The organism is Halorubrum sp. CGM4_25_10-8A (assembly GCF_005435025.1).
Lineage (GTDB): Archaea > Halobacteriota > Halobacteria > Halobacteriales > Haloferacaceae > Halorubrum > Halorubrum ezzemoulense.
Map to the genome: position 1 here is coordinate 1 of NZ_SGTX01000017.1, position 56,958 is coordinate 56,958.

52 protein-coding genes and 6 pseudogenes (1 of these 58 only partly in view) are annotated in these 56,958 nt (G+C 61.2%); 35 read left to right on the forward strand and 23 right to left on the reverse strand.

Translation table 11 applies throughout. The features are described 5' to 3' along the window. Positions 1-120, forward strand: a pseudogene (locus tag EXE52_RS14745) (IS630 family transposase); the annotation flags it as partial. Positions 121-156: 36 nt separating this feature from the next. On the opposite strand, the gene EXE52_RS14750 reads toward EXE52_RS14745, so the two are convergent. Beyond that, positions 157-642, reverse strand: coding sequence for a hypothetical protein (locus EXE52_RS14750; RefSeq protein WP_137703837.1), 486 nt, complete (start codon positions 640-642; stop codon positions 157-159). 80 nt (positions 643-722) lie between these two features. Here EXE52_RS14750 and EXE52_RS14755 point away from each other — a divergent pair, with 80 nt between their 5' ends. The 6 genes from EXE52_RS14755 (at position 723) to EXE52_RS19050 (ending at position 8,537) form a co-directional block, all read left to right on the forward strand. Then, positions 723-3,443, forward strand: coding sequence for an ABC transporter ATP-binding protein (locus tag EXE52_RS14755; protein WP_137703838.1), 2,721 nt, complete (start codon positions 723-725; stop codon positions 3,441-3,443). 102 nt (positions 3,444-3,545) lie between these two features. Further along, complete coding sequence (locus EXE52_RS14760) at positions 3,546-5,246, forward strand: ABC transporter substrate-binding protein (RefSeq protein ID WP_049932976.1); 1,701 nt, start codon at positions 3,546-3,548, stop codon at positions 5,244-5,246. A 50-nt stretch (positions 5,247-5,296) separates the two neighbouring features. Next, positions 5,297-6,310, forward strand: coding sequence for an ABC transporter permease (locus EXE52_RS14765; RefSeq protein ID WP_049932977.1), 1,014 nt, complete (start codon positions 5,297-5,299; stop codon positions 6,308-6,310). Next, positions 6,307-7,224: an ABC transporter permease gene (locus EXE52_RS14770; protein WP_049932978.1), complete on the forward strand. Its 918-nt coding sequence runs from the start codon at positions 6,307-6,309 to the stop codon at positions 7,222-7,224. Before EXE52_RS14765 ends, EXE52_RS14770 begins: the two co-directional genes overlap by 4 nt. Next, a complete protein-coding gene (locus tag EXE52_RS14775) occupies positions 7,217-7,564 on the forward strand; it encodes a hypothetical protein (RefSeq protein ID WP_137703839.1) in 348 nt (115 codons plus the stop codon). Before EXE52_RS14770 ends, EXE52_RS14775 begins: the two co-directional genes overlap by 8 nt. Before the next feature lie 223 nt (positions 7,565-7,787). Then, complete coding sequence (locus EXE52_RS19050) at positions 7,788-8,537, forward strand: CbiX/SirB N-terminal domain-containing protein (RefSeq protein ID WP_049932980.1); 750 nt, start codon at positions 7,788-7,790, stop codon at positions 8,535-8,537. 46 nt (positions 8,538-8,583) lie between these two features. Here EXE52_RS19050 and EXE52_RS14785 read toward each other — a convergent pair whose 3' ends face one another. From EXE52_RS14785 to cobN, 4 genes are all read right to left on the reverse strand, one after another. Then, on the reverse strand, positions 8,584-9,840 hold the full coding sequence (locus EXE52_RS14785; RefSeq protein WP_094579575.1) for an RNA-guided endonuclease TnpB family protein: 1,257 nt from the start codon (positions 9,838-9,840) through the stop codon (positions 8,584-8,586). A gap of 181 nt (positions 9,841-10,021) precedes the next feature. Further along, on the reverse strand, positions 10,022-10,801 hold the full coding sequence (locus EXE52_RS14790) for a cobalt-precorrin-7 (C(5))-methyltransferase (RefSeq protein ID WP_094579574.1): 780 nt from the start codon (positions 10,799-10,801) through the stop codon (positions 10,022-10,024). Continuing rightward, positions 10,798-11,520 (reverse strand): precorrin-8X methylmutase, encoded by a 723-nt coding sequence (locus EXE52_RS14795; RefSeq protein WP_049932982.1) that lies wholly within the window; start codon positions 11,518-11,520, stop codon positions 10,798-10,800. The genes EXE52_RS14790 and EXE52_RS14795 overlap by 4 nt, the downstream gene beginning before the upstream one ends. Next, positions 11,510-15,424: a cobaltochelatase subunit CobN gene (gene cobN, locus EXE52_RS14800; RefSeq protein ID WP_137703840.1), complete on the reverse strand. Its 3,915-nt coding sequence runs from the start codon at positions 15,422-15,424 to the stop codon at positions 11,510-11,512. Before cobN ends, EXE52_RS14795 begins: the two co-directional genes overlap by 11 nt. 33 nt (positions 15,425-15,457) lie before the next feature. On the opposite strand from cobN, the gene EXE52_RS14805 reads away from it, so the two are divergent. The 4 genes from EXE52_RS14805 to EXE52_RS14820 are packed head-to-tail and all read left to right on the forward strand — an operon-like array spanning position 15,458 to position 18,946. Further along, positions 15,458-17,632, forward strand: coding sequence for a VWA domain-containing protein (locus EXE52_RS14805; RefSeq protein WP_089309023.1), 2,175 nt, complete (start codon positions 15,458-15,460; stop codon positions 17,630-17,632). A gap of 56 nt (positions 17,633-17,688) precedes the next feature. Beyond that, on the forward strand, positions 17,689-17,877 hold the full coding sequence (locus EXE52_RS14810; protein WP_049932985.1) for a CbtB domain-containing protein: 189 nt from the start codon (positions 17,689-17,691) through the stop codon (positions 17,875-17,877). Then, positions 17,877-18,599, forward strand: coding sequence for a CbtA family protein (locus EXE52_RS14815; protein WP_049932986.1), 723 nt, complete (start codon positions 17,877-17,879; stop codon positions 18,597-18,599). The genes EXE52_RS14810 and EXE52_RS14815 overlap by 1 nt, the downstream gene beginning before the upstream one ends. Beyond that, entirely contained in the window at positions 18,599-18,946 is a 348-nt protein-coding gene (locus EXE52_RS14820; protein WP_049932987.1) for a (2Fe-2S) ferredoxin domain-containing protein, read from the forward strand. Before EXE52_RS14815 ends, EXE52_RS14820 begins: the two co-directional genes overlap by 1 nt. Positions 18,947-18,959: 13 nt before the next feature. Here the strand turns inward: EXE52_RS14820 and EXE52_RS14825 are convergent, their stop codons facing one another. Then, positions 18,960-19,763, reverse strand: a complete 804-nt coding sequence (locus EXE52_RS14825; RefSeq protein ID WP_089309024.1) for a MarR family transcriptional regulator — start codon at positions 19,761-19,763, stop codon at positions 18,960-18,962. Between the two features lie 151 nt (positions 19,764-19,914). Here EXE52_RS14825 and cbiT point away from each other — a divergent pair, with 151 nt between their 5' ends. From cbiT to EXE52_RS14880, 11 genes and pseudogenes are all read left to right on the forward strand, one after another. Continuing rightward, positions 19,915-20,502, forward strand: a complete 588-nt coding sequence (gene cbiT, locus EXE52_RS14830) for a precorrin-6Y C5,15-methyltransferase (decarboxylating) subunit CbiT (protein WP_094579567.1) — start codon at positions 19,915-19,917, stop codon at positions 20,500-20,502. Between the two features lie 28 nt (positions 20,503-20,530). Continuing rightward, complete coding sequence (locus EXE52_RS14835) at positions 20,531-21,274, forward strand: cobalt-factor II C(20)-methyltransferase (protein WP_099288840.1); 744 nt, start codon at positions 20,531-20,533, stop codon at positions 21,272-21,274. Beyond that, complete coding sequence (locus EXE52_RS14840; protein WP_049932991.1) at positions 21,267-22,199, forward strand: cobalt-precorrin-4/precorrin-4 C(11)-methyltransferase; 933 nt, start codon at positions 21,267-21,269, stop codon at positions 22,197-22,199. The genes EXE52_RS14835 and EXE52_RS14840 overlap by 8 nt, the downstream gene beginning before the upstream one ends. Then, the gene (cbiG, locus tag EXE52_RS14845) at positions 22,199-23,203 is read left to right on the forward strand and encodes a cobalt-precorrin 5A hydrolase (protein ID WP_099288838.1); all 1,005 of its coding nucleotides are present in this window, start codon (positions 22,199-22,201) and stop codon (positions 23,201-23,203) included. Before EXE52_RS14840 ends, cbiG begins: the two co-directional genes overlap by 1 nt. Next, positions 23,200-24,153 carry a precorrin-3B C(17)-methyltransferase gene (locus tag EXE52_RS14850; protein WP_049932993.1) on the forward strand — a complete coding sequence of 318 codons (954 nt, stop codon included), beginning with the start codon at positions 23,200-23,202 and terminating at the stop codon, positions 24,151-24,153. Before cbiG ends, EXE52_RS14850 begins: the two co-directional genes overlap by 4 nt. A 2-nt stretch (positions 24,154-24,155) precedes the next feature. Then, entirely contained in the window at positions 24,156-25,181 is a 1,026-nt protein-coding gene (cobJ, locus tag EXE52_RS14855) for a precorrin-3B C(17)-methyltransferase (protein WP_137703841.1), read from the forward strand. Beyond that, entirely contained in the window at positions 25,171-25,452 is a 282-nt protein-coding gene (locus tag EXE52_RS14860; protein WP_049932995.1) for a ferredoxin, read from the forward strand. The genes cobJ and EXE52_RS14860 overlap by 11 nt, the downstream gene beginning before the upstream one ends. Next, positions 25,449-26,162 (forward strand): hypothetical protein, encoded by a 714-nt coding sequence (locus EXE52_RS14865; RefSeq protein WP_049932996.1) that lies wholly within the window; start codon positions 25,449-25,451, stop codon positions 26,160-26,162. Before EXE52_RS14860 ends, EXE52_RS14865 begins: the two co-directional genes overlap by 4 nt. Continuing rightward, entirely contained in the window at positions 26,159-27,376 is a 1,218-nt protein-coding gene (locus EXE52_RS14870; RefSeq protein ID WP_049932997.1) for a CbiX/SirB N-terminal domain-containing protein, read from the forward strand. Before EXE52_RS14865 ends, EXE52_RS14870 begins: the two co-directional genes overlap by 4 nt. A gap of 24 nt (positions 27,377-27,400) precedes the next feature. Then, entirely contained in the window at positions 27,401-27,778 is a 378-nt protein-coding gene (locus EXE52_RS14875; protein WP_049932998.1) for a DUF3209 family protein, read from the forward strand. A gap of 276 nt (positions 27,779-28,054) precedes the next feature. Further along, positions 28,055-28,689: pseudogene (locus EXE52_RS14880) on the forward strand (IS6 family transposase). 292 nt (positions 28,690-28,981) lie between these two features. Here EXE52_RS14880 and EXE52_RS14885 read toward each other — a convergent pair. From EXE52_RS14885 to EXE52_RS14905, 5 genes and pseudogenes are all read right to left on the reverse strand, one after another. After that, on the reverse strand, positions 28,982-29,842 hold the full coding sequence (locus EXE52_RS14885; RefSeq protein ID WP_049932999.1) for a phosphate ABC transporter ATP-binding protein: 861 nt from the start codon (positions 29,840-29,842) through the stop codon (positions 28,982-28,984). Next, complete coding sequence (locus EXE52_RS14890; RefSeq protein WP_049933000.1) at positions 29,839-30,696, reverse strand: PstA family ABC transporter permease; 858 nt, start codon at positions 30,694-30,696, stop codon at positions 29,839-29,841. Before EXE52_RS14890 ends, EXE52_RS14885 begins: the two co-directional genes overlap by 4 nt. After that, the gene (pstC, locus tag EXE52_RS14895) at positions 30,693-31,640 is read right to left on the reverse strand and encodes a phosphate ABC transporter permease subunit PstC (RefSeq protein ID WP_049933001.1); all 948 of its coding nucleotides are present in this window, start codon (positions 31,638-31,640) and stop codon (positions 30,693-30,695) included. Before pstC ends, EXE52_RS14890 begins: the two co-directional genes overlap by 4 nt. Continuing rightward, the gene (locus tag EXE52_RS14900; RefSeq protein WP_049933002.1) at positions 31,634-32,620 is read right to left on the reverse strand and encodes a PstS family phosphate ABC transporter substrate-binding protein; all 987 of its coding nucleotides are present in this window, start codon (positions 32,618-32,620) and stop codon (positions 31,634-31,636) included. The genes pstC and EXE52_RS14900 overlap by 7 nt, the downstream gene beginning before the upstream one ends. A gap of 229 nt (positions 32,621-32,849) precedes the next feature. Continuing rightward, positions 32,850-33,428, reverse strand: a pseudogene (locus EXE52_RS14905) (IS6 family transposase). Between the two features lie 239 nt (positions 33,429-33,667). On the opposite strand from EXE52_RS14905, the gene EXE52_RS14910 reads away from it, so the two are divergent. From EXE52_RS14910 to EXE52_RS14920, 3 genes and pseudogenes are all read left to right on the forward strand, one after another. Next, the gene (locus EXE52_RS14910; RefSeq protein WP_049933003.1) at positions 33,668-34,345 is read left to right on the forward strand and encodes a helix-turn-helix domain-containing protein; all 678 of its coding nucleotides are present in this window, start codon (positions 33,668-33,670) and stop codon (positions 34,343-34,345) included. A 259-nt stretch (positions 34,346-34,604) separates the two neighbouring features. Further along, positions 34,605-35,372: an SDR family oxidoreductase gene (locus EXE52_RS14915; protein WP_089309030.1), complete on the forward strand. Its 768-nt coding sequence runs from the start codon at positions 34,605-34,607 to the stop codon at positions 35,370-35,372. 93 nt (positions 35,373-35,465) lie between these two features. Further along, positions 35,466-35,615 (forward strand): annotated as a pseudogene (locus EXE52_RS14920) (ISH3 family transposase); the annotation flags it as partial. A 222-nt stretch (positions 35,616-35,837) separates the two neighbouring features. Here EXE52_RS14920 and EXE52_RS18590 read toward each other — a convergent pair. After that, on the reverse strand, positions 35,838-36,092 hold the full coding sequence (locus EXE52_RS18590; protein WP_241988267.1) for a hypothetical protein: 255 nt from the start codon (positions 36,090-36,092) through the stop codon (positions 35,838-35,840). Further along, positions 36,085-36,237 carry a hypothetical protein gene (locus EXE52_RS18595; protein WP_167373114.1) on the reverse strand — a complete coding sequence of 51 codons (153 nt, stop codon included), beginning with the start codon at positions 36,235-36,237 and terminating at the stop codon, positions 36,085-36,087. Before EXE52_RS18595 ends, EXE52_RS18590 begins: the two co-directional genes overlap by 8 nt. 367 nt (positions 36,238-36,604) lie before the next feature. Here EXE52_RS18595 and EXE52_RS14930 point away from each other — a divergent pair, with 367 nt between their 5' ends. From EXE52_RS14930 to EXE52_RS14935, 3 genes are all read left to right on the forward strand, one after another. Next, positions 36,605-39,103: a PAS domain S-box protein gene (locus EXE52_RS14930; protein ID WP_137703843.1), complete on the forward strand. Its 2,499-nt coding sequence runs from the start codon at positions 36,605-36,607 to the stop codon at positions 39,101-39,103. 135 nt (positions 39,104-39,238) lie between these two features. Continuing rightward, positions 39,239-39,406 carry a hypothetical protein gene (locus EXE52_RS18315; RefSeq protein WP_158293624.1) on the forward strand — a complete coding sequence of 56 codons (168 nt, stop codon included), beginning with the start codon at positions 39,239-39,241 and terminating at the stop codon, positions 39,404-39,406. 383 nt (positions 39,407-39,789) lie between these two features. Beyond that, positions 39,790-40,107: a hypothetical protein gene (locus EXE52_RS14935; protein ID WP_089309461.1), complete on the forward strand. Its 318-nt coding sequence runs from the start codon at positions 39,790-39,792 to the stop codon at positions 40,105-40,107. Between the two features lie 18 nt (positions 40,108-40,125). On the opposite strand, the gene EXE52_RS14940 is transcribed toward EXE52_RS14935, so the two are convergent. Continuing rightward, on the reverse strand, positions 40,126-40,950 hold the full coding sequence (locus EXE52_RS14940) for an IS5 family transposase (protein WP_137703844.1): 825 nt from the start codon (positions 40,948-40,950) through the stop codon (positions 40,126-40,128). A gap of 74 nt (positions 40,951-41,024) precedes the next feature. Between EXE52_RS14940 and EXE52_RS14945 the strand changes: the two genes are divergently transcribed. Then, positions 41,025-42,104, forward strand: a complete 1,080-nt coding sequence (locus EXE52_RS14945; protein WP_089309305.1) for a Tat pathway signal protein — start codon at positions 41,025-41,027, stop codon at positions 42,102-42,104. Positions 42,105-42,127: 23 nt separating this feature from the next. Here EXE52_RS14945 and EXE52_RS14950 read toward each other — a convergent pair whose 3' ends face one another. Further along, positions 42,128-43,054 (reverse strand): iron transporter, encoded by a 927-nt coding sequence (locus EXE52_RS14950; protein ID WP_241988268.1) that lies wholly within the window; start codon positions 43,052-43,054, stop codon positions 42,128-42,130. A gap of 426 nt (positions 43,055-43,480) precedes the next feature. Between EXE52_RS14950 and EXE52_RS14955 the strand changes: the two genes are divergently transcribed. The 4 genes from EXE52_RS14955 to EXE52_RS14965 all read left to right on the forward strand — a co-directional run bounded on the left by EXE52_RS14955 (position 43,481) and on the right by EXE52_RS14965 (position 46,159). Further along, complete coding sequence (locus EXE52_RS14955; protein ID WP_049933187.1) at positions 43,481-44,257, forward strand: SDR family oxidoreductase; 777 nt, start codon at positions 43,481-43,483, stop codon at positions 44,255-44,257. 490 nt (positions 44,258-44,747) lie between these two features. Continuing rightward, entirely contained in the window at positions 44,748-45,062 is a 315-nt protein-coding gene (locus EXE52_RS14960; protein WP_241988269.1) for a hypothetical protein, read from the forward strand. Positions 45,063-45,064: 2 nt separating this feature from the next. After that, positions 45,065-45,202: a hypothetical protein gene (locus EXE52_RS18600; protein WP_004043292.1), complete on the forward strand. Its 138-nt coding sequence runs from the start codon at positions 45,065-45,067 to the stop codon at positions 45,200-45,202. 135 nt (positions 45,203-45,337) lie between these two features. Then, positions 45,338-46,159, forward strand: a complete 822-nt coding sequence (locus EXE52_RS14965; RefSeq protein WP_089309303.1) for an SWIM zinc finger domain-containing protein — start codon at positions 45,338-45,340, stop codon at positions 46,157-46,159. 45 nt (positions 46,160-46,204) lie between these two features. Here the strand turns inward: EXE52_RS14965 and EXE52_RS14970 are convergent, their stop codons facing one another. From EXE52_RS14970 to EXE52_RS18320, 3 genes are read right to left on the reverse strand one after another with little or no spacing between them, the layout of a single operon-like run. After that, entirely contained in the window at positions 46,205-46,756 is a 552-nt protein-coding gene (locus EXE52_RS14970) for a hypothetical protein (protein WP_049933183.1), read from the reverse strand. Between the two features lie 11 nt (positions 46,757-46,767). Then, the gene (locus tag EXE52_RS14975; RefSeq protein ID WP_241898005.1) at positions 46,768-47,265 is read right to left on the reverse strand and encodes a type II toxin-antitoxin system VapC family toxin; all 498 of its coding nucleotides are present in this window, start codon (positions 47,263-47,265) and stop codon (positions 46,768-46,770) included. Positions 47,266-47,271: 6 nt separating this feature from the next. Next, positions 47,272-47,583, reverse strand: a complete 312-nt coding sequence (locus EXE52_RS18320; protein ID WP_049933181.1) for a hypothetical protein — start codon at positions 47,581-47,583, stop codon at positions 47,272-47,274. Positions 47,584-47,730: 147 nt separating this feature from the next. Here EXE52_RS18320 and EXE52_RS18845 point away from each other — a divergent pair. Continuing rightward, a pseudogene (locus tag EXE52_RS18845) lies at positions 47,731-48,081 on the forward strand (hypothetical protein); the annotation flags it as partial. 76 nt (positions 48,082-48,157) lie between these two features. Here the strand turns inward: EXE52_RS18845 and EXE52_RS14990 are convergent. The 5 genes and pseudogenes from EXE52_RS14990 to EXE52_RS15010 form a co-directional block, all read right to left on the reverse strand. Further along, entirely contained in the window at positions 48,158-48,442 is a 285-nt protein-coding gene (locus tag EXE52_RS14990) for a FeoC-like transcriptional regulator (protein ID WP_049933180.1), read from the reverse strand. Between the two features lie 181 nt (positions 48,443-48,623). Then, positions 48,624-53,108 (reverse strand): type IV secretory system conjugative DNA transfer family protein, encoded by a 4,485-nt coding sequence (locus EXE52_RS14995; protein WP_089309301.1) that lies wholly within the window; start codon positions 53,106-53,108, stop codon positions 48,624-48,626. Between the two features lie 36 nt (positions 53,109-53,144). After that, positions 53,145-54,581, reverse strand: coding sequence for a hypothetical protein (locus EXE52_RS15000; protein WP_137703845.1), 1,437 nt, complete (start codon positions 54,579-54,581; stop codon positions 53,145-53,147). Positions 54,582-55,017: 436 nt separating this feature from the next. After that, entirely contained in the window at positions 55,018-55,314 is a 297-nt protein-coding gene (locus EXE52_RS15005) for a DUF3006 family protein (protein WP_089309299.1), read from the reverse strand. Then, positions 55,314-56,057, reverse strand: a pseudogene (locus EXE52_RS15010) (lamin tail domain-containing protein); the annotation flags it as partial. The gene EXE52_RS15005 and the pseudogene EXE52_RS15010, both read right to left, overlap by 1 nt. A gap of 246 nt (positions 56,058-56,303) precedes the next feature. On the opposite strand from EXE52_RS15010, the gene EXE52_RS15015 reads away from it, so the two are divergent. Next, positions 56,304-56,958 carry the 5' portion of a hypothetical protein gene (locus tag EXE52_RS15015; protein ID WP_089309298.1) on the forward strand. The gene runs 152 nt beyond the window's last position, so the window shows 655 of its 807 coding nt (coding positions 1-655); the start codon lies at positions 56,304-56,306; the stop codon falls past the right edge of the window.

The following is a 56,958-nucleotide window of genomic DNA, read 5'->3' on the forward strand; positions in this document are numbered from 1 at the left end:
AGCGCGGCAGAATACCGCGCTCTCCTTACCGAACTCTTTGAGAAGCTCACAGCTCAGCTTAGTTTCGCGGCCTCTTGGATCGACAATCATCTCGACGACTATCTTCAAAAGTTATGCTAGGTACTACAGGCGGAGGAGGATGTCAAGGGAGGCCGATCACTCGACAGGGTCCGGGAGAAACGGCGTCGGATCGTCATGGACGAACCGGACTGCGTCGTCGTTCAATCGACGGCAGAATAGGCGCACGGCCCCCGCCTCTCTGATCGATTCGAGTTTCTCCGCCGCCTGACTCGGATCGTAGTACGCGGGGACGAAGACAGCCGTTTCGCTCTCGGGCGCGATTTCGACGACCAGCACGTAGACCAGTTCGTTTCCCTCTGCCCGGAACACCTCGACGTCTCGAAATTGTCGGTCGTCGACAAGCGACTCTAGCTCCTCGAACTCCGAGCCGGGGAGGACGACGTCAAGGCCGGTCCGACGGTCCGAGTCGACCAAGACTGAATCGCCGGGATGGAGTTCGAGCGCTGTCCACCCGCGCTCTCGGTACTTCGTCGCAGTCGCTTCCATGTCCTCGATGACGGCGGACCATCCATTTTCCGCCTGTACGTTCGTGGGCACGTCGCCGCCTGCGGGTTCGTTCATACCAGCAGACGCTGGGGTAGCCGTATAAATGATTTCACTGTCCCCAAGATATATCTCCGTGAGGCTCACTACCGCCGGTAGTGACCGATCTGCTCTCGCTTTCCGCGCTCCAAACTGAGTTCAGAACCGAACGAGGCGCGGTCAAGGCCGTTGACGGTATTGACCTCTCGATTGAGCACGGAGAGACCGTCGGCCTCGTGGGTGAGTCGGGTTCCGGAAAGAGTGTCACCGCTCTCTCTGCGATGGACCTCGTCGACGACCCCGGCGACATCGTCGGTGGCCGGATCACCCTTGAGGATCCGGCGCTCGCAGCCTCCCTCCTCGACGAGTTCGACGATGCGTACGTTCCGTACCCGTCCGGGCTGATCGATGCGATCGCGGCTGTGAGCAGCGGGCTTCGCGCCGGACGGCGCGTTCCCGACACCCCTGCTGAGCTTCGCGGAATGGTCGATGACATCGTCGCCGAAGAGGACCCAAACGACCTTACGAGCCACCTCAGAACTGCCGCAGAGCGTCTCAAAACCGACGCCGACCCGAAGACCGTCGGTGACGACCTTGAGGCCGCACTCGCTGACGCCGTCGACGGCTTCGTGTTCCTCGATGCCGACGCCCGAGAGCGGATCCGCGCCGGCGCGAAGCCGACCGACGTTGATATCGACGAAGGAATCATCGACGTGACGGCAGCCCCCGAGGCGGCCGTCCGCCGGATCCGCGGCGGCGAGATGGGGATGATCTTCCAAGACCCGATGACCTCTCTCAACCCGGCGGTCACCGTCGGCGAGCAGATCGCCGAGTCCCTGCGGCTCCACCGGTACGGCGGTCAAAAACACGACTCGTGGCTCAATGGGGTCCGCGAAATTCTCCCGAAACTCGGAGGTCGAGAGGGTGAAGAAGAGGTGATGGACGAAGTTGTCAGGATGCTTCAGGCGGTCGGCATTCCGGAAGCGAAACAGCGCTTGGAAGACTATCCACACGAGTTCTCCGGAGGGATGCGCCAGCGCGTGCTCGTCGCTATCGCCCTAGCCTGCCGGCCGAACCTCCTCATCGCCGACGAACCGACGACCGCACTCGACGTGACGATTCAGGCGCAGATCCTCGATCTGATCGACGACCTACAGGAAGAGTTCGGGATGTCAGTCTTGATGATCACCCACGACCTCGGCGTCGTGGCCGAAACCTGTGACCGCGTGGCCGTAATGTACGCCGGCGAGATTGTCGAGGAAGGCCCCGTAGAAGAGATCTTCTCCAGTCCCAGCCATCCCTACACCTACACGCTGCTCGAATCGATCCCCACCGAAGAAAAAGAGCGACTGACACCGATTGAGGGAAACGTCCCTGACCTGATCAGCATGCCCGACGGGTGCCATTTCGCGCCGCGCTGTCCCTGGGCCGAGCCCCAGTGCCGCGAGGGGGAGATTCCATATCTCCAGCACGGCCCGGACGATGTCGACCACCGGTCGAAATGCGTCCACGACGAGTTTGATAAAGATATGTACGGGACCGACGAACCCGCCGCTGGTTCCAGATCTGCCATCGGCGACCCGCTTGTCGAGGTCCGCGAGATGCGGAAGTACTACCAACAGGAGGATGGCGCGCTCGACCGGATGTTCGGCGGGGGTGACTCGAGCGTCAGGGCCGTCGACGGGATCGATCTCGACGTCCACGAGCGGGAGACGCTGGGACTCGTCGGCGAGTCCGGTTGCGGGAAGTCCACAGCGGGACAAGCGATCCTCCACCTGGACCCGCCAACCGACGGGAGGGTCGTGTTCGCTGGTGAGGACCTCGGATCGCTCTCGAAATCGGATCTCCGTAAGCGCCGGAAAGACATGCAGATGGTGTTCCAAGATCCGATGTCGAGCCTCGACCCGCGGATGACAGCCGGCCAGACGATCATGGAACCGCTGAAGATTCACGGCCTCGCCGAGGGACGCCACCGCGAGCGCGTCTTCGAGCTGATGGACGCGGTCGGGTTAGAGCGCGGCCAGTTCGGCCGATACCCACACGAGCTTTCCGGCGGTCAGCGTCAGCGGGTCGGCATCGCGCGATCCCTAGCGGTGGATCCCGACTTCATCGTCGCCGACGAGCCGGTGTCGGCACTCGATGTGTCCGTTCAGGCGCAGATCATTAACCTGCTGGAGGACCTCCAAGAGGAGTTCGGGCTCACCTTCCTGTTCATCGCCCACGACCTGAGCGTCGTCCGCCACATCTCCGACCGGGTGGCGGTGATGTACCTTGGTGAGATAGTTGAGGTCGCCGAGACGGACGAACTGTTCGAGACGCCGAAACACCCATACACCAGAGCGCTCCTGTCCGCGATCCCGGAGCCCGACCCCCTCGCCGACACAGACGATCGAACGATCCTCAAAGGGGATGTTCCGTCACCGATCAACCCACCCTCCGGCTGTCGGTTCCGCACCCGCTGTCCATCGGTCATCCCGCCGGAAAACCTAGACATCAACCAGGAGCGCTATCGCGAGGTAATGTTCTACCGACAGCGATTAGAAGCGAGAGACATCGACCTCGATGCCATCGAGTCGGAGGTCCGAATCGAAGACGAGCCGGCGCGGACCGCCGTCGCCGACGGCGGCGAACATCCGACGCTTTTCAAGTACTTCTTCGACGGTCCGCTCTCGGGGGAGGCGCGAGCGGTCGTGGCCGAGTCCTTCGAACAGATCAAACACGACCGGTGGGACCAGGCAGAGGCCACACTCCGCGGGACGTTCGAGAGCGTCTGTGAACGAGACAACCCCGAACTCGGTGAGAGCGGTCATCCCGCTGCGTGCCACCTATACGACGAGTGACCTGTTGACAAGTGACTACAGGACCACTCAGCCGGAGCTTATGACGCGCTTTTGTCCTGTCGCTCCACCAGAATTATTTACCTAGCTCATATATGCCCATGTATGTGTCCTGATACCACAGGTACGTCACGACGCAGCTTCTTACAACGAGCGGGCGGCGCGACGGTAGCGACGGCATCGGTCGCCTCTCTTGCCGGGTGTGGCGGCGACGGTGGCGACGGTGGCGGCGGCGGCGACGGCGGCGACGGTAGCGACGGCGGCGACGGCAACAGCGGCGACGACACGACCTCGCTCCGCTACGGCCGCGGTGCTCACTCCAGTACCCTCGACCCGCAGAACACGACCAGCGGTGAGGTCGCGAAGGTCACCAATCAGGCGTACGAGGGGCTGATCGCCTTCCAACCGGGCGAAGCGTCGCTCGTCGAGTCGCTCGCCACCGACTGGTCGCTTGACGGCGACTCGGTGACGCTCACGCTACGAGAGGGGGTGAGCTTCCACGACGGGTCGGAGTTCACCGCCGACGACTTCATCGCCACGTACCGACGGTTTGTCGACGACGACTACGAGTACCACTTCGCGGACTCCTCCGTTTATGGGCCGTTCACCCTCGGCAACTGGATCGACAGTATCGAGGCCCCGGGCGACTACGAACTCTCGATCACGCTGACCCAGACGTACGCGCCGTTCCTCCGCAACCTCGCGATGTTCGCGGCCGTCGTCATCTCGCAGGACGCGATCGAGGGCGACACGAACCTCGGAGAGGAGATGGTCGGAACCGGTCCGTTCCAGCTCGAGACCCTCGACGACGCCAACAACCGCATCCGGCTCACCACCTTCGACGACTACTGGGGCGAGGCCCCGAACGTCGACCGGGTGCTATTCCTCACCCGCGGGCAGAACTCCACGCGTGCGCAGGCGCTCGTCGAGGAAGAGCTCGACATCATCGACGGGCTCGACCCTGACAGCATGCAGATCGTCGACGGGTCAGACACCGCGGAAACCCGAACGGCGACGGGGATCAACATCGGTTACATGGCGTTCAACCTCTCGCGGGTTGAAGCGTTCCGCGACCGCCGAGTCCGCCGCGCGATCAGCTACGCCATCGACACCCAGGCGATCGTCGAGAACATCTACTCCGGGATCGCCACGCAGGCCGACCAGCCGATCCCGCCCGCGCTGTTCGGGCACAACGACGACATCAGCCCCTACGAGTACGACCCCGAACAGGCGCAGAGCCTCCTCGATGAGGCCGGCTACGGCGACGGTTTCTCGTTCTCGCTGACGACTTTCCAGAACCCCCGCGGGTACAACCCGGCGCCGCTGCCGACCGCGCAAACGATCCGTTCGAACCTCGCCGAGGTCGGTATCGAGGTGTCGATCGATGACCGGCAGTTCTCCGACTACCTCACGTACACCAGCCAGGGGAGCCACGACGCGACGCTTGCCGGTTGGTACACCGACAACGCAGACCCCGACAACTTTTGTTACGTCCTCCTCCACCCGCAGACCGACGTGCCGGAGGGGCAGGACTGGGTCTCCTGGGACACCGAGGGGTTCAACACCTCGAACAACGCCGCGTGGGCTAACAGCGAGTACATGAGCGTCGTCGAAGAAGCCCAGCGGACCACGAATCAAGAAGACCGCGCCGAGCTGTATCAAGAGGCCGCCCAGATCGCGCACGACGAGGCGCCGTGGGTGTTCCTCGACTACGCCGACGAGGTCCGCGGCGTGTCCAACAGCGTGAATAACTACAGCGTCGCCGCGATCGGCGGGCCGTTCCTCGAACAGGTCGAGCTCGAGTAACTAGCGCCGAACGCAGACTTTTTGACCGTCCCACGCGCCCATTTCTCTGAATGGTCTCCAAACGCTTCGTCTTCAAACGGCTGCTCATGCTGTTCCCCGTGCTGTTCGGGGTCGCGACGGTGGTCTTCGCTATTCTCCACCTCTCGCCGGGCGATCCCGCCGTGGTCATCGCCGGCGACCGAGCGAGCCAGGAGTTCGTCAATCAGGTCCGCTCGGACTTGGGGCTCGACGACCCGCTCTGGCAGCAGTACGTTCGCTTCCTCGGCGAGGTGGCGACGTTCGACTTCGGCCAGTCTTATCAGGTGAACCGAGGCGCGGCGGTGAGCCAGATCCTCGCGGATCGCCTCCCGATCACGATCGAACTCGCGTTGCTCGGACAGTTCGCCGGCCTCCTGTTCGGGCTCCCGCTGGGTATTCTCAGCGCGGTCAAACAGGACACGTGGACTGATCATCTCACACGCATTGGCGCGCTGAGCGGGATCAGCGTCCCGATCTACTGGAGCGGTCCGCTGCTCATCCTGCTCTTCGCGCAGTTCCTCGGGCTTCTCCCGACCAGCGGTCGAATCGGCTCCGAGTACTTCGTCGAACCGGTCACGGGGCTTATTCTCGTCGACACGCTATTGGCGGGGAACGTCGCAGCGTTCCAGTCCGCGGTCGTTCACCTCCTCTTGCCGGTGGTGGTGCTCGGGATCTATCAGATGGCGCTGCTCTCGCGGATGATGCGCTCGTCGATGGTCGAGGTGATCCGCCAAGACTACATGCGAACCGCGCGCGCGAAGGGACAGGGCTCGAAGATCACCGTCATGAAACACGGCCTCCGCAACGCTTTTATTCCCGTCATCACCGTAGTTGGCATCCAGTTCGGATCGCTGCTCGGCGGCGCGGTGCTCACGGAGACTGTCTTCGAGATCAACGGCATCGGTACGCTGCTCGTCGACGCGATCAACCGTAGCGACTACCCCGTCGTCCAGGGTACCGTCCTCGTCTTCGCCGTATTGTACACGCTCGTTAACTTGGGCGTTGACCTCACCTACTCGGTCCTTGATCCACGTATCGAACAATGAGTACAGAGACACAGACCGGCGCCGTCGACCGAAGCATCGTCGAGCGGCTGCGCGCAAGCCCGTTCCTCTCGCAGCTCTCCTCGAACCGACTCGCGATCACCGGGATCATCATCATCGTGAGCGTCGTCCTGATCGCGGTCTACGCGCGGATCACCTACGACCTCAGCGAGCTCATGGCGACCCAGTTCGGGACGAATCCCGCTGAATCCCCGCCCAGCTCGGAGTACCTCTTCGGCACGGACGGGCAGGCCCGCGACATCTTCCCACGCGTGATGTACGGGGCCTGGTACGCGGTCCTCTACGGAACGGTCACCGTCGTCGCGTCGACGTTCCTCGGGGTGAGTCTGGGGATCGTCGCCGCGTACTACGGTGATCTGACCGACAACGTCATCATGCGGACGATGGACGTCCTGCTGTCGTTCCCGTCGCTACTCTTAGCGCTCGCGCTCGTCACCATCTTCCCGGAGGAGCTGGGCCTGTGGCGGGCCGTCGGGGCGCTGACGCTCGTCTACACGCCCCGGTTCGCCCGCGTCGTCCGCGGGGCCGCGCTGAAGGTGCTCGAAGACGAGTACACCGACGCCACGCGGGCGCTGGGCGCGACGGACCCGCGGCTGCTCGTTCGTCACGTCCTCCCGAACTGCCTCGCGCCGATAACGGTCCAGTCGACACTCAATTACGGGCTCGCGATCATCGACATCGCCGCGCTGTCGTTCCTTGGCTTCGGTGCCAGTCCAGGGGAACCGACGTGGGGCATGATGCTTTCGAACGGTGTCGAGTTCGGGCTGTTCTCCGGGGCGTGGTGGTGGTCCTTCTTCCCCGGCCTGCTGCTCGCGCTGACGGTGCTCGGATTCAACCTCCTCGGTGACGGGATGCGCGACGCGCTCGACCCCCGGATGCGAGAGACCGTTGACTGACCGCGACGGACGGCCGTCTGGACGGACGGTCGCGTGGTGGGTCGGCATCGGCAGCTTCCTCGGGCTCGTCGTCGCGGGCACGCTCTTCCCGTTCGTCGAGGCGCGGCGAGCGACCGATACCTCGTTCGCACTCGGGGTGTTGCTGTTCGGCTTCGGCGTCGCGACGTGGGGCGGCGCGGTCGGGTTCGGCGACTCGATGTCGGCGGTTCAAAGCCATCTCGGAGGCGAATCCGCGTGGAGCCGCGAGGGCGCGCGACAGGCGTTCGCCGTGTTGACTTGGGTCGGCGCGGGCTGGGCGGGGACTGCAGTCGGGGCGTCGATACTGCTTGTCGGCGTGTAAACGAGGCCCACTCCGATAACCCGTCCACCCTTGGGGGCGGCTATGAATGCTGTGTTGACTCGGTGGAAACGCTGCTACTCTATTAGAGAGTTAAACCGGGGATCTCCTGTGCGCGGAGTCGGCCCATCCGACCGCTGCCGGAGACACGTGGATAAGTTATTTACCTGATGCGCGTTACCACTGTATCAAGTCCAATTGTAGTAGACCAACAATATTTGTACACATGCCACGAGAAACACTAGTCCTCGTCGGGCGGAACGAGGTGCGTTCGGTCGCGGAGCAGCACGCCGATCGGTTACGACAGGCTGGTCTCGTCGACACGGTCACGACTGCGACGTACGAGGTAGAGCCGGAATCGGAGCTCAGAGAGGGTCTATCGGACGTTCGTGGTGATCGAGTCTACGCGGTTCCGCTGTGTTTCGCACACACCCACGAGACGCTGAAAGACGTTCCCAGAGCGTTGAACCGGCTTTCCGGAGAGGTGCGATACTGCGACCCGATTGGGAGGCGTCAAGCGGTGACCGAAGCGATTCGGAGCCAAGCCGAAGCGGCGAGCGACGCCGACGCTCTCTTGCTCGTCGCCCTCGGGAACAGCCGCGACGACCACGCGCAGACCGTCGCCGCATCCCATGCGGCCCGTCTGCGCGCGGAGTTCGACGAGGTCCGAACCGCGTATCTCCTCCAGAGTCCGGCCGTCGAGTGCGCGCGGTACACGCTCGATGCCGACCACGCGGTGGCGTGTCCGCTGTTCGTCGGAAATGGTGAGGCGACCCGAGACCGGATTCCCGAACAGCTCGAGTTACATCGGGGCGGGATCGACTACGCCGACCCATTCGGGGCGGACGACGTCGTCGCCGATGCGATCGCCGTCGCGGTCGAGCGCGCCCGCGCAAACTCCAAGCTCTCGACGCCGAGTCCCGACCTCGTTGCCGACGCTGAACCCGTGGCTACCGACGGGAGCGGACGAAACTAACTCGCTTCCCCTCTTTGCTCTCGTCAACAACCCCACCCTACTTCGCTCACCCTGATGGGTTCGCTCGTTGGGAGAGGGGCTTGTCCGTGAGCTCAGCCTCAAACCTGTCCGGGTAGGCGGTGAATCCGCCACTTGGCGTCACCGTTCCAGACTTGAGGGCGAGTTGACTGTCGCCCGTCCGCCGAGACGACTGTTGGCCCCGGCGGACATACCGCATCCCGATGTTCTTCGCCACGTTGTAGTCTGCGTTCGTTTCCAACTCACACTTCACGCACCGGAAATTGGTGCGAGTCGAGCGATTCTCGTCTGCCGTGAATCCACACTCGGCGCACCGCTTTGACGTGTGTGCCGACCCGACTTGCTTCACTGAGATCCCTTCCGTTTCAGCCTTGTACTCCACTTGCTCGTACAGTGTTCGGAACGCCCACCTGTGACCCCACGAGGCCCCCGTGCGGTCGCGGATGTGGGTTAGGTTCTCGAAGGCTATCACGTCGCACTTATACCGAAGTGCTTCGTCTACGATAGCGTTCGACGCTCGGTGAAGTACGTCGCGGACGTAGCGAAGTTCTCGGCCGCTCGATTGTTCGAGCGTCCGATGGGCACTCCTCGTCCCAGTCTGTTGGAGTCCGGCGCGTACCTTCTCGAACTCGCGGAGATCGTGGGTTAACTCCCGCCCGCTGAAGAAGGAGGCGGTGCTTGTGACGGCGAGGTTTTCGATGCCGAGGTCAACCCCGAGGACCGTCCCGTCCTCGGCGGTGTTCCGTTCTGTGTCCGTCTTGGGTCGGCGGAAGCCGATATGTAAGAGGTAATCGCCGTCACGGACGGTGAGCGTGCTTTCCATGACGCTCCAGTTGTCGGAGTCGAGGTACTGCCGTTGGTAGCCATTGTCGGCGTCGGGGAGGGCGAGGTCGCACCGGACGCGACTCTCTGTGGTGGAGAGCGACACCGTATCATCATCAAATACCGTCATGGTCCGGGTGTCGTATTTCACCGTGGGTGCGGTGAAGGTGGGCTTACTCACCTTCTTGTCTTTCGCCTTCCGTTCGATACAGCCGGTGATGGCTTTGGCGGCTTGGTGGGTGGCGAGAATCGCGTGCTGACTTCCGAGGTCGGTGCATTCGCGCACGTCGTTGTATGCGAGGGGCTGTACGTCGCTTTTCGCGTTGTATTTGCCCCACGCCATGTCCGTGGCGAGTTGGCATCCACGCTTCCACTCGGAGATGGTCTCTTCGAGAAGGTCGCGTTGCTCGTCCGTTACCTCAAGACAAGTGATTGCCGTCCGATGTACGTAGTCGTCTCCCACGTCTTCAATGTAATCAATAGGCTACTCATAAATTGGTGTTTGCGACCAACACAAACGCGCTCTTCCCCTCCCTACTCGATCCCTCCGGTCGATTCTTGAGGAAGGGGACTCCGCGTTACCGCTTCAGTTGAAACTGGCTAGGGCCGACCGCGAGCCGGCCCGGTTCCGTCGGTTCGTTTTGCTACCGCCGAACGACCAGCACGGATAGGTCGGAGAACGGCGAATCGCCCGGTTTGTCACCGCCCGCGTGCCCGGCGAGACCGCGAAGAGTCGTTCGGGTGATGCGTTCGTCGTCGTGGGTGAGTCGCTCGCAGACGAGCGCCTCCGCGTCCGGGTCGCCGCCGTGTTCAAGCAGGTCAGCGGCGACATCGCCGGGCATCCGGTCGAAGGGACGGGGCAACACGAGCAGGTGACGCTTCCCGACGTCGCGGCGCAGCCGGTCCATGCCCTCGGAGAGGTCGCCGCTCTTGTGGAGCGTGACGAAGGTCGCGTTCTCCATCGGCGTGCGCGCCCGACTGGCCGCGACCTGTAGCGAGGAAATCCCCGGGACGACGCGCACGTCGACCGAGCCGCCGGTCGCGTCGTCGACCGCTCTCCCGACCTTCCCGACGAACTGGTAGCCGGAGTGGTTCGGATCGCCCATCAGGACCGCAGTGCCCCGCTCCCCGCCGGCCACGCGATCGGCGAACGTCGCCAGCGCGTCCGCCTCGTCGCGATACCCGCACGTCAGACACTCCGCGTCGGTGCGATCGCGGACGAACTCGACGACCGTCTCGAACCCGACGACGACGTCTGCCTCCCGGATCGCGCGCTCGCTCCTCGGCACGAGGTAGTCTGGGTTTCCGGGCCCGATTCCGACGGCGTGGACGGTCATCACCGACTCGGTCACCCCGTCCTCTGGACGGTCCGCGGCGTACGCCGCCGGGTCCGGGCCGGAATCGAGGTCGTACTCGTCCGTCACGGGCTCTCCTCTCGAAGTGCGTCGAGCGTCGTCTCGCCGTTTCGGACGTCGCTGGCGGCGTGGACGAGCTCGTTCGTAAGCCCGGCGGCCACCCCGGACCCGCCGCGTCGACCGACGTTCGTGACCGCGGCGACGCCGTGTTCCGCTGCCACCTCGCGGACTCGCTCCCGGCTCTCGGCGGCCTTCACGAACCCGACCGGCGTCGCGACGACGACCGCCGGCCGCGTCCCCTGTTCGATGCAGTCGGCGAGCGCGAGCGCAGCGGTCGGCGCGTTGCCGACGACGGCTATCGCGTCGTCGTAGACGCCGCGTTCGTCGAGTTCGAGCACGCTCGCCGCGGTCCGGGTCATCCCGGTCTCCGCCGCGAGTTCCGCGCCGTTCCCGATCGCCTTCCTGACTTCGCAGTCGTGGCCGCGTCCCGTGATTCCCGACTTGACCATCGTGATGTCGGTCACGATCGGTCGCTCGTCGAGCACGGCCTCCGCGCCGACTGCGACCGGGTCGTTCGCGAACCGCATCAGGTGCGCGAATTCGGGGTCGCCGGTGGCGTGGACGGCCTTCGCACGTAGGCGGTCTGTCGGCGTCTCCTGTGGGACTAACTCGTGGACGCGGTCCATGCTCGTCTCGGCGATTTCCATCGCATCCTCGGTCGTCGCGCCGAGGTCGGCGTAGGCGGCGGTCCCGTCGCCGCCCCCCTCCGCTCCGCCATCAGTCGTCATCGGCGGTCACCTCCGTCGGGTCGCGCGAGGCGCGCTCCTCAATGTCGCCGTCGACGCTGAGGTTGCGGTCCCGAAGTTCATCGACCGTCTCGGCGTCGGCGTCCCAGAGCCCGCGCTCGATCACCTCTAAGAGCGTGTCCGTGATCGACTCCAGCGCCCACGGGTTGACGTCCCGCATCCAGTCGGCCCGGTCGTCGTCGAGGGCGTACTTCTCGGCGACGTCCCGCCAGAGGCGGTCGGAGACGACGCCGGTCGTCGCGTCCCACCCGAGCGCCACGTCGACCGTCTTCGAGAGGTCGCCGGCGCCTTTGTAGCCGTGATCCTCCATCGAGTCGAGCCAGTCGGGGTTGAGAACCCGCGCGCGCATGGCCTTCCGGACTTTCTCCTCGTTCGTGTAGACATCGACGTTGTCGGGGTCAGAGGAGTCGCCCACGTACGACGCCGGTTCCTCGCCGGCCACCTCGGTGACGGCGGTGATGAACCCGCCGTGGAACGCGTACCAGTCCGAGGAGTCGAACTCGTCCTGCTCCATCGTGTCCTCGATCTTCACCGTCGCCTCGACGTTGCCGAGCCGACGCTCGAACGCGTCGTGTGCCGCGGAGGCGGTGCCGCGAGAGCCGAGCGCGTAGCCGCCCCACTGGACGTACACCTCGGCTAGGTCCGCGGCGTCGTCCCAGTTCCCCTCGTCGACGGCCTTGTTGGTTCCCGCGCCGTAGCCGCCTGGACGCGTCGTGAACACGCGGTGTTTCGCGGCCGTCTCGGGATCGTCGTGGCCGTCGGCGGCGAGTTCCTCGGCCTCCTCCTCGACGTGCTTTTTCACGTAGTTCATCTCGTGCGGCTCGTCCAGGGCGACCACCGCGTCGACCGCGTCGTGGATCACGCTTGCGGCCTGCGGGAACGCGTCCCTGAACAGGCCGGAGACGCGGGTTGTGGCGTCGACGCGGGGGCGGTCTAACTCGTCGAGCGGGATCGGCTCCACGTCGTCGATCCGCCCCGCGTCGGTCCAGACTGGTTTGACCCCCATCGTCGCCAGCACCTGCGCGATCGTCTCGCCTCGGGTCCGGACGGTCGGCGTCCCCCACGCCACGACGCCGATCTCCTCGGGGTACTCGCCCTCCTCGTCGCGGTGGCGGGTGAGCGTGTCGGCGGCGATCTCGTGACCGACATCCCATGCGGCCTTGGCGGGCACCTTCCGCGGGTCGAGGGTGTAGAAGTTCCGGCCGGTGGGAAGCAGGTCGACGCCCCCGCGAGTGGGCGCCCCGGAGCCGCCCGACGGAACGTACTCGCCGGCCAGCGCGTCGGCCGTGCGCGGGATCTCCGCTTCGGCACCGCGAACGCGAGGCGCGGCTTTCTCGGCGATGAACCGGAGCGCGTCCCGGAGATCGTCGTGGGCACCCCCCTGAACGCGGGCGTCGCCAAGCGGGTCGATACCGACGATCAGCAGATTGATCGTCGTCCCGTCGTCCGCGCCGGCGTCTGATTCCGACTCGGGCACGTCGAAGTCGTGGGCGGCCAGCGTCCGGACGAGCTCCTTGCTGGTCTCGTACACCTCGTCTGCGGCCTCACTGTAGGTCATGCCCAGCGTCTCGTCGTACTCGCCCGGGGCGTCGAGCATCCGCTCGTAATCGACGCCGAGCACGCCGGCGACCGACTCGCGGAGGCTCGGTCCGCCAGGGTTCTCCAGCCGGGTGAGCGCGACGAGGTACTCCACGAGGCGGTCGTCGACCGGCGGCTCGCCCATCGTGTGAAGGCCCAGCCGGATCTGGGTGTTCTTCACGTCGGTCAGGTACGCGTGGACCCGCTCGACGAGCTCCTCGACGGAGACCTTGTCGCCCGCGACCTCGCCGTCCGCGAGCGTCGTGCCGGCCTCGTCCGGCCCGCGGACATCTGCTTGCTCGTCGACTTCGCCGGCGATCCCGAGTTCGACGGCGAGGTCGAGATCGTCGACCGTCTCGCGGATGAGGTCGCCGAGTCGGGCGCCCTCGTCGGTACGGACCTCGGTGCCGCCTGCCTCGCGGTACCGGCGGGCGAGGTCTTCCAACTCGGCCAGCTCGTCGTAGCTCCCGGCGCGACGCATCACCGGGGTTAGGTAGTCCACAACGGCAGCGTACGAGCGGCGCTTCGCCTGCGTCCCCTCGCCGGGGTTGTTCACGATGTACGGGTAGACGTTCGGGAGGTCGTCGATCAGGCCGTCCGGCGCGGAGCCGGAGCCAAGCCCGACCGTCTTGCCCGGCAGCCACTCCAGCGAGCCGTGCGTGCCGAGGTGGACGACGGCGTCGGCGTCGAACTCGTTCCGGAGCCACCCGTAGAAGGCGACGTAGTCGTGCGGGGGCCAGAGGTCGGAGTCGTGGTACACCTTCTCCGGGTCCATCCCGAACCCGCGCGGGGGTTGGACCGTGACGAGGACGTTGCCGAACTCGACGCCGGGGATCGCGAAGGGCCGATCGGGCGACTCGCCCCACTCGTCGAGGACGCCGTCGCGGAACCGGTCGCTCGCCGCGTCGAACCACTCAGCGTACTGTGCGGGCGACACGGTGTCGACGCTGCGGTCGCGCACGTCTCCCGGCGCGACCCATCGGTCGTCGAGCGTGAGCTGGCTCGTGAGCGCGTTGATGAGTTCCTCCTCGTCGGCGATCGGGGTGTCTCCCCTCTCGTCCGTGCCTTTCGACCCGAGGTCGTAGCCGCGACCGTTCAGCTCCTCTAGCAGGTTGACGGTCGATTCGGGTGAATCGAGTCCGAACGCAGTCCCGATCCCGTCGTCGCTCGGCGGGTAGTTGTGTAGCACGACCGCGACCTTCTTGTCCCTATTCGGCGTGTGCCGGAGCTTCGCCCAGTTGACCGCAAGCCGCGCAGCGTGGTCGACGCGATCTTCGATCGGGAAGTGCTGTTTGGGTGCGGAGCCGATGCCTGCGGCATCGTCAGTGCGCTCTTTCCCCGAGATCGGGTGTGTGATGACGTTCCCATCAAATTCGGGGAGCGCGACCGAGAGCGCGAGCTCGAAGCCCATCACGCCGGTATCGCTCGACTCGTACCGGGAGCGCGAGCGCATTGTGGTTACGGTTTGGATCACGGGGACACCGAGGTTGTCAAGGAACACGCTCTCCGCGTCGGCACCCTCGTCAGCGGCGTCGCGCCCGCGTTCGCTCATCGACAGTGAGAACATGAACGATGAGAGCACAGCGTCGATGACCGGGTCGTCTCCATCGTCGGTGAAATAGTGCTCGGCGGTCCACTTCGCGTCCTCTTGATTTGGCTCGTCGCTAACGGGATTACAGAACACGGGCAACACGTTCGCGCCGAGCGCTTCCAATCGGCGGAGCTGCGCGTCGACGTATCGGACGTTCTCGTGCGTCCAGTGCGACTCGTAGAACCAGACGCCGACCGTCGGCGCGTCCGAGTCAAATGTCGCGATCAGTTCATCGTAGTCTACACCGGGGTAATCAGGATGGTATACGCCCTCTGTCGGAAGTTCTATCGGGTCGTCGATCCCTCCCTCGACCGTTTCGTCGCCGTACTCCCGAGCGAGGAACCGCATCCCGTTCGCGATGTTAACTGTCCCACCGTAGTCGAGGTACTCGGAGAGCGTCGCCCGGTCGGGCGAGGCGACCGTGGTGTCCTGCAGCGCGAAGGCGTCGCCCGTCGCTTTCACCACGAGCGGCACCCCGGCGTCTCGGAGCTCATCGACCGCGAACTCGTATGCCGGCATGCTGTCTTGCCCGCCGTGGAGCCAGAGGACGACCGCGGTCGCGTCTCTGAGCTCGTCCACGAACGACGCCACGTCGCGTTGCTCGTCGAGGTCGCTGTCGGACCGAACGACGAGATCGATTCCCGTGAGCTGCTCCGCCGCCGTCTGGACCGCTCCCAGCTCGTTCTCCGTCGCCGTGTAGAGGCCGATTTTTGTCACAAGTTATTAAACCTCCTCTGTAATAACACAAGTATGGTTGATTTGGGGACAAACAAAAAAGTTTCCACCCCCCTGCCGGCGGTCGTCGGCCAAGCGGATCTCAAACGGGTTCTTCTCGCGTTAGCGGTCGAACCAGGTCTCAGCGGTGCCCTCCTCAGGGGGGAAAAGGGGACTGCCAAATCGACGTCCGTCAGGGCGCTCGCAGACCTATTACCCGAACAGACAGTCGTCGCCGATTGCCCGTACGGTTGTCCACCGACAAACGCAACCGGTACCACGGACGACTATTCCGGCAGCGACCAGTGTGCCTCGTGCCGCGATCGCGAGGATCCGCCGGTGGAAACGAGACCGGCTCCGCTCGTGACGCTCCCGCTCGGTGCGACCCGCGACCGAGTGGTCGGGACGCTCTCCGTCTCCGACGCGCTCGACGGCGACGCCGAGTTCGACCCGGGACTACTTGCCCGCGCCAACCGCGGCGTCCTCTACGTCGACGAGGTCAACCTGCTTCCGGACCATCTGATCGACGTGCTGCTGGACGCTGCCGCGATGGGAACGAACCACGTGGAGCGCGACGGTGTCAGCGTCGCCCACCCCGCCGAGTTCACGCTGATCGGGACTATGAATCCGGAGGAGGGTGAGCTTCGACCCCAGCTGCGCGACCGTTTCGACCTCTGCGTCAACGTCACGGGAAGCGACGAGATCGACGAGCGCGTCGAGATTCTGGACCGAGTCGTCGACGACGACGGCGGCCAAGACCTCCGCGCGGAGTTCGAAGCGGAGACGGCGGCCCTCCGAGAGCGCGTTCACAACGCCCGCGACCGCCGACCCGCGATTCCCGAGGAGTTCAAGCGCGACATCGCCGAGCTCTGCCGGGACGCGGACGTCGACGGCCACCGCGCCGATTTCGCCATCGCTCGGGCCGCCCGGGCGTTCGCCGCGCTCGACGGACGACCGAAGGTCATCGAGTCGGACGTGGCTGACGCCGCCGAGTACGGCTTGAGTCATCGATTACAGAGCCGTCCGTTCGAGGAGCCGGTCGACCCGGAAGAGGTGGTGGACGATCACTTCGGCGACGACACTGCCGAGGGCGACCGCGATCCGGAGGCCGACACCGACCCGCTTGGGGACGGTGACGGGACGGATACCGAGGATCCCGATCCGGACGGGAGCGACCCGGATCAAGGGTCCGGTGCCGACGGAGAGTCGGTCGGTGGGGAGAGTCGCTCAGACACGAACGGAGGAGGAAACTCCGACGACCGTGGTACCGACGGACCCGACCGCGATCGGTCCGGCGCTCCCGATGGCTCCAGATCGGAAGACGCCGACGACACCGAACGACCGCCGAGCAACGCGGCGGCTGCGGACCGCGGCGACGGAGCGGACGAGGAGGCGCCTGATTCCGACGGTGACGACGAGGCCGCACCGATCCCTCCAGGACGCGCTCGCGCGGGAGTAGCCGACGCAGCGGCACCGGAGGTCCCGTCACCCACGAGTCGCAGTGACGCGACGGGTGAGGGTGACGGCCGACACGCGGCGGCGCCGTCTCCCGAGGGTCGCGGGCCGACAGTGCGAACGGAACGCGCAGAGGAGACGGAGTCAGTTGACCCGGTATCAACCGTGCGGGCGGCCGCGCAGAACGGCCGATCGCGACCGGCCGATACCGACCTCCGACGGGCGGTTCGAGCGGACGACGCCGACACCCTCACGGTGTTCGTCACTGACGCCAGCGCGTCGATGGCCCCCGCGATGCGCGCGGCCAAGGGCGTGGCCTTAGAACTGTTACGAGACGCGTACACCGAGCGGGACGAGGTGGCGTTAGTCTCGTTCGGCGGCGACGGAGCCGAGGTACTCCTCCCGCCGACGACGAGCGTAACGCTGGCCGCGCGTCAACTGAAAGAGCTCCCGACGGCGGATCGGACGCCGCTTCCGGACGGACTGAATAAAGCCGCGACGCTTATCGAACGGAAAGGGTCGGCCGCGGCGACGGTCGTGCTCGTTTCTGACGGTCGCGCGAACGTCGCGAAGGGCAGTCCAACGGCTGCGACCCGTCAGGCGGCCGAACGGGTCGCGGAAACGGACGCGTCCGTTCTCGTCGTCGACGCGGGCGAGTCGAGGGCCGGCGTCCTCGACATCGTGTGCGAGACGACAGACGCGAGGCGGACCCCGCTCGCCGCGCTCTCAGCGGACGCGGTGCTTGGAGACGAGTAAGGTTTCTGTGGAGCGTAAGTTTTACAATCTGACTTTACTTTTTCCAAGTTGGATTTATGTCGACAAACACCGACACCGTCGCCGACCGGTTCGCAACGGCCGGGGCACAGATCGATCCGGTAACCGCGCTTACCGCTCTGGCGCTCGTCGCAGCGCTGGGCTTTACGCTCGCATTCTTACAGGAACCACTCGTCCACGAGGCGTTACACGACTTCAGACACGGGGCCGGGATCGTCTGCCACTAATGATCGATCGGCTTCGATCGGGCGTTACAGCCGGAGCCCTCGTCGGCCTGGCATACGGGCTGTTCACGTGGCTGGTCGTCTCGCCGGTCGTCCGCCACTTGGAGCACCTCGCGTCTCACGGCGGCGACCACGGACACAAGGTGGCACCCGCCGTTGGTGAAACCACCACAGCGGTTATCAGCGCCGGGGGCGGCGTCCTGTGGGGAATCCTGCTGGGTGCCGCGTTCGGCGTCGCGTACCATCTATTTGAACCGGGACTTCCCGGCGGAACACTGAAGCCGTACGTCCTCGCGGGAGCCGGATTCCTGACGGTCTCCGTCGCCCCCTGGACGGTGCTTCCGCCGGCCACGCCGGGCATGGAACCGCTGTACGGATCGTCGCTTCGCGTTCCGCTCTACCTCGGTCTGATCGTTGTTGGCGGTCTCGTCGCGGCGACAAGCATCCTCGGGTACGTCCGCACGGCCCGCACACGTGGTCGTAGTAGCGGCGTCTTCGTCGCGTTACTTCCGCTGGTAGCGCTCGGCCTTCTCTCGGTCGTCGCTCCGCCGACGCTGACCAGCGGCGGCGCTCCTACCGGGCTATCGGCCGCGTTCCGATGGCTCGTCGGCCTCTCGCAGGCCGGCCTGTGGGCGCTAATCGCCGTCGTCTTCCGCCGTTTCGACCGACGCGTCGATCGCCGTGGCACGAACGCGCCGATGGCGACAGCGAGGGGAGGCGACTGATGGAACGACGAACGGAGCAGATGCGCGAGCGCGGGGTGAGCGCGACCGTCCTCGTCTGTACCAACGACCGGACGGAACACGCCGCCTGCGCCGCCGTCGATGGCAACGGGGTCGCCGACGCTATCCGAAACTGGCTCCGCGAACGCGACCGCTACTGGTCGGAGGTCGCCGTCGCGGAGACCTCCTGTCTCGGGATGTGTAGCGAGGACGGCGTCGCTGTCGTCGTCCAACCGCACGACGAGTGGTTCGCAGAAGTAGCGGTAGACGACGTGCCGAGCCTCATGGCAGGAATGTTCGAGGCTACTGGAGACGATCCCACCGCGACGGAACCTACGACGACCGGTTGAATAGCCTGAGGGGCTAGAACGCGTCCGAATCGAGCACTCGGTGGGGGACGTTCTGATCTCGGAGCTTAGAGGTGTGGCGCGGGATCTCGTCGGTCACCGCCACCAGAAGCACGTCGAGGCCGAGCATCCCCGCCTCGGTGACGCCCTCTGCGGTTCCGAACCGAATGTCCGGAGCGACGTCGCTCTGAGAGACGAGCGCGTACGCCTCCGTTCCGGCGACCGCGACGAGTCCCTCCTCCGGGACGCGCGTCGAGACGACGTCCGAATTCGGCCGGTCAGCGTCGGTGACGGTCGGGACAGGCAGCACCGAGACGGTTCCCGCGTCGTAGTCGACGACGCCCTCGAAGTCGGCGACGCCGACGGCCTCGCCTTTTTTGCCGCTCGTGACGGTGACTGCGGTCGCGGTCCCGCCGGCGGGGTTGGCGTGTAAGATGCCGTCGCGCATCACGATTCCGACCTCGATCCCTTCGTCCACGTCGTCTAATGCGATCGCGGCATCGACTTCGACGCTCCCGAGCACATCGGAATTTACCCGTTCGAGATACGTCTCCAGATCGTCCGTCCGAGAGATGAGCCAGTCGACGCCCTCCTTCGTCACCTCGTACCGACCGCGACCCCTCTTTTCGACGTACCCCGACTCGACGAGGTCGCGGACGTAGTCGCTGACCGCCTGAGAGGTCACACCGATCGTGTCCGCGATCTCGTTCTGGCTCACGGCCGGCTGGCGGGCCGCGATCTCAACGAGTATCTGATACCGGGTCGCGCTCCGTTTGTTTTCGAGGACGTCTGGTGAGTTCTCGCCGTCGGCGTCGGCCATTACCGGACATTTTCCTGCCACAAACAAAGTCTTGTTGTCTGTTTCACAGCGTATTTGCTCTGATCGAGCCGCTCGAGGGTGCCTTTGTAAAGCCAACTTTAGTAAAAACAACCAAAATTGTTTTGTGGTGTTATTCACTTGTGTAGCGTGAATGCAGGCGACAAACCTTCCGAACGACGCGAAAGCGGGACCGACCAAGCCGGAGGTCCGGGCGGTGTTGGCGCGGAAGCTCGCGCTCGGTCGCGACGACCACTTCGTCGAGGTCGGCTCCTGTACCGGCGCTGTAACGATCGAAGCCGCCCGCCGAGCGGGGCGGGTAACGGCGCTCGAACGGAAATCGGAACGGCTTGAAGCGACCCGAGCGAACCTCGACGCCAACGAGTACGGCGCCGACGTGCGGCTCGTGAACGCCGAGGCGCCGGAAAGACTTCCCGACGACGGTGACGTGGTTTTCCTCGGGGGATCACGAAACTACGAGCGAGTTCTCGACGACGCCGTCGCCGCCGGCTACGACCGGATCGTGATGAACGTGTCTCGGCTCGAAGTCGCAGGTGAAGCGGCCCGAGCCTTCCGCGACCGCGACCTCCTCGATGAAGTGTTGTGCCTCCAGATGGCGACCGGCTACGATCTGGCAGGCGCGACGAGTTTCGACGCCGACAACCCTGTGTACATGCTCGTCGGCGAGCCGGGGTCCAGCGAAGAGCCAGGACCTAGTGAAAAGCCGGGTGATAGCGAATGACTCGGAGGGTCCGTGCCGGAGGCGTCGCATGACTCTGTACGGCGTGGGGCTCGGCCCCGGCGATCCCGACCTGATCTCCGTTCGCGGACGGGAGATCCTCGACGGGGTCGACGTGGTGTATTCTCCGGGTCGACTCTCGCGGGCGGTCGCGACCGAGCACGTCCCGGAGAGCCGGATCGGGGACCTCGATTTCCCGATGACGAGCGACGAAGAGCGGCTGCGCGAGGCGTGGAAGGAGGCCGCGGCCGAAATCGCCCCAGAAGCGCGCGCCGGCGACGCCGCGTTCGTCACGCTCGGCGACCCGAACGTGTATTCGACGTTCGGGCACCTCAGACGGACGCTCGACGCATTCCATCCCGACATCGACGTGGAGGTCGTGCCCGGGATCAGCGCGATGACGGCGTTCGCGACGGCACTCAACGTCGAGGTCGAAGCCGGCGCCGGACTCGCGCTCCGCGAGGCCGCCGGCGGACACGCGCCGACCGGGCCCGACAGGATGATCCTTTTCAAAGTGACCAACGCCCCTGAGACGGCTCGCAAGCTCGATCGGGCGGGCTACGACGTGCGGTTCGGACGGCGGCTGTTCATGGACGCGGGCGAAACGGTCATCACCGACGACGCCGAGGCGGTGGCGGACCGCGACTACTACACGCTCGCGTACGCCAAACGCCGTGGGCTGGAAACGTCGCGGGCGACCGACGAGTTCGCGGCCGACGCGGACACGAACGGTCGCGTCTCCGCGACCACCGACGTGGAGGTCGGCGATGACTGACGGTCCGGTCGATTCGCAGGCGGCCATAGACGGCGTCGGCGACCGGACGGCGGGCGAACTCGATCCCCGGGTCCACGAGTACACCCCCGGCGAAGATCAAGAGGGGATTCCGTTCATCGGTGCCGGCCCAGGCGACCCCGGGCTCCTCACCGTGCGCGGCAAGGAGCTCGTCGACGAGGCTGACCTCGTCGTCCACGCCGGGTCGTTAGTCTCCAGCGCGCTCTTGGAGGAACACTGCGCCGACGCGGAGTTGGTGAACTCCGTAGGCAAAGACCTCGAAGAGCTCATTCCGCTGATGCGGGACGCCCACGAGAGCGGTCGTACCGTCGTTAGACTCCACAGCGGCGATCCAGCGGTGTACGGCGCCGCAATCGAGCAGATCGACGCGCTGGAAAGCGAGGGCGTCCCGGCGTATATCGTCCCCGGCGTCACCTCGTCGTTCGCGGCGGCGGCGACGCTGCGCACCCAACTCACGCTGAACGGCGTCGCGAACCACGTTGCGTTCACGCGTCCACGAGGGAAGACGCTTGACGCCGAGGACGACCACGTCGCCGAATTCGTCGAGATGGGCGACGTGACGACTTGTATCTACCTCGGTACCCACGCAGTGAGTGATACGATGGACCGCCTGCTCGATCGCGACGGCGTCGACCCGGACACGCCGGTCGCGGTCGTCTATCACGCCTCGTGGGACGATGAGGACGTGATCACCGGATCGATCGCCGACATCGGCGAGAAGGTGGAGGCGGCGGGCTACCGCGCGTCCGCGATGGTCCTCATCGGCGAGGCTGCGACGGGTGAGGGGTACGAGCGGTCGTTCCTCTACGGCGATTGGGCGAACGGCGGAGCAGCCGACGCGGGGAGCGACGGATCGAATAGCGCCGGAGGCGCCGCGGAGACGACCGAAACAGAGGCAGACGACTAATGAGCACCGACAGCGACGACGGAACGAACGCGAGTAGCACCGACGCGACCGACGACTCCGGCGGCGGGCACTGTTCGACGGCGGATTCGGACGGCGAAGTGGCAGAAGAGATCGCGGTCATCAGCTTTGAGCGGAAGCTCGATACCGCCGAGGAAATCGTCGAGGAGATCGGCGACCGCTACGAGTCGATCGACGTGATCGAGTACCACGGCGACGTGTTCGCCGAGCATTGGGGCGAGTACGACTGCTTCGTCGGACTGATGGCCTCCGGGATCGCCATGCGGAAGACCGCGCCGTTGCTCGACGACAAGTGGGACGACCCCGCGATCGTCGTGATCGACGAGGAGCTTACTTGGGCGATCCCGATCACCGGCGGTCACCACGGCGCCAATCAAGTGGCAGATGACCTCGCGACGCTCGGCGCCGTGCCGGCGATGACCACCGCCTCAGAAGCAGCGGACAAACAGGGCGTCGAGAAGCAAGCGAAGGCGCTGTCCGCACACGTCGTCAACGGTGACTCCACGGTCGCGACGAACCTGGCCGTCCTCGACGACGAACTCGGCCCGGTCGAACGGCTCGACGGGCCGCGGGCAGTGCTGGTCGACGACGACGTGACGGTCCTCAAACGCAACCTCGACGATGGGGTCGTCCTCGGTACGGGCTCGGTTTCCGGTGCGGATAAAGGCCGATTCCACGATGCCTGGGACCGAGCGCTCTCCGAGGTCGATCGCGACTGGGCCGATGTCGAGTTCGTCGCCACTGGGACGCGAAAGGCCGATGAGGAAGGCCTTCTCGCCGCGGCCGCGACGCGTGACGTCGGAGTCGTCGCGTTCGACAAGGAGACCCTGCTCGAATTCGAGGGACCGACGCCGTCGAAGGCGAAAGAGCTCATCGGCTGGCCGGGCGTCGCCGAGGCGAGCGCCATCGCCGGCGGCGCCGACCACGAACTCGTTACGGAGAAGACCAGCTACGAGAACGAAGTGACCGTGGCGGTGGGGCGATGACCGGCAACGGCTCGTCTCCCGGCGGCGCGGACGAGGCGCCGGACGGCATGGGAACGCTGTACGTCGTCGGTATCGGTCCGGGACTCCCGCACGCGATGACCCAGCGGGCCCGCGACGTGATACGCCACGCCGACTGCGTCATCGCCTCGAACCTCTACCAAGAATTCCTCCGGCGGGACGGCACCATTCCGCCCGAGTCGCGGACGGAGGATGCCGCCGCCACGGACGGCGGTGCCGCGGTCGGCTCGGTCGACGACAGTACCGACCACGCCGGCTGGACGGTCGGAAACGTCGGCACCCATCCCGACGGCGAGACCGTCGAGATCGTTCGGTCCTCGATGGGCCAGCAGATCGAACTCGCCCGGGAGGCGTTCGAGCGCGTCCGAGACGGACAAGACGTGGCGCACGTCTCCGGGGGCGATCCCAACGTGTACGGGAAGTCTGATCTCGTTTATTTGATGGCCGACGAGGACGACGCCGACGACGTCCCAATCGAGATCGTGCCCGGCGTGACGGCCGCGCTCGGCGGTGCCGCGATGGTCGGCGCGCCGCTCTCGAACGACTTCTGTACGATCTCGCTGTCGGACAAGTGGCGCGGTTGGGAGGAAATCGCAGAGAAGCTTCGCGCTGCGGCGGTGTCGGACTTTTCGATCGTCCTCTACAACTGCTGGCGTGACTACGAGCGCGCGATCGAGGTGCTCCGGGAACACCGCACCGACGACGCCCTGGTCGCGATCGTCAACGACGCCGGGCGCGGCGAGGCCGGCCGTAACTTGGACGACGAGACGTACACGCTGACGACACTGGGCGAGGCGACCGACCACGACGACGAGGTCGGCGGCATGGGCACATCCCTGATCGTCGGCACCCACGAGACGGAAATCTGGGAGAACGACTACGACCAGTTCCTCGTCACCCCGCGTGGCGGGCGAGATGTCGACGACTTCTGACAATGAGTGACACCACCTGCGGACCGACGGACGAATCGAGCTCGAACTGCGGCGGCAGCGATCCCGAGACGGCGATCGACGGTGGCCGCGCAGCGAACGACGCGGCCACCGACGGGGGAGCGGCGACGGAAAACACTAGCGCGTCGTCGCCGTCGTGCGGCGCGAGCGACTCCAACGGCACCTCCTCGTGTGGTAGTACGAAATCTTCGGCGACGGACGAGAAGATCGGATCGACCGCTGACGACTTCGACGCCAACCCGGGACGGCTGTTCGCCGTCGGACTCGGCCCCGGGCAGCCGGAGGGAATGACGCAGCGTGCTAAGGCGGCACTACTGGAGGCGGAACACATCGTCGGATACACAACGTATATCGACCTGATTCCGGACGACGTCACCGAGGCCGCCGACGAGCTGTACGACACGCCGATGTGCGGCGAAGTCTCTCGGACCGAAGAAGCGGTCGACCGCGCGCTCGCGGGCAACGACGTCGCAATCGTCGGCTCCGGCGATCCGAACGTGTACGCGCTCGGCGGACTCGCCTTAGAAATCATCGAGTCGAAGGGTGCGACGGCATCGGCGCTCGACTTCGAAGTCGTCCCCGGCGTCCCGGCCGCGCAGTCGTGTGCCGCTCGCGTCGGCGCGCCGCTCGTCAACGACTCGGTGTCGATCTCGCTGTCGGACCACCTCACGCCGATGGCGGACATCGAGTCGCGACTCCACGCGGTCGCGGCAGAGGGGTTCACGATCGCGATATACAACCCGTGGAGCCGGAAGCGACGCGAGAACTTCGAGACGGCCTGCGAGATCCTCTCGGAACACCGGCCGGCCGACACGCCGGTGGGTGTCGTCCACGGCGCCGGGCGCGACGACGAGGCCGTCGAAATCGTCGAACTCGGCGAACTGAAGTCGCTCGGCGAGACCGACCTCATCGACATGACGACCACGCTGCTCGTCGGCAACGAGGAGACGTACGTCTGGGACGGCCGGATGATCACCCCGCGCGGCTACGAGAGCAAATATGACTACTGAGCACGTCGACACCGGGACGACGTACCGCGTTTCCGTCGATCTGAACGCCTGCGACGGCGTCTTCGCCTGCCTCGTCCGCGACGATCGGTTCGTCGAGGCCGACGGGGGGCTCGTAGGCTTCGATCCCGCGGACGCCGTGACCTCGGTCGAACGTACCTCCGACAAGGCTGCCGCGACGTTCTGTGACGAGCGTATCGACGAGGCACAGGCAGCCGCGACGGCCTGTCCGCTGGACGCGATCAGCGTCGAGGAACGCGAGGGCGAGATATGAGCGCCGTCGAGACGACGCCGGACGACATGCTCGCCCGTCACCCGGAGACTGCCTATTTCTGGGGCCACGTCGCCGGCGGCGGACGAGTGACCGATCAGGGGATCGAGATCGAAGTCAGCGATGAGGACGCCGCACGCCGCCTGTCCGCGATCTCTGGTGGCGGAACCGTCGATCATCGGATCGCTGAGCGCGACTTCGCACATGACACGGCAGTCACCCGGCAGGCCGACGAATACACGGTACAGATCATCGACCCGACGCTGGCCGCGAATGCCGCTGCGGCGCTCGGATTGCCGGTGGGATCGGATCCCGGCGGGTATCGGTTCGACGCCCTCCGCGACCACCGTCGAGAGCTGCTTCGCGGGTTGTTGGAGGCGTGCGGCGTCGTCTGCTTCCGCGAGTCGAGCGCCTCGGTCGGCATCTCGTTCGTCCACGACGACGCCCGGCTGTTGGAGCGGATCCGGACATCGCTCGACGTGGCGGGGTTCGACTCCGAAGAACCGCAACCGTCGTCGTCGGGCGGATACTGGTTCGGCGTCGCTGACGGCGACACGGCCGCGTTCGCTGAATGGGTCTACGAGGGCGCAGGCGACAGCGGGCTGTTCGCGACAAGCCGTCGTCAAAAGGCGCTCCGAAGCGTCGAGCGGGCCACAGGCCTCGATGTGGGAAGCCTTATCGAACCGATCGACACGGACGGAGGAGACTCATGAGCCGGACGGCAGACGCCGTCGGAATCGGCGACGAAGAGACAGCACTGCTCGTCGGCCACGGCTCTCGTCGGGACAAGTCGAACGAGGCAGTACGCGAACTCGCGGCCGGTCTCGAGGATCGTCTCGGCGTCTCGACCGACGCTGCGTTCCTCGAACTCGCGGAACCGTCGATCCCCGACGCCATCGGCACGCTTGCGCACAGTTCGTCGCGCATAACGATGGTGCCGCTGTCGCTGTTTGCGGCCAGTCACGTCAAAAACGACCTCCCGCTCGCCATGAAGCGAGCGCGAAGCGAACACCCGGGCGTTACCTTCCATGCGGGCGCGCACCTCGGCATTCATCCCGCGATACTCGACCTCCTCGACGATCGGTCGCGGGACGTGGAGGCACAGTTGGGGGTCGACCGCGACGACGACGACGTCGCCGTCGTGGTCTGTGCTCGCGGCTCCTCAGACCCGGACTCAAACGCCGACGTACACAAGCTCGCCAGATTGCTGTACGAGGGTCGCTCGTTTGATCGGGTGGAAGCCGGGTTCATCGGTGTCACCGAACCGCTCCTCGACGAGGTGCTCCACGACGTCGCAAAGACCCGACCAGATGTAATCGTCGTGCTGCCGTACATGCTCGGCGACGGCGTCCTGACCGGTCGGATCCGCGAGGGGGCAGCTGAGTTCGACGCAGAGTACCCGTACGTCGACGCCGCGGCCGGCGACCCGCTTGGAACGGACACCCGTCTGCTAGACGTTCTTTCGGACCGGTGGCAAGAGGCGCGGACCGGCTCGGTCGACATGTCGTGTGACACGTGTAAGTACAAAGTAGAGCTTGATGGGTACGAGGAAGACGAAGGAGGAGCGCGTGCGATGCTCCGCGCACTAACTCACCAGCAGGCACACGAGGATCGCGACGACGTCGCCGACGAACCGCACGCTCACGACGCGCCTGAGACCCACCTCGCCGTCTGTACGAACCAGACGTGCGCGGCGGACGGTTCGCCCGCCGTTCTGGAAAAACTCCGTCAGGCCGCGCGAGACGCCGACGCAGACGTTCACGTCACGCGATCGTCGTGTTTCGATCAGTGCGGCGACGGCCCGATCGTCGCGCAGTATCCCGACGGCGTATGGTACGGGACCTGCGACGATGAGGACGCCGATCGAATCGTCTCCGCCGTCGAGCGGGACCGAATCGTTAGCGACCTCGTTCACCAGACAATATGACCGACAATCAGACTTCGATCCACGATGAGTTGTGACGAAATCGAAGCCCTGCGGCTCGGGCTTATGAACACCCTCGGAAACTCGGACGACGCGGTTCGACGGCACGCAGAGCAGGAAATCGGTGATAAACTCGACGGAGACACACCGATCGCCGCCCTCTCGGCAGCCGAGTCCCTAACGGAACTCCAACGACATCTTGACGCCGCACTCGTCGACTTAGAGGAAACAGTCGCAGCCCTCGACGCGGACGACCCGGAATACGCGTACACTCGAGGACGCCTCGTGGCCGTCCGGGACGCCGAGCGATCGTTGGCTCGACTCGCCGACTCGGGCGAATCGCTCCTCAACGATCTCGGGGATTCCCATCACACGCTTCACGAGGTTTTCCCCACCGAGGGGTGAACTCGCGGGAGAAACGGATGGGCGCTACAGGATTGTGAGCCTCTGAGAGACGGTCACCTCGCTCCGTTCGGCGCTACGTCTCTCGTGGCTCAAATCCTTTGGCCCAGTTTTGATTACTCGTTCCGCTCGGCGTCAGAAACATGGGCGCTACAGGATTCTTACCAAACCGCAAGACAGCACGAGGGTTGGACTGCTATCCATTCAATCAACCCCCGGAAATGTCCGCGGTGTTCAGATAAGGATTGAAAAGTGAGGCGGTGCGTCTTCAGAGTGTCTATGCCCGAAAACGACCGCCTCAACGGCTGTTTAGACGAGATCAAGTTAGATTTTGTGGAGCGAGAGGCAACACCGCGGCTGTTGATGAAGCTCAGTATTCAGCTTCATTCAGCAGGATTATCGTTTTCAAATACTGTTTCGTTTCCTGGGGTATTCGGTGTTGGACGAGTGCGCTCCACCGTTCACAACTGGGTTCACAAAGCCGATCTACAGCCGGAATCTGGTCGGAGCCCGAATCACATTGCGGTTGATGAGACTGTGATTCGGCTTGACTATGAACAATATTGGCTGTACGCTGCTGTCGATCCGGAAACGAACGATCTGCTCCATACACAGCTTGAGCCGACGACAAATAACGCTCTCGCAGATCGGTTTTTCACTGATCTCTGTGACAAACACGACGTGGATGACGCAACCGTTCTCATAGATGGATCAGCTTCACTTCAGCGAGCCTGTCGCAAACACGACCTCGATTTCAGATACGAGCGACATGGAAATCGGAACAGCGCCGAACGTGTCTTTCGTGAGGTAAAACGCAGAACTGCCAGTTCTCAAACTATTTTAGAAACGCCAAAGCAGAAACTGCTGACGAGTGGTTCAGATCATTCGCTTTCGCATGGAACCAGCTTATCTGAACACTACGCCTGAAAGAACGCAAATTTTAAATATTCTGGACCATTTGAAGAGACAATCAGATAATTATCAACCCAATACTTATTATTCTGATCCTCCGTTCACCAGACTCTATCTGCGAATCAATTTGATCTAGCAATCGAAAGTTCGTGTCTTGATGCTCTATGATTTGAGAATCTCCGTTCACTTCCTCAGGATCAATATCTGCCTGAATTGTTCTTTAAGTCCGTCTGTCAACTACTTCCGCCCCCTCAAATACGGGTCTAGAGATAGACTCTATTTTTACTACCTTGTTCACTGCTTGTCATCGCCGGCAGTCGACCCTTTACTCCCGTCAGGGGCCGGTGGTGTGGCCGTCTGCTCGGCAGGTGTGTCGTCGCGGTCAACCGGTGTTGTACCGCCAATAAACGTCTTTGTCCGCTCCTCTTGTGGATCTTCGAAGAACGACTGAACGTCGTTGCTCTCGATAACCTCTCCGAGATAGAGGAACACGACCTCGTCGGCGAGTCGGCGTGCCTGAGCCATACTGTGGGTGACAAGAATAATCGTATACTCGGATTTTAATTTTCTGAGCGTCTTCTCGACGCTTTCGGCCGACACCGGATCGAGCGCGGAGGTCACCTCGTCACAGAGTAACACGTCCGGCTCGACAGCCAATGACCGGGCGACACAGAGCCGCTGGATTTGTCCGGTTGATAGCTCCGCGCCCGGCGCGTCAAGCCGATCGGCGACCTCATCCCAGAGGTTGACTTTCCGGAGATAGGTTTCGACCTTCTCGTCGAGATCGGCCTTCGACTCGTAGTCACCGTGGATGCGCAGCCCGTAGGCAACGTTTTCGTAGATCGACACCGGCAGCGCGGTCGGGGTCTGGGGAACGTAGCCGATTTGTCTGCGTATCTCCGGGGCTGGCACGTTGGTATTGTACACCGAGTCCCCGGAGAGCAAGACATCACCGTCGATCTCAACGTTCTCTTGAATATCGTGAAGCCGGTTGAGCGATTTCAACAGCGTCGATTTCCCACAGCCGGAAGGGCCAATAATTGTTGTGAGCGTGTTGGCCGGGAAGTCGATAGAGACTCCTTTGACGGCTTCGATTTCGCGGTCGCCGGTGTACGTTACTGAAAGCTGGTCTGTCGTGAGTGGGATCTCTGTCATCTGTTTCCTCCGGGTGTATATCGCGCGTAGCGGCCGGCTAACAGCTTCGAGAGGAGGATCAAGCCGAGCACAGCAATAGTCAACACGAACGCCGCCGCGTAGGCGTGGGAACGAACCTCAGGATTAAACGACATCGCCTGATCGAAAATGAGCACCGGCAGCGTCGTCGCCGCCTCGAACAGTCCACCAGGCATCCGGGTGCTTCGGCCGGTGGTAAACAGCACGGTTGCCGCATCGCCAATACCGCGGGCAAACCCCATCACCAAGCCGGCGATAACGCCTGGTGCGGCCGCCCGAACGGTCATCCGCATGCTCTCAAACCGGGTCGCACCAAGCCCGTAGGTCGATTCTCGAACCGTCTCCGGGGCTGCACGCAACGCCTCGTCGGTGTAGCGCGTCATAATCGGGTACTGGAAGATAGCGATAGCGACGATGCCGAAAAATAAACTTGTCTGGGCACCTGTAGCGATGATGATCGTCAACACGAAGACGCCGTAGACGATTGGCGGGGTACCCCACAGCACGTTGAGAAACATGTTCACAGCGTCGGAAAACCGTTTACTGGAGTAGTCGCTCTGGAGATAGACCGCCGTCGACACCGCAGCCACCATTGAGACGATGGTTGCCGGGCCGACAATAAAGAGGCTGCCAAGCACTGCATGTAGAAAGCCTCCCGTTCCTTCGAGCATGTATCGCGAGCCGGGTGGCGTGAGTACAATCGATGGATCGGCAAGCAACACGCCCCCACCTCTGACGACGGTGACCCCGATGACCAACAGTAACACACCGACGACAAGCAGGGCGGCCGCCCGCACCGCGATACCGAACAGTCGCTGTGTGGTATAGCGGTTCATTGGTACTGCCACCGCCGTTTGAGCCGCCGCTGGACGAGCATCGCCCCGAAGTTAAACAGCCAGACGACGACGACGAGCATCAGCCCGACAAATATCAACGCCGACTGTGTGAGCGGGAGCGACATCAGCTCGCCGAAATCATTGACGATCAGCGTTGGCAGCGTCTGGCCGGTCGAGAAGACCGAGGTGGGAATCTGTGTCTGGCCGCCGATCAGCAACGCTGGTACGATCGTCGCGCCGAACACGCGCCCAAAGCCGAGTAAGATCGCCGAAAAAATCCCAGGCCCAGCCGCCCGAAGCAACACCGATCGGATCGTCTCAAACTTGGTTGCGCCGACGCCGAGCGACGTTTCCCGCAGCTCGTCGGGGAGCGATTCGAGCGACTCGACCGACAGCGAGGTCATAAACGGGGTGACGACGATCGCCATCACAAGACTGACAGTAAAGATGCCGACGCCAGCGGTGCTCTCGTTGAACACCGGGGCGACGTAGCTACCGATAAACGGCACGACGACGATCAGTGCGACCAGCCCGAAGATCACACTCGGGATCGCCGCCAACACATCGATCAGTGCGGCGACGAGTGTTTTTGTTCGCCCTTCAGCGTACTCGGCGATATAGATCGCCGCACCGAGCGCAATCGGAACCCCCATTACCATCGAGAGTGCGGTGACGTAGACGGTACCGACGATCGCCGGCAAAAAGCCGAAATTGTTCCGCGCAGGGTCCCAGTTTGTAGAGGTTAACATCGAACTCAGCGGATACTCCGAGAGGATTGGCAGCGATCGGTAGAAGAGTAGTAGTGTGATCCCCCCAAACAGCGCGATCGCCAGATACCCCGCCAGGGTGAGCCAGTAGCTACTGTAGCGTTCGGCAAGCAGCCGTCGGCCGAGGCGGCTCGACCGAGCCCGCTTCCGCAGACTGTCGGTGTCGGTGGTCACGATTCCGTGTTGTTTTCCAAGGTCGCTCGTCCATCTTCAAGACGGTCTTCCGTTAGAGGGACGTAACCGTTTTCGGAGACATACTGTTGGCCGTCAGTGAGCACCCACTGTATAAACGGCGCGACAGAGGCGTCGAACGTGCCGTTTGCGGCGAGCCACATCTCGCGGGCCGGCGGTGCCGGGTAGTCGCCGCGCTCAACGGCCGCGAGCAACTCGCCGCGAGTTTGATAGAACGACTCCGATTCAGAGAGTCCGTCACCGTTTTGATCAAGGGGAATCGGCCGGATATCACCGTCGAGTTCGCCGCTGTCGAGATTGTAGACGTAATTGACGTTGTTCATCGCGATGGCGTTCTCGCTCTCGCCGAGCGACTGGGCAACCGGCTGATCGCCATTGAAGTTGCCGTCCGAGAGTCCCTCAAGATCGTCTTGTGTGTAGGCGTCGCCTTCGCCGCCGAGGAACTCACCCCACTTTTTGTACGCCGCAGAGGCGTCCGAACGGCCGTAGACGACGATCTCGGCGTCAACACCGGCGTCTGGAAACAGTTCTCCCCAGTTAGTGATCTCTTTAGTAAATATTGCTTCTAACTCCGCTCTAGTTACCCCCTGTGATTGAATCTGATCGATAACCGGGTTGTCTTTATTAACCGTTCCCACGACGGTGTCGATCAACATCGGCACCGCGACCAGCCCGCGTTCAAGTTCCTCTTCAAAGGGTTCACGCCCCATCATTGCTACATCAACCTGATTATTAAACAGATCTGACACTCCGACCCCAGTGCCGCCGCCGGAGATATCGAAGGCAAGGTCGCTTTGCTCAGCATAGATGTCAGCCCACACCTGTACCATCGGCAGTGGCCCGACGCCACCAGAAATCCGCACTGTTTGGCCGCCATCGTCGCCGCCGAGACAGCCGGTAAGTGAAACCGCGGTGCCGGCAGCCGCCGCGTTCAGCACAGACCGTCGTGAATGCCGTCGTGCCATCACTCATTGGAAGGCTTTACTACATATAATTGCTCATTAAACGACAAATGTGGGCTGTTCACCGACATACCTGTAATTGTTGCTCCTATCTAAGTTCAATATGTGAGACAAAATACAAATTACTAATCAAGTCGCAGATGCCGGCAAGAAATCTGACCTTGCGGTCGTGTTAATTTTGACGTGAATTGTGATAGACGGCGAAGGCTTCGAGCCAGTTTTGAGCTGTCTCTCACGCGACATTGCTAAAACTGTTCGCAAACGAAGATGTTCGTCGTTTTATTTCTCAAAAGACACGTTCGATGGCATTCCAACTTCCATGCCGAATGACTTAAAATCGATAGCCGTCTTCAGCGAGGATTGAGCCAAGATAGTCTGCGTCATCGACGAGAAATTCCACGTTATCGAGCTGATAGCGCCGGTGTAGCTCGGTGAGAAACTATCGCGTCGTCTGTTTATTTGTGGTTGGAAAGAGGCTCACGGGGAGGATCCCGTTCGTCTGTGGATCAACCGCGCCGTACAGCCAGAACTGCTGGCCGTGGAGGCGGATCATCTTCTCGTCAGCCGCGAGTTGATTCTCGGAGACGGTTGAGATCGGCTGTAGATTGGCTTTATGAACCCAGTTATGAACCGCAACGTAGCTCCGATCGATCCCAAACAGTTCAAGATGTTTACTTCCCTCACGAAGTGACATACCGACCAAATGACAGCGGAGCCCTAGTTCAATCGCCCAGCGAGGCGTTCGACCTCGCTCCACAAACGGCAAGTCGATCCACGTGATACGTTCGCTGAGGCGGCCGAATTCTGGCATAGACACTCAGAAATTGTCCGCCTCATCCTCTAACTTAACGCGACCACGATCAGACCACAGAAACTTTCACTTGAATAGCGACTGACATCAGTAGATGACGCAGCGCGACTCTGGGACGTGAGCGAGAAGCTGACTGGCGTCGAGTATGACTTCGAGACAACCGAGACGGTGAAAGCACCACAGTGAGTCTCCCCAGCGTGGAAACTCGAAATTAAATAGACCGAAGCCAACTATCACCCATGGTACTCGTCGCCGAGATTCTCCTGGCTGACCGCACGCTCCCACTCGTTGGACTTGCAGAAGCGATTCCAAGCGGTGAGCTATCGATCTCGAACCCGTTTATTCTCAACAATAACAAGATACTGATGACGGTAACTGTCGATACAGGTTCGCACGGTGTGTTCGATCGAAAACTGGATTCGGCTACGGAGGTTATCAATGCGATGGAAATTGGACAAACCGCCGACGGCTGGTTCTATCAACTCATCGTGAGAGATGACTCGAATCTTGCCCGGTCTCACGACCCAGAAGAAATTGAGGGAGTTGTCATGGATGCAACAGTGACCAGCGAAGGGATTCGCGAACAGAAGGTGTTCTCGGATTACGAGTCGTTGGCCACACTGCGAGATCGATGTAAGGTCCACGACATTCCATTCGAGCTGTTAAAGATCGCGTCAGACCCCGAGAACGACGGCGAACGCGACCAGTTCGGGTTGACCGACAAGCAGTACCGGGCCATCTCGATCGCCTTCGCCGAGGGGTACTACGATTCTCCGCGTGAATTCACGACGGATGATCTTGCGTCCGAACTCGATGTCTCAGCCGCCGCGGCGTCTGATCTCCTGCGCAGAGCTGAGAGGCAGCTGATAAGCGAGACTGTTGGTCCACAGCAGTATATGAGTGTCTTGCCGCAGTAGCCTCGGACTCTTTCGGGATTCCATTGACTGTTCCATGTGAGTAAATCTTGTCTCTCGGTCGCTTTTCGCCAGACTGTCGTCTGATCCCTCGCACCCTCTGACCCCACAGGTTGTCGCACCCAGCGTTTAATTTAGCGGAGTGTGACTCCATCAGAATCCCGCTCAATACCCTGGAGTGTGAAGTATGGTCATTTGTCTATATAAATGGGTTTACTGGTAAGCACAACTCGCTCCTTCCGGTATCACATATCTTCTGTTGATGTCTGATAACCCATCGACTGACAGCAAGTACCTTTCCGACAGTGTTGCGATTGTAACTGGCGCATCTTCAGGAATCGGCGAGGCGACTGCCGAAGCACTTGCCACAGAGGGCGCAAGCGTCGTGCTTGCAGCACGGCGTGTCGACGAACTCGAAGCGCTCGCGGACCGAATCACCACGGAAGGTGGAGACGCACTCGTCGTCGAAACCGATGTCACGGAGGAAGACGATATTGACACACTGGTCGAGACGACTATTGACGAGTACGGCCAGATCGATGTCCTCGTGAACAACGCCGGCGTGATGCTTCTCGAGCCACTGGAACGAGCAGACCGGTCGAATCTCCGGCAGATGGTCGAAGTGAATCTGATAGGGCTGATGAATCTCACGCACGCTGTGGTCCCCATCATGCAACAGCAAGACGGTGGCCACGTCGTCAACGTCTCGTCAGTTGCGGGGCGGGAAACGATGACCAACGGAAGTGGCTACAACGCCACGAAGTTCGGTGTCACTGCCTTCACCGATGCCATTCGACAGGAACTCTCGCCACAGGACATCCGAACCACGGTCATCGAACCGGGTGCGGTTGATACTGAGCTCCCGACTCACATTACTGACGAGCAACTGCTTGAACAACTTTCCGAAGTGGATATGCCAACGCTAGCTCCCGAAGACATTGCCCGTGGAATCGTGTACGCAACGAACCAACCCGAACACGTCGACGTCAACGAACTCATGATTCGCCCGACTGGACAAACGATGAACTAGCACCAGCCTCTAAGCCTCGCAGCCGATCGCATCTTCAGTACCTCACAAAGCGAGTTAGTTAGAACGTCTGCTTGCTGAAGATGTGTTCAAGACCTGGCGACGCCCCGCCGAGGCGGACGTCGCCTCTGGTGGTGGCCGTACAAGGAGTTCGTCAATATGGTTCGACGGGCTGCGTGAACTGCCCTCGCAGTGCGTCGGGTCGTCCGCGCGAACCGGCCATCTGACGACCGGTTCCACCGGTAGTCACTGACCGAGCAAGCATCTTCGCAAGTGGCAACGCTGTCGCGTCGGCGGCTGACCGCCGCCGACAGCGACAACTCCGTCTTCGATCAGCGTTGCTCAACCGTGATCGACGACTCATCACAACAGAACAGGTGGTTCAGGTCACGCTAACTGGCAATGCTTTGTGAGGTACTGATACTGAATCACAGAAAAGTGCTCGTCGCGGCAGATCCGTCGATCGTCTCACACCACGAGGTGCGAATACTCGCCAGCTTCAAGATCGCTGACGCATACTTGAATGCGATCGTTCTGGTCTAGGAGGCCCGCCGAATTATCTCGTGTCATCGTCGAGAAGCCAGTGTGGATCCAGAGATCGAGAACCTCCACCTCGTCGGCGGCGTCCTTCGCGAAACCTTGGACCAGCTCACGCTGGTCTTCGAGCCCAACGTCATCATCGTCACCCTTCGACTTCCGGATCCACGCGAGTGCTTTACTCATCGACGACCGTCACCTCTAGAGAGCTTCCCGATTTGACCTTCCTGTTGAGTCTCTTTCCGTCAAGATCCATAGCCTCGGCGAGTCCTTTCGGAACTGTAACCCTGTACTGCCCGTTCGCCCCCTGACTGACTCTCGTTTTCGCCATCTCTGTATAGGCCCATTATTAGGATTAGACTTAGTTCTAATGTAGGTGTTCAGAAAACCCCCGTTTTCTGTACGGTCGCTCTTCTGTAGGAGATTGTTGGTACAGTCGTGGCTAGTTGAGCGGGGAACTAATCGAACTTCTAAGCATCGCTACCGTGAACTCCCAATTTGATTCACGCACCGCAAACCGAAAGACCGCAGTCCATCAACAATGTGCTACGCAAAGGTAACAGAGTCAGCGAGTGTCAGCTGTACCATCGAGTTTCCGCCGTTATCCCGGTGGAATGCCGCGTGTCAGCAACCCTCTGAATTTCTGTCTTGAGAAATACTTGGATAGTGTTATTATCCGGTCATGGTTGTATTGGTTCATGAACAGTGAAGCAAGCATCCACGTGCTTCATGTCGATGATGAACCAGACTTCGCTGAGTTAACTGCGGAGTTTCTGAAACGCGAGGATGATAACTTCACCGTCACGACAGCGACGAGCGCCGGTGAGGGGCTAGAATACCTCTCTTGTGGCGACTTCGACTGTATCGTCTCTGATTACGATATGCCTACACAGAATGGTATCGAGTTTCTCAAATCTGTCCGAGAAAACTCCCCTGACCTGCCATTCGTGCTGTTTACTGGCAAGGGCTCTGAGGAGATTGCAGGTGAAGCTATCTCCGCTGGCGTGACTGACTATCTCCAAAAAAAGCGTGTATCTGACCAGTATACTGTATTGGCGAACCGACTGCGAAACGCCGTCGACCGATATCGTGCGGAAAAAGAGCGCAAACGGCAGCGCAAAGCCATTGAAACGGCGCAAGAAGGCATTAGCATCCTTAATGAAGACGGTGAGTATATCTACGTCAATCAGGCCTACGCAGACATCTACGGATATGAACCCGACGAGATGGAGGGCAAACACTGGGAACTGATCTATCCCGACAGCGACACAGCGATGGTGCGGGACGTTATTTTGCCGACTGTTGCCGAAGACGGCTACTGGAGCGGGGAGACGACTGGGCTCCGGGCCGATGGGACGACCTTCGTCGAGGATCATACCGTTGCCCAGACGGACACCAGTGAGCTAGTCTGTTCGGTACGGGATCGCTCTGTGGAACAGGAACAGGAGATGGCACTCACTCAATTTCGAACACTTGTCGAGACTCTCAACGACCCGGTCTACGTACTTGATGAAACAGGACACTTCGAATACGTGAACGACGCATTCATCGAAATAGTTGGGTACGACCGTGAGAGAATTATTGGAGCGTCACCAACACTAATTAAATCATCGGAGGTGGTCAACCGCTCGGAAGATCACCTCGGGAGGCTTCTTTCGTCGAACGGCCCCGATAGTGTACAGTTCGAGATTGAGGTCCAGCCCGCCAAAGGGGATCCAATCCCCTGTGAGGATCACATGGGCGTCTTACCCTACGAAGGGGAGTTTTTCGAGGGGTCAGTTGGGATTTTGCGTGATATCAGCGAGTGTAAAGAGCGCAAACAAGAACTTGAGCAGACAAATACTGTTCTTCGCACAATCGTCGAAGGTCTGCCGATGGGCGTACTCGTTGAAGACGCTGAACGTGACGTACTCATGGCAAACGACCAGTTGGGCAAAACACTTGACGTCCCGATCGACAGTGAGGAAGTAATTGGACGCGACTGCGCCACAGCAGCTGAAGAATTCAAATCCCGATTTACCGACCCAGAGGCGTTCATCGAGGCGATTTCCGAGCGACTCGAACAGCGGGAGCTGGTTCAAAACGAGGAACTCCAACTCACAGATGGTCGCGTGTTGGAACGTGATTACGTGCCATATACCCTGTCCGAAGGTGAAGCGAACATATGGTTATATCGTGATGTCACGACTCGTAAGCAGCAAAATCAAGAACTTGAGCAGGTCAACGAGTTCCTTTCACAGACCCAGACCGTCGCAGACGTCGGTGGCTGGGAGCTTGACCGCCGAACAGAGTCACTCCGATGGACCGATGAAGTCTACCAGATTCACGGCGTCAACATGGACTTCGAACCAACAGTCGAGAACACAGTCGAGTTCTATCATCCCGAAGATCAGACAACGATTCAGGATGCCGTCGAGCGAGTGTTAACTGACGGGGAACCATGCGACTTGGAGTTACGCATCGTCACAGCTGACGATGAGGTGCGATGGGTTCGTACCCGCGGCGAGCCTTGGCGTGAGGATGGCAAAATCGTTGGTGTGCGCGGCACGTTTCAAGATATTACTCAGCGGATAGAACGCCAACAGAGACTAGAAGAGTTCGCCAGCGTTGTGTCACACGATCTTCGGAACCCGCTGAACGTTGCTACCGGGCATCTCAACTTGGTGGCCGACGAGTGTGACAACGACCATCTCGACAGTGTCCGCCGAGCACTAGAGCGGATGGAGGCGCTGATTGAAGATCTTCTCATTTTGGCTCGGGATAATAAAGAGGTGAGTGACACTCAGCCGGTTGATCTCGCGACGATAGCTGACAGGTGTCGGGAGAACGTTCAGATGGAGCAGGGACGCGTAATTACTACCGTCGATCGAACCGTGTGGGCAGATAGCAGTCGTCTCAAGCAAGTATTTGAGAACCTGTTTCGAAACGCGGTTGAACACGGTGGGCCAGAAGTGACAGTGACGGTCGGAAAACTAACCGACGGGTTCTATGTTGAAGACGATGGGGCAGGCATTCCGACCGACGAACGCAACGCTGTCTTTGAGGTCGGCTACTCGCAGTCGGCAAATGGAACTGGGTTCGGACTGAATATTGTCAAACAGATTGTCAATGCTCACGACTGGCAGATTCGCGTTACGGACGGGACTGACGGTGGAGCACGGTTTGAGATCACGAACGTTAACTTCGTAGATGAATAGACATTATTGATATCCTACCTAGTTTAACACGAGCCCCGCACTACTGTATCGCGTACATCGAGCAGCACGCCGACGCGCTGCTCCGGAGGTTCGAGAAATGGCACGATCTGAGTCAGGATCCGGCGGGAGGAGTCTATGAGTGACGCCGAACTCGAGGCGTTCGAGGACGCCGTCGGGGACCTTGGCGATCGCGTGAGTGAATTCCTCGCTGAAAGGTCGGATCTCTCTGCAGAGGAGATCAACGACGACGTTGAGGACCTCCCCGTGCCCGATCCGCTTGATGACCGCGCTGCCGACAAGTAAGACCTCGGCCGCGTGGGGCGTACGGCGGTCACAGGCTGGTTGTCTGATGTGGCTTTACTTACAGTGAATTCTATAGGGGCGAGTATAGGAATTCTCATAAAGAAAACTATATTTTAACAAATAGGACTCTCATTAGGTCCCACAACCCGAGATAGCACGTATGGGCCCGAATAGTGACCCCAGTACGCACCCACCGGCGGACGTCGACCCCGACGCAGTCTTGGGTGTTTGATTCAATACGTAACTGTGGAGAAACGTGTCTGACACGACCGTTGAGCAGAATATCTCAGGTCAAAGGAGTACCACGCCCCGGTCGAAAGTTGACCGCTCCAACCCTGACGACGCCCCCGATTTTAAATGGGACCGACAAGACCGACTACGGAATGTATGAGTCAGATCTTCAGGACAGGGTATCGAGCAGCATTATTGACGGCAAGGTGTCCTCGTTGAACCTCAGCATCACCGACAACGAGTTTGCCGTCATCGTTGATATTGGCGAGACCGACGCAGCTTACACGGCTGATGAAGCCCGTGAGCTAGCGACGAGTCTCAAATCCATCTCGGACCAGCGATGGGACGTAGAAAACGATGACATCGTAGAGTACCTCCGCGACTTAGCCGACGTGGTTGACAACGAGAAATCAGTAGATGAGGTAGAAGAGAAGTGGGAAAGTAGAGAGGTAGATATCTTGCTGTGTTGAATAGATGCTGAGTCACGGTTACAGCGGCTCACACAGTGGTTCTATGTTGGTAATGGCGAACATCAAGACGATTTCACGGAACTGCCGATACCAGCCCAGCGCTCGCACGGCATCGCCGAGCGAGCGCTTGGTTGTTGAGTACGATGTTTCGGCCATCCACCGCTGAGAGTAGCCATTTGCTTGGTTGAGAGCGTTGTTCGCGGCTGCGTTCGCTGACGAGCCGCGGTAATGAACAAGGTACTCAACGTCATGTGCGGCGATTTTGTACTCGGTATGCCAGTCTTGGAAGCCGTTGTCAGCGGCGACGGACTGCAGGTCGTCCGCGTTTCGGCGGACGACCTGCGGTCCGGTCTTCGTATCATGCTTCCACCGAGCTACGATGTGAGCATCAAGCACAGCAAGCGATTCCACATTAGTCAATGTCGTCACTTTTAGGGTCTGTATCGTCCGTCCTGCCCGCTGACGAAAGTACGATGACGCACGTCGGCGATCGAAGAACGTGCTGTCGAGAGCGGCGTGGCCAGACTGCGGGTGCTGCTGCGCAGAGACGCGCAGCAGCGCCCGCCACACCCACATTTTCAGCCGATCAAACGAATTGTAGATCGTGCTGTAATCTGGGAGATCGTCTCGATCTAAGTCCAGTGCGTCGCGAATCTCGGCCATGTACTTCAGCCGATTCGGCGTTTCTCGGTAGCTGTGGCCGTCTTCGAGCCGAAGACAGTGTAGCACAAAGTGTTTCCAGCGGGCGAACCCGCCGCTTGCGGGCTCGCCCGCGTGCTTTCCCAACGCTTGTTTGACTAGGCGACGACACCGCTCAACGAAGTCGAGGAGATCGACTTCCATGGACAGAATCGATTTCCTCGGCTTCGTCCTTCTACTCCGTGATATTAGTCGGTTAGATCGCTATTCAACACAGCATGTTATACCTGAACGTAGACGGTGAGGGCCCACCAACGGACGACCAGCGCGAGGCCGTCGCCACAGCGCTCGGGACGATCGATCGCGCGTACGAGTGGAGCCACGAGGGATTGCTCTACTCAATTGCCTACTCGCCCGCATACTTCGGCCGGTTCGAAGCGTCGCTGACAGCGGCTGTGGACCTCCCCGCTCCGCAGTCACTGTCTGAGTTTGAAACACCAACATTCGATACACAAGACGCGGTCGTCCACCTTGCGAGTGACCGAGCTGATACGGTGTTGGCGGCAGAGGAGGCACTAACTGGCGAAAAAGAGCGTGTGAATGGTGTCGACGTCGAGGCGCGGCTCACAGATGCGTTCACCGTCGACTCCCGCCGCACCGGATTCGTTGGAGCGGGCCTTCCAGCACAGAATCAAGACGTCGCGGGCATCCCCGACTCGAAACCGGTCCCCGAAGACTCACCGCTATTTATGGGGTTCACCGCCGGCTTCGTCGGCAACCAAGCCACGGAGGATTACGTCACGCTGGAGGACGGCCCATTCGCCGGGGGAAGGATAAAAGCAATTTCGAACATTCGGCAGCGACTTGACGACTGGTACCTCGAACAGGACCACGACGACCGGGTGGCGGAGATGTTCAGCCCGGTCCACGCAGAGCAAGGCCTCGTCGACGGCGTTGGTGCGAATCTCGGTGATAATAGCGGGATCGACGAGATCCCAGATGATATCGTTGATCAATCCCGTGAATATGCCCGAGTTGGGCATGCTCAGAAGGCGGCCCGTGCGAATCGAGACGTGGACGGGAACGTGCGACTACTCCGCCGGCACTTCGAGTCAACAGATGACATCGGCTCCGATCAAGAGGTTGCGAGTCTCCACTTCCCTTCGTTACAACAAGGCATCTCTGCCTTCGAAGATGTCCGTCGATCGATGAACGGCGTAGACATCACAGCGGAAACACCGGCTGTCCGTCAGCGGGTCAACAACGGCATTTTGGAGTACATCTTCACCCGCCGGCGTGGCAACTTCCTTGTTCCACCCCGTCGGCACCGGGTGCTGCCGTCGCCACGACCAGCGTAATCAACAGTCTGTCGCCACCATCGCTACGCCGACTGCTGATCGTTGACGGTGAACTTGATGTCTTCCATTGCCCCGGTTTCACCACCGAGGGCCGTTTCATACCCCTCGTGACGCGCTGTCTGCGGCTGAAGCGTCGGCGAGAGTGTCAGCTTGTCACCGGACTGGACGGCGTCAACGACAGCGCCATAGTGGTAGCCGAGGGATGGGTCCAGCGTCCGAGTGAGCCGTTGGTTAGAGAGTATCTCACCGTCGCGAGTCTGTGCCGCTGAGAGGCTCATCGCCGGGAGTACCATACGGTTGTACTGTGACCGCGCTGAGACGGCGAGATACTGTCCCTGACCAACAACGCCTGCCGGAGGGGAGTCAAGCACCGTGGTCACGAAAACGGCCCCATCGGTACTGCCGGTGCCAACGACGCGGCCGGGGAGGACGTCTGCCCGGGGTACAATCGAACCTGGGAGCATTTCCATCGCCATGGGGTCGACAGCACCGGGGGATCCAGCGTCCTCAAGCCGGCGAAAACTGATATTGTCTCGTTTCGATTCACGGTACTCAAATGGGATTCTCGCGGTTACAGGTTGTTCGAACCGGTCTTGAAATAAGTCGGTCCGTCGAGTCGATAAGCCACCAACACTGAGCCGGACATCGTAGGTGCCATCCCCGTCAAGTCCGAAGTTTGCTCCGTAGTGAAAGCCCATTGGCTGTGACAACATCCGGTAGATAGCCTCTTGGGAGATGAGTTCACTGTCGCGGTAGATCTCAACACTCAACCCCGTTTCTGGGAGGATCGTTTGGGTTTCAGAATCCCAGACGCTAGCCATCAGATGGATATCGTCGTCAGGCCCAATCTCGGTCAGCGACGTGGTTTCACCGTTGACGCTCCAAAATCGGTGGGCGTAGCTGTACATCAGTCCAAAGCCGTAATCGCCCTGCTCAGTAGTTCCAACCATCTGCATTCCCTCAACGTGGCCCGGCAAATAGATCCCGTTAGGACGATTTTCGACAATAGCAGGAGCACGCGGGGACCGAGAAGTAACCTGGCCAGCGCAGCCGGCAAGGCTAGTGGCGGTGGCTACCCCGAGACCAGCTTCGAGAAATGTACGGCGATCCATGGCAGTACGTACGGGAGAGACCGAAAAGTGGGTTTTGATGCCCTCCGCCGCCGACAACCGGGTGGAGCGATCAGGGAAACCGATCAGTTAGTAGGAGAGTTGTAGGCAATACACATTCATCCGACTGTGATCAATTCAAATTTGTGTTGATAACAATGGGTCATATACATCGCCTCGTAAGAATCCCCATTAGGTTAGGTAACACAAGAATAAAAACGTATATCACGAACGTTTATTTACAAAGGGGAACATGTTAGGTACACCATGTCTGGTCCCCTGCTTGACGGGAAGACGGCCGTGATCACTGGTGGTTCGAGCGGCAACGGACGCTCTATCGCGGAGGCATACGCCGCAGAGGGTGCGGATATCGTTGTCGCCGATATTCAGGAAGCACCACGGGAGGGTGGCACGCCGACTCACGAACTCGTCATCGACGAGTACGATGTCGACGCGACGTATGTAGAATGTAACGTGACAAATCTTGACGACCTCGAAGCGGCTGTCGATGCCGCGGACGAATTTGGTGGCATTGATATAATGGTAAACAACGCGGGTATCTTCCGCCAAGAGACGTTCGTCGACACCGACGAAGACGCCTTCGACCAGATGATGGACATCAACGTCAAGGGAGTCTACTTTGGCGCGCAGTACGCTGCCCGCAAAATGGTTGAGAACGGCGGTGGGAGCATTATCAACATGTCGAGCAACGCCGGTCTCGAAGGGAGTGCGGGCTTCGTCACCTACTGTACGTCAAAAGGTGCGGTCCGACTGATGACGTACGCGCTCGCCGACGAGTTGGGGCCTGAGAACATCCGAGTGAACGCGATTCATCCGGGCGCTATCGAGACGGCAATGCTCAAAGAGGACGTCGAGGTCGTCGGGACAGAAGCTGAAGAGGGTTATCGCCAGACGATCCCGCTACGCCGGCTTGGTCAACCAGAGGATGTTGCTGATGCCGCACTCTATCTAGCCAGCGACCTCGCATCCTACGTTAGTGGGGAGTCACTATACGTCGACGGTGGGATGACAAATTCCGGATAACTGAGCAGCGTCTCTAGGTATCTGATTCCCATAGAAAGTTCGATACAAAAGCAGAAGGCAGGTTCGTGTTCGAATATCAATAGGTGTTATAGAACTATTCACAAAAATCTGATTTTATCTGGGATTCTATGAATTAGCTGTCAGGACGAGTATGCGAATTGAGTGCCGAAGATTCTGCCAGATCAGGGAGATAACTCGATAGCTGTGCGAGATACACAGCGCACGTATGATCAACGTATCCGTGCCTAGCTCAAGACAATCAGGGAGTCATTTTGTTCCCTAGTAGATAGGCTGGTATAATCGCGAGCAGTGACATCAGAAACCCGACAATAGGAGTAAGTCCGAGGAAGAACGTGGTCATTGGCACATCAATTACACCGGTGAGAGACATGAACACTACGTAGACTGGGAGTCCGGTGGTCATGACCAGAACGATAGTAGCGATCTTCCGCTTGTCTTGCTTAGTTAGATCCTGAGTGAGGGAGGATAGGTGAGCCATATTGCTCGATTCGCTCTCACCTGTATAGTTCTTATTCGATTGCCGCACTTCGATTACGATCGAAAGATCAAAGAGACCCTGAAGGCGCTCGCGACCGATGAGGGCGCTGTCGATGGGGATGACGTGATCGAGTATCTCAGAGCACACACAGAGCCGCTCGCTCCGGAGTACGAGGCAACCATCAACCTGTGGCTGTCACGCATCGAAGGCACAGATCAGCTATCCAGAGATCCCAAGCTCGATACAGGCGACAATGAACAACACGAACCGAACGATTATGACGATGACCGCCATAGTGATGAATAAGGATGGCCGCTGAAAGTGAGCAGCCCGAGATTCCCGATGAGCTGTCCCCCGAAGAGGCACGGCAGTATCTCATTCGGTTCCTCGGACGCCAAGACCTTGACGAGCACGAGGAGATCTACGACGAACTCGCGACCGAGTAGGACTCTCTCCAGGCTGTTCTCCGTAGTACTGCAACAGTACCGTGGTTTCTCGCAGAGCGAGACCGTTCCAATCCGAAGCGAAAGCGAGATTGACGCACCGGTTTTCCCGTTCGCACTGGAACATCGGCCACGCATATGGATGTAACCGAGGACACGGTTCGAGACATCTGTACCGACGCAGTCTTCGAACGCGGCGAACGATATCTTGCTGAGGGCCGTATCCACGAAATACACCGCGTCGACAGCACCGTTACCGCCGTCGTGAGCGGCAGCCGTCAGTACGATGTCCGTGTTGACCTCGCCGCAGACGGGTTTGCCCCGTGGTGCGACTGTCCGTACGACAGGCCGGGAGCGTGCAAGCACGTCGTCGCCGTGTTGCTCCGGTGTGTCGACGACCCACCGGCAGACGACGGCGATCGACTCGATGCCGCACTCGACAGTGCCGACGACGATGAACTCCGCGCGTTCCTGCGTGACGAACTTGCGACCAATACGGATCTCCGCGAACGGTTTCTCGCCGGCGTTGGCGAGCCGACGAGCCAGTCGGTCGGTGAGCTTCGTGCCTCGATCGATCGGCGGTTCCACGAGACGAACCCTGAGTACCACGTCGTCTTCGAGCCGATCGACTTCACGCAGTGGTTCGAGCTCGCGAACGAGTACCGCGAGCAGGAGCGGCACGCGTCAGCGGCGACCGTCTACCGGGCACTCGTCGAGTCCCTCGACGACAACATGGAGCGCGTCGACGGCGCGTACGACCACTTCTCGCGTGCGTTCAGTCAGGCACTCGACGGGTATGTTGACTGTGTCGCGACCGCGAACCGCGACGCTGATGCGGTCACTGACGCCGTTGCGTTCCTTGAGGAGCGGGTGACGGCGGGAACGCCGGTCCCCGCGGACCACTTTGAGAAGGCAGCAGTCGAGCTTCGAGCGAAGCTGGGCGAGCAGGCCGGGGAATAGCTGGGTCGCCCTCGATGACGCCCACACGTTCGACGACCGCGAAAATTAGTTTGTGTCGCGGTCAGTCGCGTCGATCATCTGTTCGCGAGCGGCTTCGACATCCGAGTAGAGCGCCAACGCATGCTTGATGAGTCGGCGGTCTTCCAGATTCTCCTCCCAGCGCGTAATCACGTCACGGCGTTCCTGAAGCTCGGCACTTGCGAGATCGCCATCAGCAAGCGACTGTTCGAGCTCCTCCCAGGTCTCAACTTCGTAAGTCGCCTGCCACTGCTCGATTTCCTCGGTGATCGCGGCCAATTCGTTGCGTAGCTCCTCGCGGGTGTTTTCCTCGATGAGCGTGTGGATCTCCTCGAAGAGCAGGCGCGTGTAGTCCGGCTGGTAGCGCGTCGTCTCACCGGCCTCGACGCGGCGCAGCTGGCCCTCGTCGACGAGATCCTGGAGTTCCTCGTTGGTCGTGCTCCAGGCGGCGTCGGCCTGCTCGCTGATCCAGTTAACTGAGCGGGGTTCGCGAAGCGACTCAGCGACCGCTCGAATGCGGTCGCGGGCGCTCATCGACTCAGTCCACGATTGGACCCCATCTCGCGGGGATTCGGTCATGGTTGGCACCTCTAGTCCTGATTACGATACGGAAGCGTTGTCACGTCGAACGCATCGTAGTGTCGGTCGTACGTAAGGATATGGTCGACCTCTAAGGCCTCCATATGGGCTGCAACAGTGAAATCGGTGAGTGACGCATCCAGATCCGTCCACTCGACGAACGTTGTTTTAGCATCATCGAAAACGTCCTCGGAAACGGATTCGAACTGATACAGCGTGCTCTCATCCAGTGTCGTCAGGAACGACGCGGCGTTCCGCATCGACGCTTGCTTTTTCAACCGGGTTGCGGCCTCGTCGACGATGTGATCGTTGACGATGAGACGACGATAGGGGAGATCACCGTCGCGGACGAACGCCATGAACGCTCGCGAGACGGCGTGCATCTGGTCCTGAGGGTTGAACAATGCGTACAGGAATTTCGGCCCGACGACAACCTCGTGGCGGACATGTCCTGGACGAAAATGTTCGGTTGTGACCGTGCCGATCGGGGTGTCGACTGGTTCAGCCATTTACGGTCAGGATTGCGCGGACGGGTCGTCGGCGAGCGTGAACGATTCGTCGCTGCCGTGCCACTCGTCGACGAGATCGTCTTCCTCGCGAGCGTCAGTCGCTGACGACGCTGGAAGGGACCCGTCATCAAGGTCGTCGAGAACGGTGAACGCCGGGTCGTTGGGATCGGCTTGCTGCTGGCGTTCGATCCACTCGAGAAGCGCCTCGTGACCGGCTTCTTTCAGCGAGAGGTCGTGTTCGCTTGCGAACTCCCGGAAGCGTTCGTATTCGTCCTCGTTCAGTTCAGTTTGAACGTGCTTGGTGTCGTTGCTGCTCATAGGATCCCAATTGCTACTCCCATCTACGTTCTCATGAAGTATAAGATGTTCGCATATCTTAGATCATGAACCATGCTCAAGTAGCTGACGGAGCGGACTACTGGTCCTGGCGTTGAAATACGAACCCGGGACAAACCTCAACAATCGATGCGTGATCGCTATCTAGATTTCGAGGAACTACGGCCCACCGGCGAGGCATCCCACATCCCGGACACGATGCTGGACGACAGGTGTGAGGGTGCCCCCCGGCGGCAACGCGTCGCGACGACTACAGGTAGCTACCCTGATGTGCCGACGATAACCGACGGCGAGTGCCGGTCCTGTGGGGCGTCAGTCCCAGCCGGCCAGCTGAAATGCCGGTTCTGTCTCTCTAACCATCTCGGAAGTGGCGCCACTAACACGAACGAGGCAGCGTCGACGACGTGCCTCGGCATTATCTATCTGGTTGTCGAGTCGGCCACGTTCTACGGTGCCGTCGCGAAGGGCGGCGCCGCAGCGTTCGTTACCACCCTTGATCTGTGCGTTACCCGCTTTTGCGGTGGCGTACACTCGTATGGCGCGACAAGTCGACCAGTTAGGACTTGACAGCGACGCAGTCGTGCTCCGCAAGCAGTTCCCGACCACGCTGGGTCAGCAGATAGCTCATTGGATTCCCGTCGGCACCCATTCCACAGGCATCGGACATCGGACAGCCGCTACAGGCCGCCGACTCACAGTCGATCGCGCGGAGGTACCCCTCACGGACCATCGAGTCAAGCATCCCACGGATGGCATCTTCCCGCGTGTCCAACTGGGTGGCGATCGTCGAGACGGGTACGTTTCGTGCGACCATCGCGAGGACACGACGGTAGGTACTCACGACGCAACCACCTCACGAAGTCGGTCGATAACAGCGATTCCGTCAACGTGACGGATAGCGGGGAGCGTGAGCAGAACGGCGATGAGTGCTGGCGCGTACGGTGGCGCTAATGCGCCGAAAATTGCCCCTGGTGGAGCAATCCACGTCTCAGCGCCGCCCGGGATCGCTTCCAGTACCGCAGTCAAAAGCTGAGTTCCGGCCGTGATCCAGAGCATACCACTGGCGAGAACAACGGTCGCCCGCTCGCGTACACTGGGGACGTCGCCGCTCCGCCGGCCGCTCGGACCGACGGGAACGCGTGGGTACCGCTTGGTTGGCCGGCCAACCGGATGGGTCGGGTCGCCGCGAACGACATCGCCGGACGTGACGACCGCCTCGATCCGGTCTTGGACACCTCGATCGCGAAGGTGTTCGATCTCGACGTCGGTACCGTCGGTGACACGGCAGCGGCGCTCGACTCGGTGGACGTATCGGTTTCATCGGTCGCGTAAGCGCCGACGCCATCGACGGGGATGATGATCTCCTCGCGGACCTCGTCAGGGGTATATTCGGGAGCGCCTTCTGCGTACTCCCTGAGAACCAGCGAGAGCAGCATCATCTCGTCACTCGATGCTTCCCGCTCGTCCCGGGCGATCGCGGCGACCTCCTCGGCCGTGAGCTCTAACCGCTCGTCCTTCACGATCTGCGTCGGTGTTGGTGCGGTGCGGTATCCCGGGTGCGAGAGGCCGGGGTTCTCGGGTGACACTCCGAATGTCTCGTCAATCTCATAGCCCGCTGTGTCGCGCTCCTCGGCGCGCTCATCGGCTTCTGGTGACTCCTCGGGGGTTTCCATGCCCTCGTCTTCGTCCGGCGTCTCGGTCGACTCCTTACCTTCGTCCTCCTCGGGGAGTACGATCATGTCGACCGCCTCGTCGGGCGTTGGCGCCATGTAGTCGGAGTCGGTCGCAAGCGAGTTCACGATCGTCTGGATCGTGAGCCGGTGTTGCTTCTCTGGTCTGAAATCCCCCTTGGCGGCGTCTCTGACCTTCTCGACGCTTAGGTCTAACCGCTCGTCGCTCACAACACGCGCCGGCGTGGGCGCCTCCTCGAAGCCCTCTACGGTCGGGGCACCGCTGGCGGGGGAGTCGGCACTCGGCTCGTCCTCCGCCGCGCTCTTGGCGTTCTCGGCGGTCTCATCTTCATCGACAGGTTCGTCGGCGGTCGCATCCTCTACCTCGCCGGGCCCTTCGATCTCACCGGCGTCGACGTTGTCGACGGACTCGACGCCGAGATGGTCGAATAGGGGCTTACACTCGCCGCGGTGGTAGAGTTGCGGCTGGTCGTACTCCTCGTTGTCCCCGTCCGGGAAGATGATGATCTCGAAGTCCTCGTGGTCGGGCCACTCGGGGAACCGAGCCTCGGGGATGAACGGCCCTCGGAAGGACACCCAACTGTCCTCAAGCTCCTCTTTGCTCGGATAATATAGCTTCTCGCCGTCGTGGTAGACGACGTACTCGCCTTCGCTCTGGTCGTACTCGTAGTAGGCTGGCACCGCGTTCTTGTCGCCTTCGTGGGCGGCTTCCGGGCCCTCGAACCGGGCGACTTCCCCGTCCGGCTCCGGCTCCTTGTCACCGACCGCGGCGACGACCTCGCCGGTGTCGGTGTCGCGGTACCAGATCATGCTCATCGTCCCCTGTCCCTCGTCGTCTTCGTCGCGCCGCTCGCGAAGGGCGACTTTCTCGTCGCCAACACGGTAGTCGCCGCCACCGTCGTTGTAGTAGCGTAGGTTCCCGTCTTTCCCGGGGGACTTGCGGAAGGCGATCTCGTCGCTCACGACCTCCGTGTTCTGTCGCTGGCCTTCCGTCTCGTAGATGACCTTCTCGGCGCGCTCGCCCCAATAGGTGAAACTGCCGTAGTTGGCGGACCCGTCTTTCACCGCGAACACGCACTTCTCGCCCTTTTCCATCGCTTTCCGGAGGTTGGTGAACGTCTGGAACGGGTACTTGATCGTCGACGTTTCCGCCTCGATCGATACGTCGTCGGCGCCGGCGAAGTTCCACACGCCGGGGTACTCCTCGCGAAGCCGCTCACGACGCTCGTCAATCGCGTCCAGCATCTCGGAGCGCGACTGGTCGCTGTCCACGTCGGTCACGTCGATCGGCGCTTCTGCGACGCCGTCAGGCATCTCCTCGCCTTCCTGCTCGGGGAGCCACGACACGTAGCCGATCTGCGTGAACGCGACGTAGCATTGACCGAGAATCCAGCGGTGGTCGTCGCCGCCACCGGACCCGGCACTCCCCGTGTCCTGTTGGAGTACGACCCCGCGCCCTTCGGGGGTGAGCTTGATCGATGGCGTCCCGTCCTTGCGGTCCCGCTCGACGTAGCTACTGTTGACCCGCTCGTAGATGTTCGACAGCTCGGAGAGGCTGTCGATCGTCGAATCCTCAAGCCGGGCCACGAGCTCGTCTTTCGCGTCCTCGGTCGGCACGTACTCATCGGCCTGCTTGCCTGCCCGAAGGCGGGCGGCAAAGATGGACTCTAAGACCGTATCGAGATGGCGCTCGACGACGCTCTCGGCGTCGTCCGCGGTCGACGCCCCGAACGCCCCGGGCGTCTCGCCGGCGCTCCCAGCGCCGCCCTCGCTGCCGGACATGGGCGTCGTCGACGCCGCGGTGGTATCCCCACCGCCCCCGCTGTCGATGGTGGGATCCTCCGGGCTTGGAACGGCGTTTTGGAGTTCTTGAGCGTACATTAGCTTCTCCTCTTTCTCGTCGGCCATCGCCATCTTCCGCCCGATACCGGTCTCCCACCGTCCACCGCCCTCGTTGAACAGGAGGTTCTGGTAGACTTCTTCGTCCGACCGGCGTTCGCGACCGATCTTCTTGAGACTCGCCTCGATTGCCGCGTCGCGTTCCTCAGCGGTGCGGACGGGTGGGAACGGCGGGTGCGCGTACACGCGGAACGCTTCGGACCGCTCCATGTTCTCGGAGATGGTCGTCCGCATCCAGTAGTGGTAGTTCACCTCCTCGGTCAGATCCTCGGGGTCAAGCCCCAACTGCGTACAGTAGGTCCGGGCAGATTTCTTGTCGCCCGGGTTGAACGACATGATGGTGTCGCAATTGGTCGTGATTGCGTCGATGACGTTGCTCGGGAGTTGGGCCGGATACTGGTTGGCAAGCGTCATGGCGAGCCGATACGACCGACTCTCGGAGATCATCGATGGGATCGTGTCGTCCGCGAGCGCGAGGTTGTCAAACTCGTCCGCGAACAGGTAGAAGGGCGACCGCTGGTGTTCGGACTTGGTGGCCCGTCCGCGGATGTGCGACCACACCCTGCGGATGACCGCCATCCCGAGCATCTGCTTGAGTTCGCGCGGCTCGGAGCCCATCCGCACGATGATGATCTTGTCGTTGTCGATCGCGTCGGGGATGCTCACCCCGCCCGAGCGGAAGCCGATCATCCGGCGGGCAACCGGGTTCTGGATCCACGGGAGGAATCGGCCGAGTAGCGGCTCAAGGTCGTCCTCGGGCATCTCCGCGACCGTCTCCATGTGCGGGGTGATGAACCGCATCCCGGCCTCTTTCAGCCGCGCCGTAAACTCGTGCCGTGACGCCTCCGACTTGAGGACGTAGTACATATCGACGAAGTTCATCTCGGGGGCGTCGTCCGGCGTCTCGGAGTTGTAGAGGTTCATCCCCGTGATGATTGACTGGGCGACGCGGTCCATCCGCGGCCCCCAGTAGTCGTCGTTCGCGGCCAGCATCTTTTTCAGGTCCTCGACGAGCGACGCGAGCGCGGCGTTGTACGCGTCTTCGTCGGGGTCCATGTTGAGCGAGATAAAATTGAACCCCGAGAGGTAGTCGCCGGTCGCACCGGGCTCGATCCACACCACGTCGTCAAGCCGGTGTTCGGGCATGATCTTCATCAAGCGCCGGGCATCGTCGCCCTTCGGGTCGATGAAACACAGGCCGGCGCCGGACTCGATCAGCTGTCGGGCGTCGTTCGTCAACAGCGTGGACTTCCCGTAGCCGGTGACGCCGAACACCGCCCGGTGGCGGAACAGGTGGTCTTTGTCGATCGACGCGTCGCGACCGTTCCGGGTGCCCTTCCCGACGAACAGCGGCGCGTCTGGGTGTTCGCGCGGGAGTTCTTCAAGCACTCTCCGGGCGCTCCCGGCGGCGTAGACCTCACTCCCGTCGTCTCCGGAGTCAAGTTCCTCCGGGTTGACATCGTCGGGGACTCCAATGGACTGGATCTCCTCGCCGTACATCGTGTTCCGTCCCTTCTCGCTGTAGGCGTAGGGAAAATCCTCCATCGCGTCAACGGCGTCCTGAATCCCAGCGAGATCGCTCCGCATCGTCAAAATATCCTCCTTGACGGCACTCGCCGAGAGCCGATCGAGGGTTACGAATTGAATAAGATCGCGGAGTTCTTCACCGATCTCCTCGGTGGTCGGGTTTACTTCGGGCGCGTACCATTGGGGTTCGGCGCCGTCGACGGTCGCCTCGTTGACGCGGGTTAACAGCGTCGCGATCTGCTTGCTTAGATCAACCCGATTGTCGATACTGAGTTGTCGCTGTTCGATCTTCTCGGCCGTCGATTTAAGATCGGCATGGAGCCGTTGTAGCTGGTCTTCGGTAACTGGTTCGCCCGTCTCGTCGTCGCTCCGAAAGAAATCGAATACCATGTGATGATTTGACTGGTCGGTGTCGGTTTCGTCGTATCAGTCGCCGCTCCGTCGGTTAGCCTCGGTATTCCACGGAGCGGAGTCGTCGTCCTCCTCGCCGTCCTCGTCGTCCTCGCCGTCTGTGCTATCGTCAAGAAGCCCGCCCACCCCCGCCGGTTCTGGGTCAGTAGGGGTACTCTCACCCGATCCTACTGGCCCTGTGTCGCTTGGGTTGCTCTCCTCTGGGGTCGCCTGCGGTGGGGTCCGGAAGTCGGGGCCGTCACTCTGGGCGTCGGTCTCGGGTTCCTTACTCGACGCCACTCCGGTGTCCGTGGCGTCGGCGCTCCCGCTGGGACTCGACGACTCATCCGGCTGTTTGGAGCTCGTCGGCTCTACTGGCGTACTTCCGGGGGTTTTGCTCTGCCCTGCCGCACGCTCTGGACTGAACCCACTCTTTCGCTGTTCGTCGGTGTCGGTTGTCCTCTCAACGACGTCGTCCTCCTGCTCTGCTTCGGCGGGGATCCCCGGGCCGGTCTGCTGTTTCGCCCAATCGACGACGGGCGTGTTGATGCTGTCGTTGGGGATGTGGGCGATCGACCCGAGGGCGCTCACGGTTTGGAGCACTGCGGGCTGTCCGGGGCCGAGTTTGAGCCGTTGGGTCCACGGGATTGAGTGGGTCCGTTCGGCCATTTCCCGGAGGTGGTGTGGGATCTCGTCGGGCCCGATCGCGATGGGGTCAAGCCCCTGCTCGGTGAACGAGTTGTAATACTTCTCGAAGTCGCTCGCGACGGTGTTACACCGGCGTTCGGCAATCTCTTTGTGCGGCGAGATCGCCAGCACGCGGACGGTGAAATAGTAGCCTTTGGCGCCGTGGAGCTTGTCGATGATCTTCGCGGTGCGACTCCGCTTGGCGCCGGGGTCGCGCAGGTCGTACCCTTCGACCATGTTGCCGACGACCTCGCCCTGCTTGATCTTGGAGGCAGCGTCGGTGACGTTGAGCCCGTAGGGGCGGCGCTTGGTCCACACGTCGCGTGCGGGCTCGAAGATGGTCTGGACCATGACGCGACAGTCCTCGGCGAGCACGCGCTGGCCGTCGGTGGTCTGGTCCTCCTCGACGACCATGTCGGAGGTAATGTCGCCGTATGGGTCGACATCGAAGTCCTCGTCCGCGATTTTACACTTGATGGGGTAGTAGAACGGCTGTTTGAGCCGCATCTTCGCCATCGCGATGTGGTCGCCGCTATCGAGGGTGGGGAACTGCTTGTTGGCCTCGCTGATCTGGGCGTCGGGGTAGTTTTTCCGGAGTTGGCGCTCGAACTGGTTGGCGTCGACGCGGGTGTCCGGTTTGAAGAAGAATTGGAGCTTCCCGCCGTCGTAGACCATCTCGTGACTGTGGATGTGGGAGCTGGTGGAGACGAGTTTGAACCGGCCGACTCCGATCCCGGTCTCGTGTGGGTCGTGGATGGTTTCGTAGAGATTGATACTGGCGTCCATCCCACTGTTCTCCCGGGGAGGTCGGACACGCAGCCGGGGGCCGGAGTCGGCTTCGGCTACCTCTAAGCCGGACTGGAGTTTGGCGTATAGGTCATCGTCGACCCTGATCGCGGGGTAGACGCTGGTATCAGTGGACAGAGTATCCCAGATATCCGTAATCAAACCGCTCATTTTTCTTCCCCTCCGCAGATCTTGTTATATAGAAAGCTCAGTCCGTTGTCTGCGGTTTCCTTGGACCTGAACTGGGCGTGAATCCGCCTTCCTTGAAATTCTCTCTTGTTGTCAATTACCTTTTTAATCAACGCCATATCATTTGCCTCTGTTACCCGGCTAATCGAAGACAGATATAATGGTAATGGCCACAAAATCAAGCGAAATAATATTGGAATTAAACCCCACCAATCAAATCGGTTTCCATTAATTCCCGTAGGCTCTCTCAGGGATCTCTATCGGATGGCGGTCGCTTCGAGAGCCGGTCGAAACGGCCTTGAGAGGCGTTTGAACGCCTTTCTGTCTCCCCAGATTGGTATTGTGAAGAATACACGGCGCCATCACGAATCTCTACTTCCAAAATCGCATCAGCATGCTGCCCATCCGATGGCAGCTCGTCTGGTTCGACAACCGCATTCCCTACCTCCTCACCATCCTGCTCGAAGAACACCGTTGCGAGCCCATCCTCAATCGAATCAACAACGGCGGTGTACTCACCGTTTGGAAGGTCAATTGTAGTCATTAGTAGCCTTCCTCCAGCACTCGGTCGCCCTCACTTGTAGTTACGATCACCGTATCACCGTCATTATTCCAGATTGGCGACCCCGACCCCCAGTACAGTTCGCTGTCCGTCGCGGTGCCACTCCCGGTGTACAGCGTCACAGTCTCACCAGGCCCTAGCTTGAACCCATCCGGAATCGTGTACGTGTGCTCGGCGTCGTCAGCGACTGTCCAGCCGGACAGGTCGAGTGGGTCCGCGCCAGTGTTCGCAAAGACAACATACTCATCGTTGAGATTCTCACCGTCTCGCCCCTCAGCGTCGGCGTTGACCTCTGTGACAGCAAGCGCACTGGTGTTCTCGCCTGCCTCCGAGTCGGATCCCGAATCGGTCTCATCTGGCTCGTCTCCAGTGTCGATCGCGCCGGTCCCCCCACCGCCGATCCGCTCACGCTCGGTAACACCACCAGCTGTCCCTAGTTCGATGGCCTCCCCATCGCGAATGCTCAACGGATCGGTTGGCGCGTCCTGTTGCGTCTGGATCGAGACGGCCTGCCCATCACTCACGAGGACAACATCTCCGTGAGTGGCGGTCCAGTAGGTTGAGATGGAACGCTCCGAGAGCCGCTTAAGCACCTCCTCGTTCGGGTGGCCGTACTGCGAGTCGTACGCGCTTGAGGTGACGACGGCCTGTGGCTGGACGGCATCGAGGAACGCCCCACTCGAGGAGCTGGCCGAGCCGTGGTGGCCCGCCTTGAGAATCGTCGACGTCGATAATAATGACCGGCGGGAGGGTTCGTCGTCCATATCCTGAGTCAATATGGTATAGAGGGTAAAATTTCATCCCACAAGCAGAGCGGTGTCGTATTCTGGTGAACAGAGTTCATCGTGATTCCATTGAAGCGCTTCCACCGCTCACCCCGTACAACTGGTGGCTTCGATTCCCTATTTTCTATCAGTTAGGAATATCAGTAGAGACACAATTATATATCACAATAAGAGAAGTTGGATCTAATGCCCGATACTCCTGAATACATTGGGAAGGCACACGAAAAGCTCACCCGAGATATTTTGAATGGAGTTGATCCGCAGCCCGATACAGTAGAGCAACTCGATCACCTTCCGAGCGGCCAGCAAGATCGGGTCCAGCTCGGTAGTGAGAAAACGGCGGAATTCATTCGCGACGATCTCTCATTTCCAATTGAGTCAGCGACAGAGGTCGGCGATGAGTTGCGGGGTGTGTCTGGTGACGACACTGATCTCGTTGTGGTTGGGGCTGCTGAAGAGAAGCGATACTCACTCAAGATGGTCGGAAGTGGAAAAGTGAACGTCCGGAATCCAACGCTCAACACAATCTGTGAAAATCTCCTCGACCAGTCTCGCGAAGACCTTCTTGAAGAGCTTGATCGTGATGACTATCACGAGATTGCGGAACGCTATGCCGAAGATGAGATCGAGTCGAAGGAGTTAGCTGCTGTCGTCCTCCCCGTATTAGCAGAAACACTGCGTGGCGCCCGCGATCAGGATGAAGAAGTTTTCCGAGAGCGCCTCGCAGATGAACTCCAACTAGACTCAAATACAATTGCGTGTAAGGTCACCGACGCCGGCTACTACCACGGGATTGTTTCGACAACACAAGGAACACTCAGCAAGGTTAACGACCCGAACA

Bases quoted from the DNA above. Each gene is read 5' to 3' on its own strand.
- EXE52_RS14935 (WP_089309461.1), top strand. From the start codon at position 39,790: ATGTATGAGTCAGATCTTCAGGACAGGGTATCGAGCAGCATTATTGAC.
- EXE52_RS18600 (WP_004043292.1), top strand. From the start codon at position 45,065: ATGGCCGCTGAAAGTGAGCAGCCCGAGATTCCCGATGAGCTGTCCCCC.
- EXE52_RS14770 (WP_049932978.1), top strand. From the start codon at position 6,307: ATGAGTACAGAGACACAGACCGGCGCCGTCGACCGAAGCATCGTCGAG.
- EXE52_RS14795 (WP_049932982.1), bottom strand. From the start codon at position 11,520: ATGACGACTGATGGCGGAGCGGAGGGGGGCGGCGACGGGACCGCCGCC.
- EXE52_RS14765 (WP_049932977.1), top strand. From the start codon at position 5,297: ATGGTCTCCAAACGCTTCGTCTTCAAACGGCTGCTCATGCTGTTCCCC.
- EXE52_RS18315 (WP_158293624.1), top strand. From the start codon at position 39,239: ATGAGTGACGCCGAACTCGAGGCGTTCGAGGACGCCGTCGGGGACCTT.
- EXE52_RS14930 (WP_137703843.1), top strand. From the start codon at position 36,605: ATGAACAGTGAAGCAAGCATCCACGTGCTTCATGTCGATGATGAACCA.
- EXE52_RS14970 (WP_049933183.1), bottom strand. From the start codon at position 46,756: ATGACCGAATCCCCGCGAGATGGGGTCCAATCGTGGACTGAGTCGATG.
- EXE52_RS14825 (WP_089309024.1), bottom strand. From the start codon at position 19,763: ATGGCCGACGCCGACGGCGAGAACTCACCAGACGTCCTCGAAAACAAA.
- EXE52_RS18320 (WP_049933181.1), bottom strand. From the start codon at position 47,583: ATGAGCAGCAACGACACCAAGCACGTTCAAACTGAACTGAACGAGGAC.
- cbiT (WP_094579567.1), top strand. From the start codon at position 19,915: ATGCAGGCGACAAACCTTCCGAACGACGCGAAAGCGGGACCGACCAAG.
- EXE52_RS14810 (WP_049932985.1), top strand. From the start codon at position 17,689: ATGTCGACAAACACCGACACCGTCGCCGACCGGTTCGCAACGGCCGGG.
- EXE52_RS14760 (WP_049932976.1), top strand. From the start codon at position 3,546: ATGTGTCCTGATACCACAGGTACGTCACGACGCAGCTTCTTACAACGA.
- EXE52_RS14805 (WP_089309023.1), top strand. From the start codon at position 15,458: ATGGTTGATTTGGGGACAAACAAAAAAGTTTCCACCCCCCTGCCGGCG.
- EXE52_RS14945 (WP_089309305.1), top strand. From the start codon at position 41,025: ATGTTATACCTGAACGTAGACGGTGAGGGCCCACCAACGGACGACCAG.
- EXE52_RS14815 (WP_049932986.1), top strand. From the start codon at position 17,877: ATGATCGATCGGCTTCGATCGGGCGTTACAGCCGGAGCCCTCGTCGGC.
- EXE52_RS14910 (WP_049933003.1), top strand. From the start codon at position 33,668: ATGGTACTCGTCGCCGAGATTCTCCTGGCTGACCGCACGCTCCCACTC.
- EXE52_RS14820 (WP_049932987.1), top strand. From the start codon at position 18,599: ATGGAACGACGAACGGAGCAGATGCGCGAGCGCGGGGTGAGCGCGACC.
- EXE52_RS14915 (WP_089309030.1), top strand. From the start codon at position 34,605: ATGTCTGATAACCCATCGACTGACAGCAAGTACCTTTCCGACAGTGTT.
- EXE52_RS14850 (WP_049932993.1), top strand. From the start codon at position 23,200: ATGACCGGCAACGGCTCGTCTCCCGGCGGCGCGGACGAGGCGCCGGAC.
- EXE52_RS19050 (WP_049932980.1), top strand. From the start codon at position 7,788: ATGCCACGAGAAACACTAGTCCTCGTCGGGCGGAACGAGGTGCGTTCG.
- EXE52_RS14950 (WP_241988268.1), bottom strand. From the start codon at position 43,054: ATGGTTGGAACTACTGAGCAGGGCGATTACGGCTTTGGACTGATGTAC.
- EXE52_RS18590 (WP_241988267.1), bottom strand. From the start codon at position 36,092: ATGAGTAAAGCACTCGCGTGGATCCGGAAGTCGAAGGGTGACGATGAT.
- EXE52_RS15005 (WP_089309299.1), bottom strand. From the start codon at position 55,314: ATGACTACAATTGACCTTCCAAACGGTGAGTACACCGCCGTTGTTGAT.
- EXE52_RS14995 (WP_089309301.1), bottom strand. From the start codon at position 53,108: ATGGTATTCGATTTCTTTCGGAGCGACGACGAGACGGGCGAACCAGTT.
- EXE52_RS14865 (WP_049932996.1), top strand. From the start codon at position 25,449: ATGAGCGCCGTCGAGACGACGCCGGACGACATGCTCGCCCGTCACCCG.
- EXE52_RS15000 (WP_137703845.1), bottom strand. From the start codon at position 54,581: ATGGACGCCAGTATCAATCTCTACGAAACCATCCACGACCCACACGAG.
- EXE52_RS14840 (WP_049932991.1), top strand. From the start codon at position 21,267: ATGACTGACGGTCCGGTCGATTCGCAGGCGGCCATAGACGGCGTCGGC.
- EXE52_RS14875 (WP_049932998.1), top strand. From the start codon at position 27,401: ATGAGTTGTGACGAAATCGAAGCCCTGCGGCTCGGGCTTATGAACACC.
- EXE52_RS14860 (WP_049932995.1), top strand. From the start codon at position 25,171: ATGACTACTGAGCACGTCGACACCGGGACGACGTACCGCGTTTCCGTC.
- EXE52_RS14870 (WP_049932997.1), top strand. From the start codon at position 26,159: ATGAGCCGGACGGCAGACGCCGTCGGAATCGGCGACGAAGAGACAGCA.
- cbiG (WP_099288838.1), top strand. From the start codon at position 22,199: ATGAGCACCGACAGCGACGACGGAACGAACGCGAGTAGCACCGACGCG.
- EXE52_RS14835 (WP_099288840.1), top strand. From the start codon at position 20,531: ATGACTCTGTACGGCGTGGGGCTCGGCCCCGGCGATCCCGACCTGATC.
- EXE52_RS14965 (WP_089309303.1), top strand. From the start codon at position 45,338: ATGGATGTAACCGAGGACACGGTTCGAGACATCTGTACCGACGCAGTC.
- EXE52_RS18595 (WP_167373114.1), bottom strand. From the start codon at position 36,237: ATGGCGAAAACGAGAGTCAGTCAGGGGGCGAACGGGCAGTACAGGGTT.
- EXE52_RS14890 (WP_049933000.1), bottom strand. From the start codon at position 30,696: ATGAACCGCTATACCACACAGCGACTGTTCGGTATCGCGGTGCGGGCG.
- EXE52_RS14750 (WP_137703837.1), bottom strand. From the start codon at position 642: ATGAACGAACCCGCAGGCGGCGACGTGCCCACGAACGTACAGGCGGAA.
- EXE52_RS14885 (WP_049932999.1), bottom strand. From the start codon at position 29,842: ATGACAGAGATCCCACTCACGACAGACCAGCTTTCAGTAACGTACACC.
- cobJ (WP_137703841.1), top strand. From the start codon at position 24,156: ATGAGTGACACCACCTGCGGACCGACGGACGAATCGAGCTCGAACTGC.
- EXE52_RS14975 (WP_241898005.1), bottom strand. From the start codon at position 47,265: ATGGCTGAACCAGTCGACACCCCGATCGGCACGGTCACAACCGAACAT.
- EXE52_RS14940 (WP_137703844.1), bottom strand. From the start codon at position 40,950: ATGGAAGTCGATCTCCTCGACTTCGTTGAGCGGTGTCGTCGCCTAGTC.
- EXE52_RS14955 (WP_049933187.1), top strand. From the start codon at position 43,481: ATGTCTGGTCCCCTGCTTGACGGGAAGACGGCCGTGATCACTGGTGGT.
- EXE52_RS14900 (WP_049933002.1), bottom strand. From the start codon at position 32,620: ATGGCACGACGGCATTCACGACGGTCTGTGCTGAACGCGGCGGCTGCC.